49 protein-coding genes and 2 pseudogenes (1 of these 51 only partly in view) are annotated in these 57671 nt (G+C 74.9%); 9 read left to right on the forward strand and 42 right to left on the reverse strand.

All coding sequences use genetic code 11. The features are described 5' to 3' along the window. The 4 genes in view from ACTWM8_RS21655 to hisD are tightly spaced (at most 58 nt apart) and all read right to left on the reverse strand, a layout consistent with a single transcriptional unit that may run on beyond the window. On the reverse strand, positions 1 to 137 hold the 5' portion of the coding sequence (locus tag ACTWM8_RS21655) for a hypothetical protein (protein WP_172894262.1). It extends 34 nt beyond the left edge of the window; 137 of the gene's 171 nt are visible here — the first part of the coding sequence; the start codon lies at positions 135 to 137; its stop codon lies beyond the left edge, outside the window. A 58-nt stretch (positions 138 to 195) separates the two neighbouring features. Then, entirely contained in the window at positions 196 to 807 is a 612-nt protein-coding gene (gene hisB, locus ACTWM8_RS21660; protein ID WP_358008740.1) for an imidazoleglycerol-phosphate dehydratase HisB, read from the reverse strand. After that, on the reverse strand, positions 804 to 1877 hold the full coding sequence (locus tag ACTWM8_RS21665; RefSeq protein WP_446210637.1) for a histidinol-phosphate transaminase: 1074 nt from the start codon (positions 1875 to 1877) through the stop codon (positions 804 to 806). The genes hisB and ACTWM8_RS21665 overlap by 4 nt, the downstream gene beginning before the upstream one ends. After that, on the reverse strand, positions 1874 to 3196 hold the full coding sequence (gene hisD / locus ACTWM8_RS21670; RefSeq protein WP_446210638.1) for a histidinol dehydrogenase: 1323 nt from the start codon (positions 3194 to 3196) through the stop codon (positions 1874 to 1876). Before hisD ends, ACTWM8_RS21665 begins: the two co-directional genes overlap by 4 nt. A gap of 106 nt (positions 3197 to 3302) precedes the next feature. On the opposite strand from hisD, the gene ACTWM8_RS21675 reads away from it, so the two are divergent. Further along, a complete protein-coding gene (locus ACTWM8_RS21675) occupies positions 3303 to 4001 on the forward strand; it encodes an LON peptidase substrate-binding domain-containing protein (RefSeq protein WP_446210639.1) in 699 nt (232 codons plus the stop codon). Here ACTWM8_RS21675 and ACTWM8_RS21680 read toward each other — a convergent pair. From ACTWM8_RS21680 to mraZ, 25 genes are all read right to left on the reverse strand, one after another. After that, entirely contained in the window at positions 3916 to 4824 is a 909-nt protein-coding gene (locus ACTWM8_RS21680; RefSeq protein ID WP_446210640.1) for a DUF2567 domain-containing protein, read from the reverse strand. The genes ACTWM8_RS21675 and ACTWM8_RS21680 overlap by 86 nt on opposite strands. A gap of 56 nt (positions 4825 to 4880) precedes the next feature. Continuing rightward, on the reverse strand, positions 4881 to 6356 hold the full coding sequence (locus ACTWM8_RS21685) for an AAA family ATPase (protein WP_446210641.1): 1476 nt from the start codon (positions 6354 to 6356) through the stop codon (positions 4881 to 4883). Between the two features lie 97 nt (positions 6357 to 6453). Next, the gene (locus ACTWM8_RS21690; RefSeq protein WP_446210642.1) at positions 6454 to 7374 is read right to left on the reverse strand and encodes a hypothetical protein; all 921 of its coding nucleotides are present in this window, start codon (positions 7372 to 7374) and stop codon (positions 6454 to 6456) included. Positions 7375 to 7435: 61 nt separating this feature from the next. After that, entirely contained in the window at positions 7436 to 8383 is a 948-nt protein-coding gene (locus ACTWM8_RS21695) for an RluA family pseudouridine synthase (protein ID WP_346539296.1), read from the reverse strand. Further along, positions 8380 to 9006, reverse strand: a complete 627-nt coding sequence (gene lspA, locus ACTWM8_RS21700; protein WP_446210643.1) for a signal peptidase II — start codon at positions 9004 to 9006, stop codon at positions 8380 to 8382. The genes ACTWM8_RS21695 and lspA overlap by 4 nt, the downstream gene beginning before the upstream one ends. A 67-nt stretch (positions 9007 to 9073) precedes the next feature. Further along, a complete protein-coding gene (locus ACTWM8_RS21705; RefSeq protein ID WP_154943859.1) occupies positions 9074 to 9493 on the reverse strand; it encodes a TraR/DksA family transcriptional regulator in 420 nt (139 codons plus the stop codon). Positions 9494 to 9717: 224 nt separating this feature from the next. After that, entirely contained in the window at positions 9718 to 11220 is a 1503-nt protein-coding gene (locus ACTWM8_RS21710) for a potassium/proton antiporter (RefSeq protein WP_446210644.1), read from the reverse strand. Positions 11221 to 11242: 22 nt separating this feature from the next. After that, positions 11243 to 11548 carry a DUF167 domain-containing protein gene (locus tag ACTWM8_RS21715; RefSeq protein ID WP_210774742.1) on the reverse strand — a complete coding sequence of 102 codons (306 nt, stop codon included), beginning with the start codon at positions 11546 to 11548 and terminating at the stop codon, positions 11243 to 11245. 9 nt (positions 11549 to 11557) lie between these two features. Next, entirely contained in the window at positions 11558 to 12247 is a 690-nt protein-coding gene (locus tag ACTWM8_RS21720) for a hypothetical protein (protein ID WP_446210645.1), read from the reverse strand. 71 nt (positions 12248 to 12318) lie between these two features. After that, positions 12319 to 13119, reverse strand: a complete 801-nt coding sequence (locus ACTWM8_RS21725) for a DivIVA domain-containing protein (RefSeq protein ID WP_446210646.1) — start codon at positions 13117 to 13119, stop codon at positions 12319 to 12321. Positions 13120 to 13171: 52 nt separating this feature from the next. Next, positions 13172 to 13471, reverse strand: a complete 300-nt coding sequence (locus ACTWM8_RS21730) for a YggT family protein (RefSeq protein ID WP_238452142.1) — start codon at positions 13469 to 13471, stop codon at positions 13172 to 13174. 29 nt (positions 13472 to 13500) lie between these two features. Then, positions 13501 to 14190 (reverse strand): cell division protein SepF, encoded by a 690-nt coding sequence (locus tag ACTWM8_RS21735; RefSeq protein WP_446210647.1) that lies wholly within the window; start codon positions 14188 to 14190, stop codon positions 13501 to 13503. A gap of 193 nt (positions 14191 to 14383) precedes the next feature. Next, complete coding sequence (locus ACTWM8_RS21740; RefSeq protein ID WP_446210648.1) at positions 14384 to 15130, reverse strand: YggS family pyridoxal phosphate-dependent enzyme; 747 nt, start codon at positions 15128 to 15130, stop codon at positions 14384 to 14386. A gap of 9 nt (positions 15131 to 15139) precedes the next feature. Further along, positions 15140 to 16255, reverse strand: coding sequence for a cell division protein FtsZ (gene ftsZ, locus ACTWM8_RS21745; RefSeq protein ID WP_334573038.1), 1116 nt, complete (start codon positions 16253 to 16255; stop codon positions 15140 to 15142). A 243-nt stretch (positions 16256 to 16498) separates the two neighbouring features. Then, entirely contained in the window at positions 16499 to 17317 is an 819-nt protein-coding gene (locus ACTWM8_RS21750; RefSeq protein WP_446210649.1) for a cell division protein FtsQ/DivIB, read from the reverse strand. Next, positions 17314 to 18807 (reverse strand): UDP-N-acetylmuramate--L-alanine ligase, encoded by a 1494-nt coding sequence (gene murC / locus ACTWM8_RS21755; RefSeq protein WP_446210650.1) that lies wholly within the window; start codon positions 18805 to 18807, stop codon positions 17314 to 17316. Before murC ends, ACTWM8_RS21750 begins: the two co-directional genes overlap by 4 nt. Positions 18808 to 18892: 85 nt before the next feature. Further along, on the reverse strand, positions 18893 to 19999 hold the full coding sequence (murG, locus tag ACTWM8_RS21760) for an undecaprenyldiphospho-muramoylpentapeptide beta-N-acetylglucosaminyltransferase (RefSeq protein WP_446210651.1): 1107 nt from the start codon (positions 19997 to 19999) through the stop codon (positions 18893 to 18895). Further along, positions 19999 to 21405 (reverse strand): FtsW/RodA/SpoVE family cell cycle protein, encoded by a 1407-nt coding sequence (locus tag ACTWM8_RS21765; RefSeq protein WP_446214624.1) that lies wholly within the window; start codon positions 21403 to 21405, stop codon positions 19999 to 20001. Before ACTWM8_RS21765 ends, murG begins: the two co-directional genes overlap by 1 nt. Positions 21406 to 21705: 300 nt before the next feature. Continuing rightward, the gene (gene mraY, locus ACTWM8_RS21770) at positions 21706 to 22839 is read right to left on the reverse strand and encodes a phospho-N-acetylmuramoyl-pentapeptide-transferase (protein WP_446210652.1); all 1134 of its coding nucleotides are present in this window, start codon (positions 22837 to 22839) and stop codon (positions 21706 to 21708) included. Then, entirely contained in the window at positions 22836 to 24290 is a 1455-nt protein-coding gene (locus ACTWM8_RS21775; RefSeq protein ID WP_446210653.1) for a UDP-N-acetylmuramoyl-tripeptide--D-alanyl-D-alanine ligase, read from the reverse strand. Before ACTWM8_RS21775 ends, mraY begins: the two co-directional genes overlap by 4 nt. After that, positions 24287 to 25849, reverse strand: coding sequence for a UDP-N-acetylmuramoyl-L-alanyl-D-glutamate--2,6-diaminopimelate ligase (locus tag ACTWM8_RS21780; RefSeq protein WP_446210654.1), 1563 nt, complete (start codon positions 25847 to 25849; stop codon positions 24287 to 24289). Before ACTWM8_RS21780 ends, ACTWM8_RS21775 begins: the two co-directional genes overlap by 4 nt. Positions 25850 to 25901: 52 nt before the next feature. Continuing rightward, positions 25902 to 28118, reverse strand: a complete 2217-nt coding sequence (locus ACTWM8_RS21785; protein ID WP_446210655.1) for a peptidoglycan D,D-transpeptidase FtsI family protein — start codon at positions 28116 to 28118, stop codon at positions 25902 to 25904. 2 nt (positions 28119 to 28120) lie between these two features. Continuing rightward, on the reverse strand, positions 28121 to 28711 hold the full coding sequence (locus ACTWM8_RS21790) for a hypothetical protein (protein ID WP_446210656.1): 591 nt from the start codon (positions 28709 to 28711) through the stop codon (positions 28121 to 28123). After that, on the reverse strand, positions 28708 to 29820 hold the full coding sequence (rsmH, locus tag ACTWM8_RS21795) for a 16S rRNA (cytosine(1402)-N(4))-methyltransferase RsmH (RefSeq protein ID WP_446210657.1): 1113 nt from the start codon (positions 29818 to 29820) through the stop codon (positions 28708 to 28710). The genes ACTWM8_RS21790 and rsmH overlap by 4 nt, the downstream gene beginning before the upstream one ends. A 212-nt stretch (positions 29821 to 30032) precedes the next feature. After that, on the reverse strand, positions 30033 to 30464 hold the full coding sequence (gene mraZ, locus ACTWM8_RS21800) for a division/cell wall cluster transcriptional repressor MraZ (RefSeq protein WP_088961118.1): 432 nt from the start codon (positions 30462 to 30464) through the stop codon (positions 30033 to 30035). Between the two features lie 357 nt (positions 30465 to 30821). Between mraZ and ACTWM8_RS21805 the strand changes: the two genes are divergently transcribed. The 3 genes from ACTWM8_RS21805 to ACTWM8_RS21815 are packed head-to-tail and all read left to right on the forward strand — an operon-like array spanning position 30822 to position 33473. Next, complete coding sequence (locus tag ACTWM8_RS21805) at positions 30822 to 32069, forward strand: MurT ligase domain-containing protein (protein WP_446214625.1); 1248 nt, start codon at positions 30822 to 30824, stop codon at positions 32067 to 32069. Further along, positions 32059 to 32781 (forward strand): type 1 glutamine amidotransferase, encoded by a 723-nt coding sequence (locus ACTWM8_RS21810; protein WP_334573029.1) that lies wholly within the window; start codon positions 32059 to 32061, stop codon positions 32779 to 32781. The genes ACTWM8_RS21805 and ACTWM8_RS21810 overlap by 11 nt, the downstream gene beginning before the upstream one ends. Further along, positions 32679 to 33473, forward strand: a complete 795-nt coding sequence (locus ACTWM8_RS21815) for a TVP38/TMEM64 family protein (RefSeq protein ID WP_446214626.1) — start codon at positions 32679 to 32681, stop codon at positions 33471 to 33473. Before ACTWM8_RS21810 ends, ACTWM8_RS21815 begins: the two co-directional genes overlap by 103 nt. Positions 33474 to 33844: 371 nt before the next feature. Here ACTWM8_RS21815 and ACTWM8_RS21820 read toward each other — a convergent pair whose 3' ends face one another. After that, the gene (locus tag ACTWM8_RS21820; RefSeq protein WP_446210658.1) at positions 33845 to 34501 is read right to left on the reverse strand and encodes a response regulator; all 657 of its coding nucleotides are present in this window, start codon (positions 34499 to 34501) and stop codon (positions 33845 to 33847) included. Continuing rightward, positions 34498 to 35682, reverse strand: coding sequence for a sensor histidine kinase (locus ACTWM8_RS21825; protein WP_446210659.1), 1185 nt, complete (start codon positions 35680 to 35682; stop codon positions 34498 to 34500). Before ACTWM8_RS21825 ends, ACTWM8_RS21820 begins: the two co-directional genes overlap by 4 nt. A gap of 132 nt (positions 35683 to 35814) precedes the next feature. Here ACTWM8_RS21825 and ACTWM8_RS21830 point away from each other — a divergent pair, with 132 nt between their 5' ends. Together ACTWM8_RS21830 and ACTWM8_RS21835 are read left to right on the forward strand one after the other, a co-directional pair. Next, complete coding sequence (locus tag ACTWM8_RS21830) at positions 35815 to 36726, forward strand: ABC transporter ATP-binding protein (protein WP_446210660.1); 912 nt, start codon at positions 35815 to 35817, stop codon at positions 36724 to 36726. Continuing rightward, entirely contained in the window at positions 36723 to 37565 is an 843-nt protein-coding gene (locus tag ACTWM8_RS21835; protein ID WP_446210661.1) for an ABC transporter permease, read from the forward strand. The genes ACTWM8_RS21830 and ACTWM8_RS21835 overlap by 4 nt, the downstream gene beginning before the upstream one ends. A 140-nt stretch (positions 37566 to 37705) precedes the next feature. Here ACTWM8_RS21835 and leuS read toward each other — a convergent pair whose 3' ends face one another. Beyond that, a complete protein-coding gene (gene leuS, locus ACTWM8_RS21840) occupies positions 37706 to 40570 on the reverse strand; it encodes a leucine--tRNA ligase (protein WP_446210662.1) in 2865 nt (954 codons plus the stop codon). Between the two features lie 581 nt (positions 40571 to 41151). Between leuS and ACTWM8_RS21845 the strand changes: the two genes are divergently transcribed. Genes ACTWM8_RS21845 through ACTWM8_RS21855 form a run of 3 tightly spaced genes read left to right on the forward strand, consistent with a single transcriptional unit; the run spans position 41152 to position 46022 of the window. Then, a complete protein-coding gene (locus tag ACTWM8_RS21845; protein WP_446210663.1) occupies positions 41152 to 42207 on the forward strand; it encodes an AAA family ATPase in 1056 nt (351 codons plus the stop codon). A 1-nt stretch (position 42208) separates the two neighbouring features. Continuing rightward, a complete protein-coding gene (locus tag ACTWM8_RS21850; protein WP_446210664.1) occupies positions 42209 to 43507 on the forward strand; it encodes a DUF58 domain-containing protein in 1299 nt (432 codons plus the stop codon). A 16-nt stretch (positions 43508 to 43523) separates the two neighbouring features. Continuing rightward, positions 43524 to 46022, forward strand: a complete 2499-nt coding sequence (locus tag ACTWM8_RS21855; protein WP_446210665.1) for a transglutaminase TgpA family protein — start codon at positions 43524 to 43526, stop codon at positions 46020 to 46022. Between the two features lie 545 nt (positions 46023 to 46567). Here ACTWM8_RS21855 and ACTWM8_RS21860 read toward each other — a convergent pair. From ACTWM8_RS21860 to ACTWM8_RS21905, 10 genes and pseudogenes are all read right to left on the reverse strand, one after another. Continuing rightward, positions 46568 to 46966, reverse strand: a complete 399-nt coding sequence (locus ACTWM8_RS21860) for a DUF3040 domain-containing protein (RefSeq protein WP_446210666.1) — start codon at positions 46964 to 46966, stop codon at positions 46568 to 46570. A 115-nt stretch (positions 46967 to 47081) separates the two neighbouring features. Beyond that, a complete protein-coding gene (locus ACTWM8_RS21865) occupies positions 47082 to 48341 on the reverse strand; it encodes a DNA polymerase IV (protein WP_446210667.1) in 1260 nt (419 codons plus the stop codon). 38 nt (positions 48342 to 48379) lie between these two features. Beyond that, a complete protein-coding gene (locus tag ACTWM8_RS21870) occupies positions 48380 to 49546 on the reverse strand; it encodes an alkaline phosphatase family protein (RefSeq protein WP_446210668.1) in 1167 nt (388 codons plus the stop codon). 4 nt (positions 49547 to 49550) lie between these two features. Further along, positions 49551 to 50321, reverse strand: coding sequence for a class I SAM-dependent methyltransferase (locus ACTWM8_RS21875; RefSeq protein ID WP_446210669.1), 771 nt, complete (start codon positions 50319 to 50321; stop codon positions 49551 to 49553). Positions 50322 to 50359: 38 nt separating this feature from the next. Beyond that, positions 50360 to 50539, reverse strand: a complete 180-nt coding sequence (locus ACTWM8_RS21880; RefSeq protein ID WP_088961103.1) for a hypothetical protein — start codon at positions 50537 to 50539, stop codon at positions 50360 to 50362. 97 nt (positions 50540 to 50636) lie between these two features. Beyond that, positions 50637 to 54032 carry an error-prone DNA polymerase gene (locus tag ACTWM8_RS21885; RefSeq protein ID WP_446210670.1) on the reverse strand — a complete coding sequence of 1132 codons (3396 nt, stop codon included), beginning with the start codon at positions 54030 to 54032 and terminating at the stop codon, positions 50637 to 50639. A gap of 198 nt (positions 54033 to 54230) precedes the next feature. Continuing rightward, positions 54231 to 54563: pseudogene (locus tag ACTWM8_RS21890) on the reverse strand (DNA polymerase Y family protein); the annotation flags it as partial. A gap of 126 nt (positions 54564 to 54689) precedes the next feature. Further along, positions 54690 to 55931: pseudogene (locus ACTWM8_RS21895) on the reverse strand (DNA polymerase Y family protein); the annotation flags it as partial. Next, positions 55928 to 56659, reverse strand: a complete 732-nt coding sequence (locus tag ACTWM8_RS21900; protein WP_446210671.1) for a hypothetical protein — start codon at positions 56657 to 56659, stop codon at positions 55928 to 55930. The gene ACTWM8_RS21900 and the pseudogene ACTWM8_RS21895, both read right to left, overlap by 4 nt. Positions 56660 to 56754: 95 nt before the next feature. Beyond that, complete coding sequence (locus ACTWM8_RS21905) at positions 56755 to 57204, reverse strand: SAV_6107 family HEPN domain-containing protein (RefSeq protein WP_446210672.1); 450 nt, start codon at positions 57202 to 57204, stop codon at positions 56755 to 56757. Positions 57205 to 57671: the final 467 nt, after the last annotated feature.

The following is a 57671-nucleotide window of genomic DNA, read 5'->3' on the forward strand; positions in this document are numbered from 1 at the left end:
CCGACGGTGGCGAGCGTGGCCAGCAGCGCCATCAGGACCACCGCGCCGCGCGGTGCCCCCTGCCGGTGCAACGACCAGGTCCCGCCGGCCAGCACGCCGGCCAGGATCAGCAGCAGCGTCGGCAGCACCGGCCCCATCAGAGCTCTCCTTCATTCGCGACTTCGGGGCTCCGCTGCGCTGCACTCCTCGCGCTCATCAGAGCGCACCCTTCGTGCTGGGCACCACGCCCGCCGAGCGCGGGTCGATCGCGGTGGCCTCGCGCAGCGCCCGGGAGACCGCCTTGAACTGCGCCTCCACCACGTGGTGGGCGTCCGGGTGGCCGCCGGGGCGGGCCGCCCGCAGCACGTCCACGTGCAGGGTGATCCGCGCCGACTGGCCGAAGGACTCCCAGATGTGCCGGGTCATGCTGGTGGGGTAGACCGGGCCGATGTACGGGGCGAGCGCCGGCTCGTCGTGCAGCACGTACGGGCGGCCGGAGAGGTCGACGGCGGCCCGGACGAGGACCTCGTCCATCGGCACGGTGGCCGAGCCGTACCGCCGGATGCCGGCCTTGTCCCCCAGCGCCTGGTCGAAGGCGGTGCCCAGGGCCAGCGCGGTGTCCTCCATCGTGTGGTGGGCGTCGATCTCCAGGTCGCCGACGGTACGCACGGTGAGGTCGAAGCCGCCGTGCCGGGCGATCTGGTGCAGCATGTGGTCGTAGAAGCCGACGCCCGTGCTGATCTCGGCCTGGCCGGTGCCGTCGAGGTCGATCTCGACCAGCACCTTGGTCTCCTTGGTGATCCGCTCCACCCGGGCGGTGCGACTCATGTCAGCGTCTCCATAGCGGTGAGAAAGGCGTCGGTCTCGGCCGGGGTGCCGGCGGTGACCCGCAGCCAGCCGGGCAGGCCGACGTCACGGACCAGCACGCCCGCGTCGAGCAGGGTGCGCCAGGCGACCGCCTGGTCGCCGGCCACCTGGAAGAGCACGAAGTTGGCGTCGCTGTCGGCGACCCGGTGGCCGCGGGCGCGCAGCTCGGCGACGATCCGGTCGCGCTGGGCCTTGATCGCGTCGACGGTGCCGAGCAGGGCGTCGCGGTGGGTCAGCGCCGCCCGGGCGGCGGCCTGGGTGAGCGCCGAGAGGTGGTACGGCAACCGGACCAGCTGCACGGCGGCCACCACCGCCGGGTCGGCGGCCAGGTAGCCCAGCCGGCCGCCGGCGAAGCCGAACGCCTTGCTCATCGTCCGGGTGACCACCAGCCGCGGGTGGCCGGGCAGCACGGCCAGCGCGCTGACCGTGCCGGGGCGGGCGAACTCGGCGTACGCCTCGTCGACCACCACCATGCCGGGGGCGGCGTCGAGCACCGCGGCGACCACCTCCGGGTCCAGCGCGGTGCCGGTGGGGTTGTTCGGCGAGCAGAGGAAGACCACGTCCGGCCGGTGCTCCCGCACCTGGGCCACCGCGTCGTCGACGCTCAGCCCGAAGTCGGCGCCCCGCACGCCCGGCACCCAGCCGGTGCCGGTGCCCAGCGCCAGCAGCGGGTGCATCGAGTACGCCGGGGTGAAGCCGAGCGCGGTGCGCCCCGGGCCGCCGAACGCCTGGAGCAGCTGCTGCTGGATCTCGTTGGAGCCGTTGGCCGCCCAGACCTGCTCGACGGTGAGCCCGTGGCCGAGGTACGCCGCCAGGTCGGCGCGGAGCGCCACCGCGTCCCGGTCCGGGTACCGGTTGAGGTCGCGCAGCTCCGCCGCGAGGGCCTTGCCGATCGCCTCGACCACCGGCTCGGGCACCGGGTACGAGTTCTCGTTGGTGTTCAGCCGCACCGCCACGTCGAGCTGCGGCGCCCCGTACGGCCGCAGGCCCCGCAGGTCGTCGCGGAGCGGCAGATCGTCCAGGGTGGTCACGCCGGCCCCCCGGGGAAGCGGGCCGCGACGGCCTGGCCGTGCGCCGGCAGGTCCTCCACGTTGGCCAGGGTCACCACGTGCGGGGCCACCTCGCGCAGCGCGTCCTCGGTGTACTCCACGAGGTGGATGCCGCGCAGGAAGGACTGCACCGACAGCCCCGAGGAGTGCCGGGCGCAGCCGCCGGTGGGCAGCACGTGGTTGGAGCCGGCGCAGTAGTCGCCGAGCGACACCGGCGACCAGGCGCCGACGAAGATCGCGCCGGCGTTGCGGACCCGCATCGCCCACGCGCGGGCGTCCACGGTCTGGATCTCCAGGTGCTCGGCCGCGTACGCGTCCACCACCCGCAGCCCGGCGTCGAGGTCGTCCACGAGGACCACGCCGCTCTGCTCGCCACTGAGCGCGGTGGTCACCCGCTCGGCGTGCTTGGTGGCCGGTACCTGCCGGGCCAGCTCCCGCTCGACCGCCTCGGCCAGGTCGACCGACGGGGTGACCAGCACGCTGGCGGCGAGGGGGTCGTGCTCGGCCTGGCTGATCAGGTCGGCGGCGACGTGCGTGGGGTCGGCGGTGTCGTCGGCCAGGATGGCGATCTCGGTCGGGCCGGCCTCGGCGTCGATGCCGACCACGCCGCGCAGCAGCCGCTTGGCGGCGGTGACCCAGATGTTGCCCGGACCGGTGATCATGTCGACCGGGTCGCAGTGCGCGCTGCCCTCGGCGTCGACCGCCGCGCCGTACGCCAGCATGGCCACCGCCTGGGCGCCGCCGACGGCGTACACCTCGTCGACGCCGAGCAGCGCGCAGGCCGCCAGCACCCGCGCGTCGGGCAGGCCGCCGTTGTCCTGCTGCGGCGGGCTGACCACCACCAGCGAGCGCACCCCGGCCGCCTGGGCGGGAACCACGTTCATCACCACGGTCGACGGGTACATCGCCAGGCCGCCGGGGACGTAGAGGCCGACCCGGTCGACCGGCACCCAGCGCTCGGTCACCGTGCCGCCGGCGACGACCTGGGTGGTGTGGTCGGTGCGTCGCTGGTCGGCGTGCACCCGGCGGGCGCGCGCGATCGACTCCAGCAGCGCGGCGCGCACCTGCGGGTCGAGCGTCCCCTCGGCCTCGGCGATCGCCTCGGCCGGCACCCGCAGCACCGCCGGGGAGACCCCGTCGAACCGCTCGCTGGCCTCCCGGATCGCCGCGTACCCATGCTCCCGGACCGCCTCCACGAGCGGGCGGATCCGCTCGACGGCCACGGAGACGTCGAGCTGGGCACGGGGCAGCAGGCGGCGCGGGTCACGGACACCGCCGCGCAGGTCGATCCGATTCAACACCCTTGCGAGTCTAGGCGGCTTCGTCGGGATCTTTCCGCGCCGCCCGTACCGCGGGAGGCGTGAGCCGAGCCACGCCGCGGGCATCCGGTCGGGCTAGGCTCGACGGGTGACTGCGCGGCTGCCGGTGTTCCCGCTCGCAACGGTGCTCTTTCCCGGACTCGTGCTGCCGCTGCACATATTCGAGGAGCGTTACCGCGCCCTGGTGCGCCACCTGGTCGGGCTGCCCGAGGGGGCGCCCCGCGAGTTCGGCGTAGTGGCGATCCAGGCCGGCTGGGAGGTCGCCCCGGCGCCCGGCCGGTCGACCCCGGGCGGCGGTGACGTGACGCTGCACGAGGTGGGGTGCACCGCCGAGCTGCGGCAGGTCACCGAGCTCGACGACGGCGGCTTCGACATCGTCACGGTGGGCAAGCGGCGGTTCCGGATCGCCGATGTGGACCGCTCCGCCGCGCCGTACCTGACCGCGCAGGTCGAATGGCTGCCCGAGCCGGGCGGCACCGACGAGGTCGCCGAGCTGCTCGCGGCCCGGGTGATCGCGGTCTTCCGGCAGTACCTCGGGCTGATCCGGCCCGATCCGGAGGAGATCTCCGAGCAGCTGCCGGAGGACCCGACCGTGCTGTCCCACCTGGTCGCCGCGACGGCCGCGCTCACCGTGGCGGACCGCCAGCGACTGCTCGCCATCGACGACACCGCCACCCGGCTCCGCGCCGAGCTACGGCTGCTCAACCGCGAGGCGGCTCTGCTGCGCCAGGTGCGGGCGGTTCCGGTGCCGCTGTCGGAGCTGGCGTCGCCCCCGGCGCCCAACTGAGGTCGCCGGGCTCCGGCTCCGGGCGCAGCGACGGCCAGCGGGACCAGCCGGCCAGCAGGGTGTACGTCACGGCCGCGGCGAACGCCGGCAGCAGCAGGTCCCCGAAGGGCACCGGCAGGAGCCCGAAGAGCCACTCGATCCCCCCGGCGCGCAGGTCGGCCGGCTTGGTGAAGGCGGTGCCGTCCGGGGCGTTTTCCAGCAGCCGCTGGTAGCCGGAGAGCCCGACCCGGCGGCCGACCTGCCAGGCGACCAGCGCGGCGCCGAGCGCGCCGAGCGCCGCCCCGGCGAGCACGGCGGGGCCCCGGCGGCGGCGCAGCACGACCCAGAGCCCGACCGCGGCGAGCAGCCCGAAGCCGAGCCCGAGCAGGCTGAACCAGCCGTCGGCGGCGATCGGCTGCTCCGGCTGCGGCTGGGCGTAGATGGCGCCCTCGGCGGTCTTCAGCACCGGGGTGTCCGGGGCCACGGCGGCCCAGAGCAGCCCGAGCGGCACGCCCAGGACGGTCAGCCCGAGCACGGTGGCGAGGGTCGCCGCGACGGGCCGGCGGGGCCGGTCGGCGGGCTGCTCCGGAAGGCCGGCGTACGCCGGGGGCCAGGACGCGGCCGGTCCCGGTCCGCCCGGGTACGGCCAGGGGCCACCGCCCGGCGTGGCCGGCTCGACCGGGCCCGGCTCTGCGGGCGATCCGGCCTCGGGCGCGCCGGAGAGCGGCGTCCAGCCGTCATCGACCGAGCGGGCCGGCGGGGCGGGGCCGGCGGGCGCGGCGGCACGGTCCGGCTCGTCGGGACGGTCGACGGACCGGTGCGGATCGGGGGTGTCCGGGCTCACCCGGTGATCCTCTCAGGCGGGGCGACGACGCGGGGCGCCGGTGGCCGGACAGCCTCTCAGCGGGCGAACGGCTCCAGCATCACCGCGGCGGCGCGCAGCCACGCCTGCCGGGTCTCCGGCTGGAGCTGGTGGTACTCGATCGAGGAGCCGGTCTCCAGCGCCGGGTCGTACGGCACCACGGCGACGGCCCGGGTACGGGTGGCGAAGTGCCGTTCCAGGTCTTCCTGGAGCTGGGAGCGGCCGGGCGTCGGGCAGGAGATCAGGGTGACCGCGTTGTCGGCCAGCTCCCCCATCCCTTCCTCGTGCAGCAGGTCCAGCATCCAGTCCGCGCTGAACGCGGCGTCCTCGCGCGGCACGGTGGTCACCACCAGTTGGTCGGCGGCGTGCATGACGGTGCGCCAGTTGGCGCTCTCCACGTTGTTGCCGGTGTCCACGCAGACCACGTCGTGGGTGCGGCGCAGCAGCTCCAGCACCCGCTTGACGGTGAACTGGTCCAGCCGCTGGGCGAACCGGGGGCTCTCCTCGCCGGCCAGCACGTCGTACGAGCCGTCGGAGGCGTGCCGCAGGTAGTCGTCGAGGGACTCCAGCAACTCGGCGCCCTCACGGATCTCGATGTGCGCCAGGTCGCTGATCAGGTGCCGGATCGTCCGGGCGTGCCGGGCGCTGCCGGCGCGCAGCCCGAGGGTGCCGCGCAGCTCGTTGTCGTCCCAGGCCAGCACGCCCCGGCCGCGGACGCTGCCGACGGTGGCCGCGGCGAGCACGGTGGCGGTGGTCTTGTGCACCCCGCCCTTGGGGTTGGCGAAGGCGAGCACCCGGGGCGTGCCGAGGTCGCGGCGCAGCACGCCGGCGGCCCGCTCCTGCTCGTCCTGCGGGGCCTGCGGGCGCCACTCGATCCGGGCCGGTTCGATCCGCGCCGGCGCGTAGCCCCGGTCGGCGGTCACCGCCGGCGGGTACGCCGGCTCGGCGGGCACGGCCGGCTCCGGCGGATAGGTCGGCTCGGGCCGGTACGACGGCTGCTGCGGGTACGCCGGTTCGGCCGGGGCGTAACCGGGTCGGTAGCCGTCGTCGAGCAGCGGGGCGTACCGCGACTCGACCGGCGGGGGCTCGTGCCGGTAGCCGTTGTCCAGCAACGCGTAGCGGGACTCCGCCGTCGGCTCGGGCGGGTAACCGGGCTCGGCCCGGTAGGAGGGCTCGGGCGGGTATCCCGGCTCACTCCGGTACGACGGCTCGGGCTGGTACGACGGCTCCACCCGGTACGCCGGGTCGACCCGGTAGGTCGCCTCGGCCCGGTAGCCGGGGTCGGCGCCGTACCGGGGCTCGACGGGCGGCACGGCGGCGGAGGCCCGGCCGGACCAGCCGGTGCCCGGCCCGCGCCGAGGCAGCGACTCGCGCGCCGGTGGCGGCTCCTCGGGGCGGTGGTCGGCCTCCGCCGGCTCGCCGGCGCGACCGCCGAGCCGGGCACGGTCGAGCAAGGCCCGCCATCGCGGTGCCGGTTCGGCCGACCGGCCCCAGCCGGTCTCGGTGCCGTCCAAGGCTCGCCCTCCCCGCCCATCGATCTCCGCCTGACAGGCTACGAACGAAACCCTATTCGGACCACACCTGTCGCCGCACATCCCCCATGGGCAATCCTCACCCGCCCGGCGCCGATCCACCCCCGCCGCCGGTGTCCGGCGAGGTCGGAGGCGGTGTGGGTGCCCGCGAGCCGGCCGATCCGCCGGGTGAGGGATCGATCACGTCCCGTGCCTGTTCCGACGAAACGCCCACCGACGAGGGCTCCAGCGCGCTGTCGGCCGGCGGTCGCACCACGTCCCGCTGTTCGGGCAACGGCGGCAGGACCACCGCCCGGTCCAGCCGGCGCAGCTCCGGGGCCGGGTCCACCGCCCGCACCCCGGGCCGGCCGGCCAGCTTCCGCAGCACGGCCGGGTCGGCGCGCACCACCGCCGCGTAGACGCACGCGCACCCCGCCCGGTACGCCCCCGCCTCCCGCGCGGCGACCTCCGCGCCGGTGGCGTACACCCGCCGTAGCTCACCCTCGGCGGTGCCGGCGGCGCGGGCGCGCTGGTCGGCGGCCTCCCGGTCCTTGCGGTCGGCCACCGCCGCCATCCCGGCGACCACGTCCTGCGGCAGCAGCTGCGCCGCCAGGCGGACCACCTCGGTCTGCCGGTCGGGCAGCGGCACCCGCGTCACCACCTCGGAGACCGGCGCGTCGGCGAGCACGCCGGGCAACTGCGCCGGCGCCAGGTAGCCGGTGAACGAGACCAGCGCGTACGTGCCGGACGGTGGATCGGACGGCGGCAGCGCGGCCAGTTCCGCCGCGGCGGCGCGCACGTACTCGGGAATCCGGTCGCCGGGCCGCACCCCGACCCGGGTGACCTCGCCGACCGTGCGGTCACCGACCGGCTCCTCCCGGCGCCCCGCCCAGCCGGCGGTGAGCAGCACCGCCCCCACCGCGACGAGCGCGGCCGAGGTCAGCCAGCGCGGCCGGGCACGGCCGGGCCGGCCCACCGGCGGTGTCGGCCGGTCGGCCGGTGGCGGTACGGCGGCGCTCACCGGCGCGGGCCCCCTGTCGGCTCGGATCGGGTGCGGTTCGGTCGGCTCGGACCGGGTGCGGTCAGTCGCGCAGGATCGCCAGCGCCCGGGCCAGGTCGTCCGGGTACTCGCTGACGAAGGTCACCTCGTCACCGGTACGCGGGTGCAGGAAGCTCAGCGAACGGGCGTGCAGCCACTGCCGGCCCAACCCGAGTCGGGCCGAGAGGGTGGGGTCGGCGCCGTAGGTGATGTCGCCCACGCAGGGGTGCCGCAGCGTCGAGAAGTGCACCCGGATCTGGTGCGTGCGGCCGGTCTCCAGGCGCACGTCGAGCAGGCTCGCCGCCGGGAACGCCTCGATGGTGTCGTAGTGGGTGATGCTCGGCTTGCCGCCGGAGACCACCGCCCAGCGGTAGTCGTGGTGCGGGTGCCGGTCGATCGGGGCGTCGATGGTGCCGCGCAGCGGATCGGGGTGCCCCTGCACCACGGCGTGGTAGCGCTTCTCCACCTCGCGGTACTTGAACGCCCGCTTCAACGCGGTGTACGCCTGCTCGCTCTTGGCCACCACCATGATGCCGGTGGTGCCGACGTCGAGCCGGTGCACCACGCCCTGCCGCTCGGCGGCGCCGCTGGTCGAGATCCGGTGCCCGATGGCGGCGAGGCCGCCGATCACGGTCGGCCCGGTCCAGCCGGGGCTGGGGTGGGCGGCCACGCCGACCGGCTTGTCCACCACCACGATGTCGTCGTCGGCGTGGACCACGGTGAGGCCCGGCACCGCCTGCGGCACCACCGTCGGCGGCGCGACCGGGGCGGGCAGGGTCACCTCCAGCCAGGAGCCGGCCTTCACCTTGTGCGAGTTGGGCCGCGCGGTCCCGTCGACCAGCGCGTCACCGGCGTCGACCAGGGCCGCCGCGGCGGTGCGGGAGAGCCCGAAGAGCCGGGACACCGCCTGGTCCAGGCGCATGCCGTCGAGCCCGTCGGGGACGGGCAGGGAACGCTGGTCACCGCCACCGGCGGCGAAGGCCGAGGTCACGCCCGCTCCCGGGGCTGGGCGCCGGTGGCGTCCCGGTCGCCGGCCGCGGCGTTCTCAGCGGCGCGTTGCGTACCGGCCCGGCTGCCGTCGCGCTGGCGACCGGTCAGTTCGAGCAGCACGGCGAGGAGCACCCCGGAGACCAGCGCGCTGTCGGCCAGGTTGAACACCGGCCAGACCTGCCCGTACGGGTCGAAGAGGCTGACCATGTCCACCACGTGCCCGACGAAGTGACCGGGGGCGCGGAAGATCCGGTCGGTGAGGTTGCCCAGCGCGCCACCCAGCACCAGGCCGAGGGAGACCGCCCAGGGCAGGGAGCGCAGCCGGACCGCCATCCAGACGATCCAGCCGACCACGCCGATGGTGATCAGCGGGAAGACCCAGGTGTGGTCCGCGCCGATGCTCCAGGCCGCCCCGCTATTGCGGGTCAGGGTCAGGTAGACGGCGCCGCCGAGCAGGCGTACCGGCCCCCGGTCGTCGAGCGTGACCAGCGCGAGGTGCTTGGTGAACAGGTCGGCCAGCAGGGCCGCGAGGGCGATGCTGACCAGGACCACGACCGCCTTGCGGCGAGGCGTACCGTCGCCCGGCTCAGCGGTGCCGGATCCGGCGGTCGGTGCTGTGGTCATCGACTCCCCATCGACTGTCCGACGGTGAGCGGTTCACCGTCTCGCGTGTGTCACCGGGGAGCGGACGTCAGCGCCGCTCCTCCAGCTGCTTGCAGGTCACGCAGAGGGTCGCCGACGGGAAGGCGGCGAGCCGCTCGACCGGGATCGGGTTCCCGCACCGCTCGCACCACCCGTAGCCACCCTCGTCGAGGCGCTCAAGGGCCCGCTCGACCTGCGTGATCCGTTCCCGGATGCTGTTGGCGAGGGAGATCTCCTGCTCGCGCTCGAACGTCTTGGTGCCGGTGTCGGCCTGGTCGTCCCCGGCCGAGTCGGTCAGCCGGTCGCGCTGCAGCTCGGTGATCTCGCTCAGCGTCTGATCGTACTCGGCTCGCAGCTCGTCCCGTCGGGCCGCCAGGGCCGCCCGGATCTTCTCGGTCTCCGCCGCGCTGCGGGTGGCCTTCACCGCAGGCTTGCGGCCGGCGGTCCTGGTGTCGGCTGGCTTCGCCATCGTCAGCTCCCTCAGCCGCGTAGCGCGGCGGTCGGCGGTGTCCGGGCAGGGGTCACCGGCCTGGCGTCCCCCACGTAACAAAACGGGCGCACGGCAACGAGGGCCGCGCACTCCGGAGGTTGGCAAGAATACGGAACGTACAGGCGTCCGACAACGTGGCGCACCGTCGTACCGCTATTCAGCCCCTAGTAAGCCCTAATTGGGGCAAAGGGAACGCTAGCAGATCAGCCATCGCGATCCTCGCCGTACTCGCCAAACCACCTGGCCAGTCGACCCCGCCGACTGACCGCCCGCAGCCGCCGCTCGACCTCGTCCCGCACCCCGGCGGTCGCCACGATCAACAGGCTGTCGCCCGCCTTGAGCCGGGTGTCCGGGCCGGGCACGAAACCCGCCCCGTCGCGCAGCACCAGGGTCACCGAGGCACCCACCGGCAACCGCAGCTCGTCGACGTGCACCCCGGCCAGCCGGGAACCCGGCGGCACCTCCAACTGGAGCAGGTCCGCCCGCATCCGCTCCAGCGGCGCCGTCTCCACCCGGATCTCGGCCAGCTCGGCGGGCGCGGTCACCCGCAACCGGCGGGCCGCCGGCGCCAGCGTCCCCGCCTGCAACAGCGTGAAGATCACCACCAGGACGAAGACCGCGTCGAAGAGCCGGTCCGCCCCGGGCACCCGCTCGGAGAGCGGGATGGTGGCCAGCACGATCGGCACCGCCCCGCGCAGCCCGGCCCAGGACAGGAACGCCTGCTCGCGCAGGTTGACCCGGAACGGCAGCGCGGCCACCAGCACCGACAGCGGCCGGGCCAGCAGCAGCAGGGCCAGGCCGGCGACCACCGCCGGCAGCACCGCCGCGTCCAGCCGGCTGGGCGTGGCCAGCAGCCCGAGCAGCACGAACAGCCCGATCTGGGCCAGCCAGGCCAGCCCGTCGGCGAAACCCAGAATGGCCTGCCGGTGCGGCAGCCGGGCATTGCCGAGCAGCACCCCGGCCACGTACACGGCGAGGAAGCCGGAGGCGTGCAGCACCGCCCCGGCGGCGTACGCCAGCACGGTGAAGCCGACCGCGGCGATCGGGTAGAGCCCGGACGAGGGCAGCGCCGCGCGGCGCAGCGCGAAGCGGCCGGTCAGCCCGGCGGCGAGCCCGACCGCCGCCCCGACGCCCAGCTCGTAGCCGACCAGGAACACCTCGTACCACCACGGGTGACCGCCCTCGGCGCCGCGCGAGAGCAGCACCACCAGGATCACCACCGGGGCGTCGTTCATCCCGGACTCGGCCTCCAGCGTGGCCACCAGCCGGGGCGGCAGGCGCAGCCGGCGCAGCGTGGCGAAGACCGCCGCCGCGTCGGTGGAGGAGAGCACCGCGCCGTAGAGCAGGGCGAGCCGCCAGTCCAGGCCGAGCAGCAGGTGCACCACCAGGCCGACGACCAGGATGCTGACCAGCACCCCGACCGTGGACAGGGCGGCGGCCAGCCCGAGCACCGGGCGCAGGGTGCTCCACCGGGCGGTCAACCCGCCCTCCGCGATGATCACGATCAGCGCGCAGAAGCCGAGCACCCGGGTCAGCTCGGCGTCGTCGAAGCGGATGCCGAGGCCGGCCTCCCCGATCGCCACCCCGAGCGCCAGGTAGACCAGCAGACTCGGTACGCCGAGACGGGTGGAGAAGCGGACCGCGCCGATCGCCACCAGCAGGACGGCGGCGCCGAGCAGCAGCCCGAGGTCCAGCCCCGGCGTCACGGGCCACCGACCCGCAGCGCCCTCACCCGTCCGATCCGTCGCGCAGCCGGCGGAGCACGTCGGTCAGCCCGGGGGCCGGACGCTCGACGGTGAACAGCTTGTCGCGGCTGGCCGCGCCGGTGCGCAGCGACACCGCGGCCGGTCGTACGCCGAGCGCGCCGGCCAGCGCCTTCCGGGCCGCCTCGGTGGCCCGCCCGTCGACGGCCGGCGCGTTCACCGCGATCACCAGCGCGGGGCCGTGCGGGCCGTCGAAGCGGCCGCCGACGCGGGCGCGGGAGGCGCCGGGCTTGACGCGTACCGCCACGGTGAGCGGCTCCCCGGTGGGCATCGACGCGACTCAGCCGGGTCGGGTGTCGGCGAGCAGGGCGGTGTCCGGCGCGCAGTCCGCGCAGGGGGTGAAGCCGAGCGAGACCGCCTCGGAGACCGGCAGCGGCTCGTCGTCCCGGCCGAGCAGGTGGGGGCAGGAGCGGAGGTGGTAGCGGGGGCGGCCGTCGACGACCCGCACCTCGGTGTCGAGCCGGGCCACCCACGCGGCGTCGGCGGGGGACACGTCCTGGGCCTCCGGTTCGTCGTCGACCGCGGCCTGTTCCGCCGCCCAGCCGCCGGCCGCTCCGTCGCGCCAGGGGCCCGGCGCCGGACTCACCGAGTCCCACGGGCTCTCGGCCTGCGGCTCCCACGGGTCGGCGTCGCCGGTCACCGGCGGCTCGGGCGGTTGCCGCCACCCCTCGCCACCGGTGCCGCTCGTCGTGGGAACGTGCTGGACGGGGATCTCCGGCTCCACCGGGGCGTAGGGCTCCGGCGGGGTCGTGACGCGGGGCGTACCCGCGAAACCCCGGCCCGCGCGCGGCCCGGGCCGGTCCGTCGTCGCCTTGGTGGCGGCCACCTGGCGGGCGCCCGCGACCAACGCGACGGCGGCCAACAGGCTGGCCGCGATGGAACTGATCAACAGGGTGCTGGAGCCGTCAGCGAGACCGAGCACCAGCAGTACGACCGCAATGAGGATGAGCAGCAGACTTGCGACTATCACGGCTCACCCCCGCCGCGTCGTGTCGGTGTGGCGCGGTCGGCGACCGTCGGGCGACGGCCGCCGACCGTGGATCAGCGACCGGCTTCGAGAGCGCCGGAGCGACCGCCGCCGTACGAGCCGGCGAGGCTCGGGGCGGCCAGCCCGTTGCCGGTGGCGGCGCGGCTGCCCTCGGCGCGGGTCATCTCGGCCTCCAGGCCCTGGCCCCGGCCGTCGAGGTCCCGCAGCTGGCTCTCCAGGTACGCCTTGAGCCGGGTGCGGTACTCGCGCTCGAACTGCTTGAGCTCCTCGATGTGCTTCTGCAGCGCGGTGCGCTTGGCGTCCAGGCCGCCCATGGCCTCCTGGTGCCGCTGGCGGGCGTCCCGCTCGAGGGCGTCGGCCTTGGCGCGCGCCTCGCGGGTGACCTCCTCGGCCTTGGACCGGGCCTCGGAGAGAAGCTGGTCGGCCTCGCGGCGGGCGTCCGACACGTGGTCGTCGGCGGTGCGCTGGGCCATCATCAACACCCGCAGCGCCTGCTGCTCGCCGTCGGCGCCGCCGGCGGGGCCACCGGCGGAGCGGACCTGCTCCAGCTCGGCCTGCATGGCCCGGGCGGCCTGCTCGGCCGCGGCCTTGTCGCGCTGCACCCGGTCGAGCTGGGCCTTGACGTCGTTGAGCTCCGCCGCGAGACGGGCGTCGCCGCCGGGGCCGGCGGGAGCGCCACCACGGCCGCCGCGCTCCACCTGGGCGCGCAGCTCGTTGTTCTCCTCGATCAGACGGGCAAGCTCACGCTCGACCTCGTCCAGGAAGGCGTCGACCTCCTCCTCGTCATACCCCCGCTTGCCGATCGGCGGCTTTTTGAAGGCGACGTTGTGGACGTCGGCCGGGGTCAGCGGCATCGAAACTCCTCGGGTCAGTTGCGGCCGCGTAGCGGGCTGGGCCACCGGACGTTCATCCGATGATCAACCGCTTCAACACGAACTCCATCAGCACGAACAGGATAACCAGGAGCACAAGGGAGGCCAGGTCGATGCTCACGGTACCAATTCGCAGTGGAGGGATCACACGCCTCAACGCCTTGAGAGGCGGATCAGTGACGCTCCACACGGATTCCAGTCCCACCGACGCCCCGCGTCCCGGTTGCCAACGGCGACCGTACTGCAGGACGGCGCTGAGGACGAATCGGGCCAACAGCACAATCAGGAAGAGATACAGGAGCAGGTACAGCGCTTGGAGCACGATCGACAACACGGCAGGCGACGTCCCTCGGTCGGGCGGACTTAGCTCAGGCTGAAAAAGCCGCCCTCAGCGATCTTGGCCTTGTCCTCCGCGGTGACCTGGACGTTGGCCGGTGAGAGCAGGAACACCCGGTTGGTCACGCGCTCGATCGTACCGCGCAGCCCGAACGCCAGCCCGGCGGCGAAGTCCACCAACCGGCGGGCGTCCGCCTCGTCCATCTCGGTGAGGTTGATGATCACCGGAACGCCGTCGCGGAAGTGCTCGCCGATGGTGCGCGCCTCCCGGTAGGTGGTCGGGTGCAGCGTGGTGATCTGGTAGCGCTGCTCCTCCTCGGCCACCACCGCGCGCTCGCGCGGCTGGGTCTGCGGAGCCAGGGCCAGGTTGTCCCGCGTGTGGTACGTCAGCGCACCCGAGGTCTCCCCCGCGCCGGACCGGGTGATCGAGCGGACGCTGGACCGCTCGACCCGCTCCGGACGCTCGTCGTCGGCCCGGTCGGCCTCCATGGCCCGGCTCGCGCCGCGCTCGCTCAGCCGGCCCCGCTCGCCGAGCCGCGGGCGCGGCGCCGGCGGCTCCTCCGACTCGTCCTCGTCGTCGGCGAACTCCTCGGAGTACCGGCTCGACCGGTACCGCGAGTCGCGGTAGCCCGGCTTGTCGTAGCCGTCGTCGTAGGCCCGCTCGTCATCCTCCTCGACGAGACCGAGCCAGACCCCCGCCTTGCGCAGTGCACCCATCCCGCGCCCTTCCGTCCGCCGTGCGGCACGCACCCCCGTGCCGTGTCGCCTGATCACGAATGGACAATCCATGCCCACCGGATCGGAGCGGCAATCCCCCGACAGGCGATTCGCGGCCGCCCGCCGTGGCCCCCGACAACGGGACGCCGTTCCTGAAACAACACAGATGTAATTTGCTTCTATCGCAGTCAGGCTACCGCAGCGTGGGACGCATTCCGAGCAACGCGCTGCCGACGCGGACATGTGTCGCGCCATATTCGATGGCCGGTTCGAGGTCGCCGCTCATTCCGGCGGAGAGCGCGGTGGCCTCCGGGTGCCGGTCGCGGAAGCGCGCCGCCACCTCGGCGAGCCGGGCGAACGCCCGCTCCGGCTCCCAGCCCAGCGGCGCCACCGCCATCAGCCCGGCCAGCCGCAGGCCGCCGGCCCCGGCCAGCGCCTCGGCCACCGGGCCCAGCCCGCGGTCCGGGTCGGCCGAGTCCGGCAGCGCGCCGCCGCGCGCCGGGTCGCCGTCGATGCTCACCTGCACCAGGGCGTCCAGCGGCCGGTCCCGGCCGGCGGACGCGGCCGCGTCCAGGGCCCGGGCCAGCCGGACGCTGTCCACCGAGTGCACGACGTCGGCGTAGCGGACCACCGAGCGGGCCTTGTTGCGTTGCAGCTGGCCGATGAAGTGCCAGCGGACGGCCACCCCGGCGGCGGCCACCTCGGCCGCCTTCGGGGCGGCCTCCTGGTCGCGGTTCTCCCCCACGTCGGTCACCCCGAGCCCGGCCAGCGCGACCACGTCGCCGGCCGGGTACGTCTTGGTGACCGCGATCATGGTGACCTCGGCGCGGTCCCGTCCGGCGGCGGCGCAGGCGTCGGCGATCCGGGCGCGGACCCGGGCCAGCCCGGTCGCGAGTTCGGCACGCCGGTCGGGCCGTACCGTGGCTGGTTCGTCGGTCATCGGCGGAGCTCAGGAACCGTTCTTGAGGAAGTCGGGCACGTCCACGTCGTCGAAGAGCACCCGGCGCGGCGACTGCTGCTGGGCCGGCAGGGTGGTCGGCGGCGCGACCGGCGGGTTCTGCGGCGCCGGCTGGTTCTGGTTGGTCTTGCGCGGCGCCTCGGCCGCCTTGTACGACGGCGCGCCGCCGTCGAAGCCGGCCGCGATGACGGTGACCCGGACCTCATCGCCCAGCGCGTCGTCGATGACCGCGCCGAAGATGATGTTGGCGTCCGGGTGCGCCGCGTCGGTGACCAGCTGGGCGGCGTCGTTGATCTCGAACAGGCCGAGGTCGGAGCCGCCGGCGATGGAGAGCAGCACGCCCCGCGCGCCGTCCATGCTCTGCTCCAGCAGCGGGCTGGAGATGGCCGCCTCGGCCGCCTCCACCGCGCGGTTCTCGCCGCGGGCGCTGCCGATGCCCATCAACGCGCTGCCGGCGCCGCTCATCACGCTCTTGACGTCGGCGAAGTCCAGGTTGATCAGACCCGGCGTGGTGATCAGGTCGGTGATGCCCTGGACACCGGAGAGCAGCACCTGGTCGGCGGTGCGGAAGGCGTCCATCATGGAGATGTTGCGGTCGCCGAGCGCCAGCAGCCGGTCGTTCGGGATGACGATCAGCGTGTCGCACTGGTTGCGCAGCTCGTCTATGCCGGACTCGGCCTGCACCTGGCGGCGCTTGCCCTCGAAGGAGAACGGCCGGGTCACCACGCCGATGGTGAGCGCGCCGAGCTTGCGGGCGATGTTCGCCACCACCGGCGCGCCACCGGTGCCGGTGCCGCCGCCCTCGCCGCAGGTCACGAAGACCATGTCGGCGCCCTTGAGCACCTCCTCGATCTCGTCGCGGTGGTCCTCGGCGGCGTTCTTCCCGACATCCGGGTTGGCGCCGGCGCCGAGGCCCCGGGTCAACTCCCGGCCGACGTCGAGCTTGACGTCTGCGTCACTCATCAGCAGCGCCTGCGCATCGGTGTTGATCGCGATGAACTCGACGCCCTTGAGCCCAACCTCGATCATCCGGTTGACGGCGTTGACGCCGCCGCCCCCGATGCCGACGACCTTGATGACCGCCAGGTAGTTGTGCGGAGGTGTCATCTCCGGTCCTTTCCCTTCGAGATTGGCATCGCCCCGACCGGGTACGGCGTGGCCAGACCAACGATCGACGACAGCTGTCACCACAGAGGATCAGGAATAAACCCTCACCCTCTACTAGAGGCTTACAGTTATGTCAACCACTGATCCTCTTCGGGGCAACGTAAGCGCCCCCACGCCGAGAGCCAAGGACCTGCCCGGCGTGTCGCCGCCCTTAGCGGGACGGCTCACGTCCGGCGGCACCGATCACTTGAAGGTGACCACGTCGGGCGCGCTGACGTCGATCGTGTCGGCCTTGCGACCCAACAGCGCGGTGGCCACCCGCGCCTTGTCCGCCCCCCGGGTCGCGTCACCCCAGATGACCGTCCGATCGCCACGGAGGGTGAGGCTGATCCGGGCCAGCCCCTGCACCGTGAGCTCGGTCAGCTCCGCGCGCAGCGGCGGGGTGAGCACCGCCAGCACCTCCAGCGCGGCCCGGGTGCCGGGGTCGTCCGGGCCGGGGGTGGCCAGCCGGACCACCGGCAGGCCGTCGGGGGCGCGCGGCACCGTCTGGAACACCACCCCGTCGGCGTCGAGCACGACGAACTGCCCGTCCCGGGGCACCGCCGCGACCCCGGTCCGCTCCACCACCGTCACCACCAGCGTGCCCGGCCAGTCCCGGGTCACCGTGGCCCGCTCGACCGGGGCCAGCGCGCCGATCCGGCGGCCGGTCGCGGCCAGGTCCACCCGAGCCAGCGGGACCCCGTCCGGCACCCCCGCGGCCTCCCGCACCTCGACCGGGGTGACCAGCTCCGCGCCGACCACCCGCACCTCGCGGACCCCGAACAGCCCGGTGCCGAGCACCGTCCAGGCGACCAGCGTGGCCACGGCGAGCACCGCGGCGGCCACGGCCCAGGGCAGGGCCGCGCGCATCCGCCGCTGCCGCGCCCGGGCCATGAACCGCCGGGTGGACGGCGGGACCGCGTCGCTGCCGGCCCGGACGAGCTGCCAGCGCCGGACCGGGTTACGCCGGGGGCCGCCGCCGTCCGTGCCGGCGGTACGGCCCCGCGCCGGACCCGGGCTCATCCGGCGGCGGAGGCCGCGCCGTCCGGGTCGACGGCCACGCCGAGGGCCGTCGGATCGGCGGCGCCGCCGGAGGCCCGCGCGGTGAGGGCGTCGATCAGCTGGTCCCCCATCAGGGAGATGGGCGGGGCGCCCATGGTCACCACCACGTCGCCGGGGCGGGCCCGTCGGGCGACCTCGACCGGGGCGTCCTCCCACGAGTCGACGAACACCTTGTGCGCGGCGTCCAACGGCACCGCCTCGACCAGGGCCGCGGACCCCTCGCCGGGCTGGCGCAGCTCGCCCGGCCCGAAGACCTCCAGCAGCACCAGCTCGTCGGCGATGCCCAGCGCTGCGGCGATCTCCGCCTGGAGGTCCCGGGTGCGGTAGAGCCGGTAGGGCTGGAAGACCACGATCAGCCGGCCGTCCCCGGCCACCTCGCGCAGCGTCTGCAACGCCAGCGTCATCGAGGTCGGGTGGTACGCGTACTCGTCGTAGACCAGGACGCCGTCCGCGACGCCCTTGCGCTCGAAGCGCCGGCGTACGCCGGGGAAGGCGCCCAGCGCCACCTCGGCCGCCTCGACGGGCAGCCCCAGCAGGTACGCGGTGAGCACCGCCGAGGCGCTGTTGAGCCCCATGTGCCGCCCCGGCACCGGCAGCCGGATCTCGCCCAACGAGTGGCCGTCGATCCCGGCCAGGAAGCGCACCCCCTGCGCGGTGGAGGCCATGTCGTCCAGCCGCAGGTCGGCGTCGGGAGACAGGCCGTAGGTGTGCACCCGGCGGCCCTCCGCGCGCAGCGTCTCGGCCAGCCGGCGGCCGCCCGGGTCGTCGGCGCAGGTGATGATGAAACCCTCGGGGTCGGTGAGCCGGGCGAACTCGGCGAAGGTCGCCTCCAGGTTGGCCAGGTCGCCGTAGGTGTTGAGGTGGTCCGCCTCGATGTTGGTGATGATCGAGACGTACGGGCGGTAGATCAGGAACGAGCGGTCGCTCTCGTCCGCCTCGACCACGAAGTACTCGCCGGTGCCGTGGTGCGCGCCGGAGCCGACCTCGGAGATCTCCCCGCCGATGACGAAGGACGGGTCCGTCCCGGCCTGCTGGAGCACCATGGTGACCATCGAGGTGGTGGTGGTCTTGCCGTGGGTGCCGGCGACCGCCACCGTCCGGCGGCCGGTCATCGCCGCGGCGAGGGCCTCGGAGCGGTGCAGCACCCGCAGGCCGCGCCGGCGGGCCTCGACCATCTCCAAGTGGTCCTGCGGGATGGCCGAGGAGTAGACCACGGTGTCCACGCCGTCGAGGTTGCTCGCCTCGTGGCTCATGTGGATCGTCCCGCCGAGCGCCCGCAGCCCGGCCAGCGACGGCCACTCGCGCAGCTCGCTGCCGGAGACCGGCAGGCCACGGGTGAGGAAGAGCCGGGCCAGGCCGCTCATGCCGACCCCGCCCACCCCGATCAGGTGGATCCGGCCCAGGTCCTCGGCGGTGAGCGTGCCGGCCGGGGTGAACTGCGCGGTGTTCATGCCAGGTACCTTCCCGTCGCGGTGGCCGGCGTCGCCGCGCCACCGTCGTTCGCGACTGCGGGGCTCGCAAGCTCACTGCTCGCGCTCACCGAGCCACCGCCTCGTAGACGAAGTTCAGCAGCGCGACGTCGCCGTCGCGTCGCCCGTACCCGGCCGCGGCCGCGCCCATCGCGGCGAGCCGGCGGGGGTCGCGGACCAGCGGGATGACCGTCCGCTCCAGCCAGTCCGGGGTCAGCTCGGCGTCGTCGACGAGCAGCCCGCCGCCGGCCTCCACCACGGGCAGCGCGTTGCGCTTCTGCTCCTGGTTGCTGTGCGGGTACGGCACGTAGATGGTGGGCAGGCCGATGGCGGCCACCTCGGCGCAGGTCATCGCCCCGCCGCGGCCCAGCATCAGGTCGGCGGCGGCGTAGCCCAGCTCCATCTCGGACAGGTACGGCAGGGTCACGTACGGCACCGGCAGGTCGGTGGGGACCGGCACCGGCTCGTTGCGGGCGCCGATCACGTGCAGCACCTGCACGCCGTTTCGGGCCAGCTCCTTGGCCGCGCCGGAGACCGCCAGGTTGATCGAGCGGGCGCCCTGCGAGCCGCCGGCGACGAAGAGCACCGGCAGGTCGGGACGGAGTCCGAAGTGGGCCCGGGCGGCGTTGCGCATGGCGAACCGGTCCAGCCCGGCGATCCCCCGGCGCAGCGGCACGCCGACCACCCGGGCGTCGCGCAGCGACTCGGCCTGCGCGGGCTGGTGCGGGAAGCCCACCGCGACGTTCTTGGTGAACTTCATGCCGAGCCGGTTGGCCACGCCCGGCGGCACGTTCACCTCGTGGATGACGATCGGCAGCTCGCGGCGCCAGGCGGCGAGGTAACCGGGGACGGAGACGTACCCGCCGAAGCCGACCACCGCGTCGGCCTGCACCTCGTCGATCACCTTGCCCGCGGCGCGGGCCGCCTTCCACATCCGGTCCGGGGTGCGCACCAGGCTCATGTTGACCGAGCGGGGCAGCTGGTACGCCGGGATCTGCCGCAGGTCGTAGCCGGCCGGCGGGATCAGCTCGTTCTCCAGGCCCTTTGGCGTGCCCAGACAGGTGATCCGGACGCCCGGGTCGTGTCGGCGCAGGCAGTCGGCGAAGGCGAGCAGCGGGTAGATGTGGCCACCCGTACCCCCTCCACAGAGCACCACCGAACGCAGCGGACCCATCAGCGTCTCCTCTCGCTCGCCGTCCCGCCACGGGTCCGGCCCTGCCGGCCACCGCGCGGTGCGGCCTGGTCGTCCTCCCGCCGCGCTCGCGACCGGGGCACGGACCCTCGGGCAGCCGGTGGCGTCGCCGGGCGGCGGCGCCGGCCGGGAAGCGGCGGCAACGGGGCCCAGAGTAGTCGGACCCATCGGGCGGGCGGACGGGCATGCAGGGCTCGCGCGGCGTCGGGCTCGGCGCGGGCGAACGAGGCGAGGATGCCGACCGCCGCCAGCGTCACGACCAGGGCGCTGCCGCCGTCGGAGATGAACGGCAGCGGCACGCCGGTCAGCGGCAGCAGGCCGATCACGCCACCGATGTTGATGACGGCCTGGCCGACCAGCCAGGCGGTGATCGCGGCGGCGGCGAGCCGGCGGAACGGGTCCTCGACCCGCCGCGCGACACGCAGCCCGGTGTAGGCGAGCACGGCGAAGAGCACCAGGATGACGGTGCACCCGACCACCCCGAGCTCCTCGGCGATCACCGCGAAGATGAAGTCGTTGTGCGCGGCCGGCAGCCAGCCGAACTTCAGGCTGCTCTTGCCCAGCCCGACGCCGAACCAGCCGCCGTGCTCGATGGCGTTGCGGGCCTGGACGAGCTGCCAGCAGCCGGTCTCCAGGCAGGTGGCCGGGTCGGGCGGGCTGATGAACGAGGTCAACCGGGCCAGCCGGTAGTTCTCCTCGCCGACCGCGCCGGAACCGGCGCCGAGCGAGGCCACGGCCACCAGCACGCCGATGCCGAGCAGGCCCACCGCGGAGAGCGCGGCGAACACCCGCATCCGCACCCCGGCCGCCCAGAGCAGCCCGACCACGATCGCCAGCAGGCAGAGCATGGTGCCCAGGTCGTTGTAGCCGACCAGCACGAAGAGCAGCCCGACCACCGGGAAGAGCGGGGTGGCCAGCTCCTTCCACCAGCCGAGCGCGGCGCCCTTGCGGGCGATCACGTGCGCGCCCCAGAGCACCAGCGCGAGCTTGGCCAGCTCGGAGGGCTGCACCTGGATCGGGCCGAGGTAGAGCCAGAGCAGGTTGGCCCGCAGCGGCCCGAGCGCCGTGATCCGGAACAGCGAGTCCAGGGCCAGCAGCAGGTTGAGCACCAGCAGCAGCACCACCGCCGCGCCCAGCACCGGCCGGCCGAGCGAGCGGAAGGTGCTGGCCGGCAGCCGCTGGCAGGCCCAGAACGCGACGATGCCGATCACCGCGAAGACGGCCTGCTTGGTCACCGACGCCGAGGCGTCGCCGGCCTCGGCGTAGTCCTTCACGCTGGTCGCCGAGAAGACCATGGTCAGGCCGATCAGCAGCAGCAGGCCGGCGCTGGACAGCAGCAGGTAGTAGGAGGCCAGCGGGCGGGCCAGCAGGCCGCGCAGCGCCGCCAGGCCGCCGGCCGCGTCCAGGCCGGCGATCGCCGCCGGCGGGTCGGCGGTACGCCCCGCGCCCGCGACCCGCCGTCCCTGGGTCTCCGCCGCCGTCGTCGTCGTGCCGGTGCTGCCTCGGTCCTCCCCCACGAGCCCATCATCGCCGCTTCTCCGGGCCCGTTCGCGCCGTTCGGCCCGGTCGGCGTGTCGGAATGCGGAACGGGGGCCCCTCGGCTATGAGGGACCCCCGTACGCGACGGTCGCGGCGGCCGGCGTTCTCCGACCCGGCCGGGCCGGGGTTCGCGGCCCGGTGTCGGCGACTCAGCCCATGCTGGCCAGGAAGTCGCTGTAGAACAGGCCGAGGGCGATGGCGACGCCGATCCCGGCGATGATCCAGAACCGCACCACGATGTTGACCTCGCTCCAGCCGGCGAGTTCGAAGTGGTGCTGCAGCGGCGACATCCGGAACACCCGCTTGCCGGTGGTCCGGAAGGAGATGATCTGGATCACCACGGACATGGTGATGATCACGAACAGCCCGCCGATGATCGGCAGCAGCAGGATCGTCCGGGTGGACATCGCCATGCCGGCGATCAGGCCGCCCAGGCCGAGCGCGCCGGTGTCGCCCATGAAGATCCGGGCGGGCGAGGTGTTCCACCAGAGGAAGCCGACGCAGGCGCCGGCCGCCGCCCCGGCGATCAGCGCGATCTCCAGCGGGTCCCGGACCGCGTAGCAGTAGTTGTTCGGGTTGGCGGTGTAGGTCGGGTCGGCGCACCAGTGCCGGTACTGCCAGAACGCGATCAACGCGTACGCGGCCAGGACCATCACCGAGGCGCCGGTGGCGAGGCCGTCGAGGCCGTCGGTGAGGTTCACCCCGTTGGTCGCGGCCATCACCACGAAGATGATGACGATCACCGAGGCGATCTTGCCGATCTCCAGCGCCGGGATGTCCCGGATGAAGCTGAGCGTGGTGGCCCCGACGGTCTCGGTGTTGGTCGCCGCGCCGCTGGCGTCGGTCATCGTGCTCGGGAACCAGAGCGCGACCACCCCGAAGATCGCGCCGACCAGGATCTGCCCGAAGAGCTTGCCGCGCTTGTTGAGACCGCCGCTGTGCCGCTTGCGGACCTTGAGGAAGTCGTCAATGAAGCCGACCGCACCGGAGAACACCATCAGCCCCAGCAGCACCAGCGCCGTGATGGTCGGCTCGACCTGGGCGATCTGCGCGTCCGGCAGCGTGGTCAGGGCCAGGTGACCGGCGACGTACGCGATCACCGTGGCCAGGATGAAGACCACGCCGCCCATCGTCGGCGTGCCCTTCTTGCCCTGGTGCATCGCCGGACCCTCGGCCCGGATCGGCTGGCCGGCCTTGAGCCGGGTGAACACCTTGATCGCGATCGGGGTGCAGAGCAGCGAGATCAGGAACGCCACGCCGACGGCGATGATGACCGCCCTCATGCGATGTCACCTTCGGTCGCGACTGCGGGGCTCGCAAGCTCGCTCCTCGCGCTCCCACCGACCCCGTTCCGGTCGGCCTCGGCGCGCAGCGCGTCGGCCACCTCCCAGGTGCGGTACCGGGAGCCCTTCACCAGGACGACATCGCCCGGCCGTAGCTCGCTGCGCAGCACCTCGACGGCCGCCGCCTGATCGGTGAGCAGCACCGACTCTCCTCCCCAGTCACTTACCGCTGTCGCGCCCTCGTGGATCGGCGCCGCCGGCTCACCCACCACGAGCAGCCGGTCCACGCCCAGTTCCGCCGCGAGCCGGCCCACCTCCCGGTGCCCGTCGCGTTCGAAGTCGCCCAGCTCGGCCATGTAGCCGAGCGCGGCAAAGATACGCCCTTCACGGCGCATGCCGGCAAGCGCGCGCAACGCCACCGCCATCGACGCCGGGTTGGCGTTGTACGAGTCGTCGATCACGGTCACCCCGTCGGGCCGGTCGAAGACATCCATCCGGCGGGTGGAGACCAGCCCCAGCTCGCCTAGGGCGCCGGCCACCTCGGCCAGCGGCATCCCGAGCTCGCGGGCCACCGCCGCCGCAGCCAGCGAGTTGGAGACCTGGTGCCGGCCGGTCAGCCCGAGCCGCACCGGGGCGCTCCCCTCCGGGGTGAGCAGGGTGTACGACGGCCGGCCCCGGACGTCCAGCGACACGTCGACCGCCCGGACGTCGGCGTGCGCGGCCTCGCCGTACCGGACCACCCGGGCGCCGGTGCGCGCGGCCATCGCGTCGACCAGCGGGTCGTCGGCGTTGAGCACGGCCAGCCCGTCGGCCGGCAGCGCCTCGACCAGTTCCCCCTTGGCCAGGGCGATGTTCTCCACCGAGCCGAACTCGCCGATGTGCGCGACCCCGACGTTGAGCACCACGGAGATCCGCGGCGGCACCACGTCGCACAGGTAGCGCACGTGGCCGATCCCCCGGGCGCCCTTCTCCATCACCAGGAAGCGGGTCTCCGGCGTGGCCTGCAACGCCGTGTACGGGTGCCCCAGCTCGTTGTTGAACGAGCCGGGCGGGGCCACCGTCGGGCCGAGCCGGACGGTGAGCTGGGCGATCAGGTCCTTGGTGGTGGTCTTGCCCGACGAGCCGGTCAGCCCGATCACGGTCAGCTGCGGCAGCCGGTCCACCACCGCGCGGGCCAACCGGCCCATCGCGGTCAGCGCGTCTCCCACCAGCACCATCGGCACCCCGGGCACCTCGCGGGTGCCGAGCACCGCCACCGCGCCCGCGTCCACCGCGCCGGCCGCGTAGTCGTGCCCGTCGACCTTCTCGCCGGGGAACGCGACGAAGAGCGCCCCGGCGGTGACCTTGCGCGAGTCGAACTCGACCGGGCCGGTGACCCGGGCCGCCGGGTCGGCGCCGACGAGGCGGCCGTCGACGGCCGAGGCGACCTCGGCCAGGCTCAGCGGGATCACCGTCGACCCGCCAGGTCCCCGAAGCGGGCGCCGAGCGCCTCCGCCAGCTCCACCCGGTCGTCGAACGGGTGCACCTCGCCGGCAACCTCCTGGCCACGCTCGTGGCCCTTGCCGAGCAGCGCCACCACGTCGCCGGGCTCGGCGAGCCGAACCGCCTCGGCGATGGCGGCCCGCCGGCCCGGTGCCTCGATGATCCGGGCGGGGCCGCCGGCCGCGTACGCCCCGGCGAGCACCTCGGCCCGGATCGCGGCCGGGTCCTCGGTGCGCGGGTTGTCGTCGGTCACCAGCACCACGTCGGCGCCCCGCGCCGCGGCGGCGCCCATCACCGGCCGCTTGCCCCGGTCCCGGTCACCGCCCGCGCCGATGACGCAGATCAGCCGCCCCGCGCTCAGCTCGCGCAGCGCGGCCAGGGCGGCCACGATGGCGTCGGACTTGTGCGCGTAGTCGACCACGCCGCGCACCGGACCGGCCGCGCTGACCAGCTCCAGCCGCCCCGGGACGCCGCCGCAGGCGGCCACTCCCTCGGCGGCGACCGCCGGGTCGACCCCGGCGGCCACCAGGCTGGCGATGGCCAGCAGCGCGTTGGCCACGTTGTGCCGGCCGGGCAGGGCCACCCCGGCGGGCAGCGCCAGCCCGTCCGGGCCGTGGACGGTGAAGCGCTGGGCGTACCCCTCGCCACCGACCTCGTCGGCCCACCAGGTGGCCGTGCGGTCGCCGGCCGCCGAGTAGCTGACGGTGGCGGGCTTGAACAGCGGGCGCAGCGCCGGGTCGTCGAGGTTGAGCACCTCGACGGCGCAGCGGCCGTCGAAGAGCCGCGCCTTGGCCGCGAAGTAGTCGGCCGAGTCGGCGTGGAAGTCGAGGTGGTCGGAGCCGAAGTTGGTGTAGCCGCCGACGGTGAACCGGACCCCGCCGACCCGCCCCATCGCCAGGGCGTGGCTGGAGACCTCCATGACCACCGCGGTCACCCCGCGCTCGCGCGCGGCGGCGAGCATGGCGTGCAGGTCCGTCGCCTCCGGGGTGGTCCGCACGCTGTCGATCACCAGATCGCCCAGCCGGGTCTCCACGGTGCCGATCAGGCCGGTGGTGTGCCCGGCGGCGCGCAGGCCGGACTCCACCAGGTAGGCCGTCGAGGTCTTGCCGGCCGTGCCGGTGACCCCGATCACGGTCAGCCCCTCGGTCGGGTCGCCGTAGACGGCGGAGGCGAGGTCGCCGAGCACCGCCCGGGGGTCGGGCACCACCAGGGCGGGCAGGCCGGCCTCGGTCACCGCGGCGGCGCCGGCCGGGTCGGTCAGCGCGGCCACCGCGCCGGCGGCCGCGGCGGCCACGGCGAACTCCGCGCCGTGCCGGCGGGCGCCGGGCAGCGCGGCGTACAGGTCGCCGGGACGGACCTCCTGGCTGGCGTGGGTCGCCCCGGTCACCGCCACGTCGGCGGCGGCCTCCGGCGGCGCGACGGCGAGCCGGGCGGCGAGGTCGCCGAGCCGGACTCCGGGCACGGTACGGGGACGTGGATTGCCGGGCACGGCGTCAGACCCTACCCGGTCGTCCGGTTCCGACCGCACAGCCGCCCCGGTGGTTCGTCCCCACTCACCGATGATGTCCCGCCGTGGCTGTTCACTGCGGAAAGACCTCGAACTTGGGGGCCTTGCCGCCCGACGGGGGAACCCGGTAATGCCGCAGCGTGAAGCCCATCATCTCGCGGAAGGCGGGCGCGGCCACCGTGCCGCCCTCGCCGCCGGGGCTCCACACGAAGACCGCCACCACGTACCGGGGCTTCTCCGCCGGGGCCATCCCGATGAACGAGCCGACCTCGCCGGGCTGCTTCTCGCCCTCGACCAGCCGCCAGCCGGTGCCGGTCTTGCCGGCGACCCGGTAGCCGGGCACCGCCGCGGCCACGCCGGTCGCGCCCTCGACGGTGGTGACCGCCTCCAGGATGGTGCGCAGCGCGGCGGCGTTGGCCGGGCTGAGCACCGGCCGGGTGACCGGCGGCCCGGCGGGCGTACGCTTCCCGTCCGCCCCGCTGATCACCTCCTTGATCAGGTGCGGCTGGACGTACGTGCCGTTGTTGGCGATGGTGGCGTACGCGGCGGCCATCTGCAGGGGCGTGGCGTCCACGCTGTGCCCGATCGGCACCGACCCGTACGACGACCCGCTCCACTCGTCGGCGGGCAGCAGCCGCCCGGAGGCCTCCCCCGGCATCCCCTCGCCGGTGGGCTGCCCCAGCCCGAACCGCTTCTGGTAGTCGATCAGCCGGTCCCGGCCCAGCTCGTGGGCGATCTTGATGGTGCCGACGTTGGACGAGAAGGCCATCATCCCCGGCAGGCTCATCCGCCGGCCGTTCGCCGGGTGGGTGTCGGCGAAGGTCGTGTCGCCCTCGGTGACGGTGTTGGGGATGGGCAGCGTGGTGTCCGGGGTGATCACGCCCTCCTGCAACGCCGCGCCGAAGGTGATCGCCTTGTGCACCGACCCCGGGTCGACCACGAAGCTCGTCGCCGCGTCCTCCCGGTCGGTCGGCCGGCTCGGCTCCGGGTTGGCGGCGTTGTAGCTGGGGTGGCTGGCCTGGGCCAGCACCTCGCCGGTCGCCACGTCCAGCACCACGGCGGCGCCGACGCTGCCCCGGGTCTGCGCCATCTGCCGGCCGAGCACCTGCTGCACCTGGTACTGCAGGTCCCGGTCGATGGTGAGCACCAGCGAGCTGCCCGGCTTGGCCGGGGTGGTCTGGCTGTAGCCGCCGGGGATGGGGGCGTCCAGGTCGCCCTGGCCCGCCTCGTAGACGCGCCGGCCGTCCTTGCCCTGGAGCACGTCGTCGTAGCGCGCCTCCAGCCCCTCCAGGCCGTTCATGTCCTGGCTGACGAAGCCGACCAGGTTGGCGGCGAGGTCGCCGCCGGGCACCTCGCGCCGCTCGTCGCGGTGGGTGCCGATGCCGGCGAGGTCGAGCGCCTCGATCTGCTTGGCCTTCGGGATGTCGACGCCCCGGGCCAGGTACTGGAACTGCGACTCGCCGCCGCCGGGCAGGCCGCGCCGCTTCATCTTCTCGGCCAGCTCGGAGGCGGGCACGCCGAGCAGCGGCGAGAGCAGCCGGGCCGTGGCCGCCCGGTCCTTGACCTCGGTCGGGTCGGCGAAGACGTACCGGGCCTCGACGCTGCGGGCCAGCGGCGCGCCGGTGCGGTCGACGATGGCGCCGCGCGGGGCGGGCAGGTCGACCCGGGTGAGCCGGGAGTCGATGCCCCCACCCGCGTACGCCGGGGTGTCCACCGCCTGGAGGAAGACGAGCCGGATGCCGATGGTGACGAAGAGCGCCAGCACGAGCATGGTGCCCAGCCGCAGCCGGCGGCGCGGCTCGGCCAGCTTCGGCGGCCGGCGCGGCTTGCGGGCGGGGCGGCGGGCCGCCGGACGCTCCGGCCGGCGCGGTGTGCGCCCGCCGGCCCGGCGGCGCGGCGGCGCCAGCTCCTCCTCGTCGTCGTCGGTCCAGGCCGGCCGGGTCGGGACGGTGCGGACGACGCCGGCCCGGGCGACCGGGGCGGCCTCCCGCCGCCCGGCGCGGGCTCCCGCCCGGCCGCCGTCGAGCACCTGCAACGCCGGGCGGAACGGATCGCCGGAGCGACCTGCCCGGGGGGTACGCCGCTGGCCGGCCCGCTCCTCACGGCCGCCGGCCCGCTCCTCGCCGCTCTCCCGGATGGTCCGGCCCCGGGGGGTGTACGCCCGGGCGTCGGAGATCCCGCCGATCCCCGGCTCGCCGGTCCGCGGGTCCCCGCCCCGGCCGGCCCGGGACGGGCCGCGCCGGGAGCCCGTGGTGGGGTCCCGGCGCGGTTCGTCCGATCTCGGCGGCACTGCTATCCCCCGTTGCCCTGCTGGCTGGTGATCGCCGGCTGCCCGTCGGCGGGCTGCGGCACGCCGATCATCCGGCCGTCCGGCAGCCGGATGTACGCCGGCTCGCCGGCCTCGACCAGGCCGAGCTTGCGCGCCTCGGCGGTCAGGTTGCCCGGCGCCTTGGCCGCCTCGATCTGCTTGTTCAGCTGCTGCTCGTCCACGTCGAGGCGGGCCTGCTGCTGCTGGAGCTGCTGGAGCTTGAAGGCGTTCTCGTTGATCTTCGTGTTGACGGCCAGGATGCCCAGCACCCCGCCGACGACCAGCACCACGATCAGCGCCGCGAACGGCGCCCGCGGCACCCGCACCGGCGGCGGCGGAGCGACCCGCAGCCGGGGCCGGGCGGCCGTGGTGTCGGCGACCTTCTCGGCCGGCCGCAGCGCGGCGTTGCCCTGGACCGGGAACTCGCGCGCCCCCCGGGCGCGAGTCTCCCCCTGCCGGCCGGCGGGGTCCGCCGGCTTGTCGCCGCGCGTGGTGCGCTGCGCCGCGGTCCGGCCCCCCGACCGCGGTGCGCGCTGCCCGACGGCGTCCCGGCCGTCGCGCTTGTTGACGTTCATGTCCCCTCCCCCTCTTCGTCCGTCCCTCTGCCGTCCCCCGGCGCCGACCTACGGTCCACTGTGGAACCCGCCGCCGACCCCGTCCCCGGTTGGTGCATCGCCTTGACCCGGCGGCGGTACCGTTCGCGGTCGGTCCGCCCCTGCTGCTCGGTGGCCGGGTCGAGTCGTTCCGCTGCCCGCAGGCGCACCGAGGCGGCGCGCGGGTTCACGGCGACCTCCGCCTCCCCGGGAAGCTCGGCGCCCCGGCTGAGCAGCCGGAACGTCGGGCCTGACCCGGGAAGTTCCACCGGAAGGTCGACCGGGCCCTTGCTGCGGACCCGGTCGGCGAGCGCCTGCTTGGTGAGCCGGTCCTCCAGCGAGTGGTAGGACAGGACCACCATGCGGCCGCCCACGTTGAGCTTGTCCAGAGCGGCCGGCAGCGCCGTCTCCAGCGCTGCCAGCTCCCTGTTTACCTCGATCCGTAAAGCCTGAAACGTTCTCTTGGCCGGGTGTCCACCCGTTCGCCGGGCTGGTGCCGGAATGCTCTCCCTGACCAGCTCGGCGAGCCGGGCCGAGGAGGTGATCCGGCCGCGCTCGCGCTCGCGGATGATCGCCGAGGCGATCCGCCCGGCGAACTTCTCCTCGCCGTAGACCCGCAGCACCCGGGCCAGGTCCGGGTGGGAGTAGGTGTTGACCACCTCCTCGGCGGTCACCCCCCGGGTCTGGTCCATCCGCATGTCCAGCGGCGCGTCCTGGGCGTACGCGAACCCGCGGTCGGGCGCGTCCAGCTGCAACGAGGAGACCCCGAGGTCGAACAGGATCCCGTCGATTGCCGGGTAGCCGAGCCGCTCCAGCACGTCGGGCAGCTCGTCGTAGACGGCGTGCTCCAGGTGGATCCGGTCGGCGAAGCGGGCCAGCCGGACCCGCGCGTGGGCGAGGGCCTCGGTGTCCCGGTCCAGGCCGATCAGCACCGTCCGCGGATGCCGTTCGAGCACCGCCTCGGCGTGCCCGGCCAGCCCCAGCGTCGCGTCGACGTGCACCGTCCGGTCACCCCGGTCCAGCGCGGGGGCCAGCAACTCGAGACACCTCTCGAGCAGCACCGGCACGTGCGTGCCGCGTAGCTCCCCCATGTCGACCCCCACTGGTTGAAAGTTCCGTTCGGTCCTGCGACCCTGCTCGTCGGACGACGCCGTGCCGTCGTACCGCCAGATCCCCATCCGCTCCCGCTTCGCCTCCCGAGGCCGCGGCCCCGGAGACTGATCGTGCGCCTGGCACCGGGGAAGGGGTGCCAGGAACTCGAAAGCGGCTGGAGATCTCGCAGTACGTCGGGCGTCGTCACGCCCTACAGGCCGCCGGGCAGCACCCCCTCCTCGATGTCGGCGAAGTCGTCTTCGCTCTCGGCGAGGTAGGTCTCCCAGGCCGCCTTGTCCCAGATCTCCACCCGGGTGCTCGCCCCGATCACCACCAGGTCCCGGTCGAGCGCGGCGTACGACCGGAGGTGGGCCGGGATGGTGACCCGTCCCTGCTTGTCGGGGACCTCGTCGTGCGCGCTGGCGAAGAAGACCCGGCTGTAGGCCCGGGCCGCCTTGTGCGTCATGGGCTGCGCGCGCAACTGGTCGGCGATCCGCTGGAACTCGGGCGTGGGGAAGACGTAGAGGCAGCGCTCCTGCCCTTTGGTGATCACGACACCCCCCGCCAGCTCGTCCCGGAACTTCGCCGGAAGGATCAACCGGCCTTTGTCGTCCAGGCGCGGAGTGTGGGTGCCGAGGAACATCGGCCCTACCCCCTCGCCCTTTTAGCGGCGTTCGCGGCGCCGCTGACCCCCCGGGCCGGTGGGCCCTCCCGGCCTCACCATCGCGCCCCACTCTACTCCACTTCCCTCCACCTGCAACCAGAAACGCCCGCGTGGCGCGCCGCTCCGCCGGGCAAAAGAGCACGTCAGGAGGGGTGGAGCGGAGTGGAGGGCCGGAGCGCCCCCCGCGCCGCGTCCGCTACCCGACATAGGTCGACTCCGACCGGCGGAGCGCGGGGCAACCGGACGCCCGACCGGATCCGGCCGAACGGTTCGCCGTCGGCGGCGATCTGGCGGGCGTGCCGGTCCGGTAACCTCGCTCGGGTGACGGACGCGAAGATGCCCATGCGGGCAAAGGTGGCCAGCTCCGTGTCCCGGACGGCCGCGGCCCTGTCGCGGGCCGCCGGCCGGGGCGACGGCTCGGTGATCGGCGGCTGGATCGGGCTGAAGATCGATCCCGACCTGCTCGCCCACCTCTCCGCCGGCCGCGCCATCGCGCTGGTCTCCGGCACCAACGGCAAGACCACCACCACCCGGCTCGCCGCCGCCGCCGTCGGGGTGCTCGGTCGGGTGGCCACCAACTCCTTCGGCGCCAACATGCCGACCGGCCACACCTCCGCCCTGGCCAAGGCCGGCAGCACCCCGTACGCGGTGCTGGAGGTCGACGAGCACTACCTGGCGCAGGTGCTGGAGGCCACCGAGCCGCACGTGGTGGCGCTGCTCAACCTCTCCCGCGACCAGCTGGACCGGGCCAAGGAGGTCGCCATGATGGCGCAGCTCTGGCGCGCCGCGCTGGTCCGGCACGCCGACGTGCGGGTGGTGGCCAACGCCGACGACCCGATGGTGGTCTGGGCGGCCACCCCGCCGGCCGACCCGGCGCGCGGGGTCAACCCGCCGCACGTCACCTGGTTCAGCGCCGGCCAGCGCTGGCACGACGACTCCTGGGTCTGCCCCGAGTGCGGCTCCACCATCCAGCGCTCAGGAGAGCAGTGGTGGTGCACCGGCTGCCCGCTGCGCCGGCCCGAGCCGCAGTGGACCGTGGAGGACGAGGGCGTCCTCGACCCCACCGGCGCCTGGCACAAGGTGGCCCTCCAGCTCCCCGGCAAGGTCAACATCGGCAACGCGGCCACCGCGCTGGCCGTCGCCGCCGAGTTCGGGGTACGCCCCGTCGACGCGGTCTCCCGGCTGGGCACGGTCACCTCGGTCGCCGGCCGCTACGCCCAGGTCGACCGGGACGGGCGCAACATCCGGCTGCTGCTGGCCAAGAACCCGGCCAGCTGGCTGGAGGCGTTCGACATGGCCGACGTGGCGCCGACGCTGCTCTCCATCAACGCCCGCGACCCCGACGGGCTGGACACCTCCTGGCTCTTCGACGTCGACTTCGCCCCGCTGCGCGGCCGGCAGGTGCTGATCACCGGCGACCGGGCGTACGACCTGGCGGTCCGGCTCGACGTCAACGCGGTGCCGTTCCAGCACGTGCGGACGTTCGACGAGGCGGTCCGGGTGGTCCCGCCGGGCCGGCTGGAGGTCATCGCGAACTACACCGCCTTCCAGGACATCCGAGCGGAGTTGGACCGTGTCAACTGAGAGCCTGCGCATCGTCTGGATCTACCCCGACCTGCTCTCCACCTACGGCGACCGGGGCAACATGCTGATCCTGGCCCGCCGGGCGCAGCTGCGCGGGATGCCGGTCGAGGTGCTGGAGGTCCGCTCCGACCAGCGACTGCCCGCCACCGCCGACATCTACCTGATCGGCGGCGGCGAGGACGGCCCGCAGGCGCTCGGCGCCCAGCGGCTGATCGCCGACGGCGGCCTGCACCGGGCGGTCGCCCAGGGCTCGGTGGTCTTCGGCGTCTGCGCCGGCTACCAGCTGCTCGGCACCTCCTTCTTCGCCAAGGGCACCAAGTGCGCCGGGCTGGAGCTGCTCGACCTCTCCTCCGACCGGGGCCCCACCCGGGCCGTCGGCGAGCTGGCCGGCGAGATCGACCCGCGGCTCGGCATACCGGCGCTGTCCGGGTTCGAGAACCACGGCGGGCGCACCCACCTCGGCCCCGGCGTCTCGCCGCTGGCCCGGGTCACCGCCGGGGTCGGCAACGACGGCGCCACCGAGGGCGCCTGGCGCGGCAAGCTGCTCGGCACGTACTCACACGGGCCGGCGCTGGCCCGCAACCCGGCCCTGGCCGACCTGCTGCTGCGCTGGGCCACCGGGGTGCACCAGCTCCCGCCGCTGGACGACACCTGGGCCGACCGGCTCCGCTCCGAGCGCCGCGCCGCGGTGGCCGCCGCCGACCGGGCATGATCCACGCCGTCCGGCGGCTGCTCGGCCAGCCGTCCGGGCGTCGCTTCGCCGCGCTGCTGCTCCTGCTCGCCGGCTTCGGGGTGCTGCTGCTGGTGGCGCCCCGGCCGGACGTCGCCCGGCTGCCGCGCCTGGCCGACTCCCTCGGCGGGTACGCCCCGCTCGCGGCGATCGCCGCCGGGGCGGTGCTGCTGGTCGCGCTGGTCCCCCGGACCTTCGTCACGCTCGCCTCCGGCGCCATCTTCGGCCCCCTGGAGGGAGCCGCGTACGCGCTCGGCGCGGCCCTGCTCGCCGCGGCGATCGGCTTCGCGGTCGGCCGGGTGCTGGGCCGGGAGTTCGTCGCCGAACGGGTCCGGGGGCGGCTGGCCCGGCTCGACCGCTGGTTCGCCCGGCAGAGCGTGCTGGGGGTGATCACCGTCCGGCTGCTGCCCATCGCCGGCTTCGGCCTGGTCAGCTACGGCTACGGCACCACCGGCGCGCGGGTGCTGCCGTTCCTCGCCGGCAGCGTGCTGGCCTCCGCCCCGACCGCGTTCGGCTACGCCGCGATCGGCGCGGCGGTCAGCTCGCCCGGCGAGGTCAACTGGTACGCCGCCGCCCCCGCCAGCCTCGGCCTGATCGCCAGCGCCGTGCTGATCCACCGCTGGTGGCGGGCCGAACGGCAGCGCCGGCGCGGTGCGCCGGCGCCGCGACCGTGACCGGTGGGAACCGGCGGCCGCGCCGCGCCGGCACGGACCGGGACGAGCCCGGCATGCGCCGGCTGCGCGCGGCCGGCGCGGTCGACGGGGTACGCCGCTGGCAGGACTGGGTGCGCACCCATCGGCGCACCGTGGAGTCGGCCCTCCACGCCTGAAGCCCGCTGCGCCGCCGGCCGTGTATGGCCCCGGCGTGTCGCGGCCCGAAGTGGACGTGGCCAAGGAGCGTGATGACTGTGCGGCATATTTATGCCGCACAGTCATCACGCTCGTCTCGGCGTGCGCCACCACGGCCGTCACGCTCCGTGTCCCGGCCTTCCAGGCGGCGTTCCCTGCTGGACCGGACCGCGCCTGACCGCCGCAGGCCGGGTGGGTCATTCCGACGGGTGGACCAGCCTCGCCTCGTAGGCGGCGATGACCAGGTGCACCCGGTCGCGGGCGCCGAGCTTGGTGAAGAGCCGGGCCACGTGCGCCTTGGCGGTGGCCGCGCTGATCACCAGCTCGGCGGCGATCTCGGCGTTCGACATCCCGCACCCGACCAGGGTCAGGACCTCCCGTTCCCGGTCGGTCACCCCGGCCAGGGCCCGCGGCCGGACCGGCGGGCCGGGCCGGCGGACGAACTCGGCGATGAGCCGGCGGGTGACGCCGGGCGCGATCAGCGCGTCCCCGGCGGCCACCACCCGGATCGCGCCGAGGATGTCGTCGAGGGCCATGTCCTTGACCAGGAACCCGCTGGCGCCGGCCCGCAGCGCGGCGTGCACGTGCTCGTCGTCGTCGAACGTGGTGAGCACCAGGACGCGGGTCGGCCCGCCGTGCGCGGTGATCGCCCGGGTGGCCTGGATGCCGTCCGTGCCGGGCATCCGCAGGTCCATCAGCACCACGTCGGGCGCGACCTCGCGGACCAGCCGCACGGCCTCGGCGCCGGTGCCGGCCTCACCGACGACGTCGATGCCCGGCGCGTCGGCGATGAGCACCCGCAGGCCGGCACGGACCAGCGGCTGGTCGTCGGCGAGCACCACCCGGACGGTCACCGGTCGGCCTCCGGCACCGGCAACCGGGCCGTCACCCGGAAGCCACCCTCCGGGCGCGGCCCGGCGCGGAACCGCCCGCCGAGCAGGGCGACCCGTTCCCGCATGCCGACGATGCCGTGCCCGTCGCCGGCGACCGGCCCGCCCCGCCCGTCGTCCACGACGTCCACCACCACCTCGCCGGGGCCGTGCTCCACGGTCACCCGGCACCGGTCGGTGCCCGCGTGCCGGACCACGTTGGTGAGCGCCTCCTGCACGATCCGGAAGGCGGCGAGGCCGAGGTCGGCCGGCACCTCGACCGGCCGGCCACGCCGCCGCAGGTCCACCTGGACGCCCGCATCGCCGGCGGCGGCGAGCAGCCGGTCGAGGTCGTCCAGCCCGGGCGTCGGGTCCAGCGACGCCGACTCCGCGTCGGGTCGGCGCAGCGCGCCGAGGGTACGCCGCAGGCCGGCCAGGGTGTCCCGGCTGGTCGCCTCGATGGTGGCGAGCGCCGCGCGCGCCTGCGCCGGCTGGGTGTCGATGACCCGGGCGCCGACGCCGGCCTGGATGGCGATGACGCCGATGCTGTGCGCCACCATGTCGTGCAGCTCGCGGGCAATCCGCAGCCGCTCGGCGGTGACCGCCTCGGCGGCGGCGTGCGACCGCAGCGCCTCGGCGTGCCGGCGTCGGGTCCGGATCGAGTCACCGACGGTCCAGGCGGCCACCACCGCCAGCACCGAAAGGGTGGCCCGGGCGACCGGGTCGGACCCGAGGTTGAGGAAGCCGGCGCCGACCTGGACCAGGAGCACCACCGCGGCGGTGGGCAGCGACACCCGGCGCGGCCGGGTCGCGGCCACCACGCCGAGCGCGGCGTCGACGGCGAGGAACTGCAGCCGGAAGACGTCGTCGAGGTAGCCCTCGTCCCCACCGCTAACGGTGCCGCTGGCCAGGGCCGCCCCGGCCAGCATGAGGCCGAGGGCGGTCAGCGTCCGGCGCCGCAGCAGCACCGCCGGCAGGGCCACCACCAGCGCCGGCACCGCGTACCGCTCGGGGATCCACAGCTCGCCGAACCCCAGGCCGTTGCCGCTGTACCCGACCGTCGGGGCGTAGAGCCAAAGCACCGGCAGGACGGCCACCCCCGCCCAGGCCAGGACGGCCCGCACGGCGGGGGCGACGGCGCGCGGCCGGAGCGGGATGGCGTCCACCCGGACACCGTAGCCAGCCGCCCGCCGCCCGGACATCGGCCGACGGGCGTACGCCCCGGGGCGCGTCCCGGGGCGGCGGATGTGGCCCGTGGCGCGACGACCGGCCGCCCGCCGCGCGGCAGCGTGAACCGCATGATCGAGCTACGTGACCTGACGAAACGGTACGGCCGCACGACGGCCGTCGACCGGCTCACCCTCACCGTCCGGCCCGGACACGTGACCGGGTTCCTCGGGCCCAACGGCGCCGGCAAGTCCACCACCCTGCGGCTGGTCCTCGGCCTGCACCGGCCCACCAGCGGCACGGTCACCGTGGACGGGACGCCGTTCGCCGACCGCCCGCGCGGGCTGCGGCACGTCGGCGCGCTGCTGGACGCCGGCGACGTGCACGGCGGGCGCAGCGCGCTGGCGCACCTGTCCGCGCTGGCCCGCAGCAACGGTATCCCCCGCGCCCGGGCGGTGGCGGTGCTGCGGGAGGTGGGGCTGGCCGACGTCGCCCGGCGGCGGATCGGCGCCTTCTCCCTCGGCATGCGGCAGCGGCTCGGCATCGCCGCCGCGCTGCTCGGCGACCCGCCGGTGCTGCTCTTCGACGAGCCCTTCAACGGCCTGGACCCGGAGGGGGTGCGCTGGGTGCGGGCGCTGTTCCGCCGGTTGGCCGCCGAGGGCCGGACGGTGCTCGTCTCCAGCCACCTGATGAGCGAGATGGAGCAGACCGCCGACCACCTGGTGGTCATCGGCCGGGGTGAGCTGATCGCCGACGAGAGCCTGGCGGGGTTCGCCGCGCGCGTCGGCCCGGCCGGCGTCACCGTCCGGACACCGGACCCGGCGGCGCTGACCATGGTGCTGTGCGCCGAGGGCGGCGCCGTCCACGCCGGGGCGGACGGGTCGCTGCTCGTCGGGGGCCTGACCGCCGCCCGGATCGGCGACCTGGCGTACGCGGCCGGGATCCCGCTGCACGAACTGGCCCCGCACACCGTCTCCCTCGAGGAGGCGTTCATGGACCTGACCGCCGACCGCGTCGACTACCCCGCCGGAGGCCGCCGATGAGCACCGCCACCCGTCCCGCCCGCACCGCCCGCCGCACCGCCGCACCGCCGGCCCGGTTCCGCGACCTGCTCGCCGCCGAGTGGATCAAGCTGTGGTCGCTGCGGTCGACGTACGGCTCGCTGGCGGTGATCACGGTCTCCGCGCTGCTCTTCAGCGCCCGGGCCGCCCTCGCCGACCACCGGAACTGGCCGGACTACTCCGCCGAGCGGCGCGCCTTCTTCGCACCCGTCGGCGACGCCTTCCCCGAGGAGGGGTGGCTGTTCGTGGTGCTCGCCGCCGGCAGCGTCGGCGCCGTGATGATCGCCAGCGAGTACGCCAGCGGGCAGATCCGCACCACCTTCGCGGCCGTACCCGCGCGGCGGGCGGTGGCCGCCGCGAAGGTGGTCGTGCTCGCGGCGGTGATGACGGCCGTCGGCGCGCTGGCCTCCGGCGGCGCGTTCTGGCTCTCCCAGGCGATCCTCGCCGACCGGCACGCCGGCGCGTCGATCGCGGACCCCGGCGCGCTGCGCGCGGTGGTCGCGTCGGCGCTGCTGGTGCCGGTCTGCGCGCTGGCCGGGCTGGGCATCGGCGCCCTCGTCCGGCACACCGCCCCGGCGATCGTCACCACCACGGCGGTGCTGCTCCTGCTGCCGTTGGCGTTCGACACGCGCCACCGGTGGACCGCCGCCGTCAACCACGCGCAGCCGGTCCCCGCCTGGGAACGGCTCGTGGAGCTCGTCCCGTTCCCGAACTACGACGGCTGGGTGGCGACGATCCCCACCTCCTGGACCGTCTTCGCCACCTGGTCCCTGACCGCCACCCTGGCCACCCTGATCGCCCTCCACCACCGCGACCCCTGACCCACCCACCCGCCACCCCGGGCCCAAGATCCGCTCACTTTCACGGAAAGAGTGGCTATTCCGCGCGGAATAGCCACTCTTTCTCTGAAACTGCGGGCTCCCGGCCCGGGGCGCCCGTGGGCGGGGCGGCCCGGGGGGGGTCAGGCGACGACGGAGACCATGCGGCCCTTCACGACGATGACCTTGCGGGGTTCCTTGCCGGCCAGCGGGCCGGCCACCGCCTCCAGGGCCGCCGCGCGGACGGTCTCCTCGGACGCGTCGGCGGGAACCTCGACCCGGCCGCGGACCTTGCCGTTGATCTGCACCGGGTACGTCACCGTCTCGGCGACCAGCAGCGCCGGGTCGGCGGTCGGGAAGTCCGCGTACGTCAGCGAGGTCTCGTGCCCCATCCGCCGCCACAGCTCCTCGGCCACGTGCGGGGCGAACGGCGCCAGCATCAGCACCAGCGGCTCGGCCACCTCGCGCGGGGTCTCCGACAGCCGGGTCAGCCCGTTGGTCAGCTCGATCAGCTTGGCGATCGCGGTGTTGAACCGGATCGCCTCCATGTCACCGCGGACCCCGTCGACGACCTTGTGCAGCAGCCGCCGGGTCGCCTCGTCGGCCGGGGCGTCGGTGACCCGCAGCGCACCGGTCTGCTCGTCGACGACCGCCCGCCAGACCCGCTGCAGGAACCGGTACGACCCGACGACCGCCCGGGTCTCCCACGGGCGGGACACCTCCAGCGGACCCATCGACATCTCGTAGACCCGGAACGTGTCGGCGCCGTACGCGGCGCACATCTCGTCGGGCGTGACGACGTTCTTCAGGGACTTGCCCATCTTGCCGTACTCGCGGTTGACCCGGGTGTCGCCCAGGTAGAACCCGCCGTCGCGCTCGGTGACGTCCTCGGCCGGCACGTAGGCGCCCCGGGCGTCGGTGTACGCGTACGCCTGGATGTAGCCCTGGTTGAACAGCTTGCGGAACGGCTCGAACGACGAGACGTGGCCCAGGTCGTACAGCACCTTGTGCCAGAAGCGGGCGTACAGCAGGTGCAGCACGGCGTGCTCGGCGCCGCCGACGTACATGTCGGTGCCGCCGCAGTCGCCCTCGCCGCGCGGGCCCATCCAGTACCGCTCGTTCTCCGCGTCGACGAACCGCTCCGAGTTGGTCGGGTCCAGGTAGCGCAGCTCGTACCAGCAGGAGCCGGCCCACTGCGGCATCACGTTGGTCTCGCGGGTGTAGCGCTTCGGGCCGTCACCCAGGTCCAGCTCCACCTCGACCCAGTCGCGCCGCCGCGACAGCGGGGTCTCCGGGTTGCTGGCGGCGTCGTCGGCGTCGAAGGTGCGCGGCGAGAAGTCGTCCACCTCGGGCAGCTCGACCGGCAGCATCTCCTCGGGCAGCGCGATCGCCGCGCCGGTCTCGTCGTACACGATCGGGAACGGCTCGCCCCAGTAGCGCTGCCGGGAGAACAGCCAGTCGCGCAGCCGATAGGTGATCGCGCCGGCGCCGTGCCCGTTGGCCTCCAGCCACTCGATGATCGCCGCCTTGGCGTCGGCGACCCCCAGGCCGTTCAGGTCCAGGCCGCGGTCGGGCGCGGCGCTGTTGATCGCCGGGCCGTCCCCGGTGTACGCCTTGCCGTCGAAGCCCTCCGACGGCTGCACGGTCCGCACGATCGGCAGCTCGAAGACCTCGGCGAACGCCCAGTCCCGCTCGTCCTGCGCGGGCACCGCCATGATCGCGCCGGTGCCGTAGCCGGCCAGCACGTAGTCGGCGATGAAGATCGGGATCTGCCCGCCGGTGACCGGGTTGACGGCGTACGCGCCGACGAAGACGCCGGTCTTCTCCCTGGTGTCGGCCTGCCGCTCGACGTCGGTCTTGGCCGCCGCCGCCTTCCGGTACGCCTCCACGGCCGCGCGCGGGTTGGCGTGCCCGCCGGTCCAGGCGTCCTTCGTCCCCGCCGGCCAGGCCGCCGGCACCAGCGCGTCGACCAGCTCGTGCTCCGGGGCCAGCACCATGTAGGTGGCGCCGAAGACGGTGTCCGGGCGGGTGGTGAAAACTGTGATGCGGGCTTCGCCCGCAGAACCGGAATCAGCGGTCGAGGCCGCAAACTCGATGTGCGCTCCGGTCGAGCGGCCGATCCAGTTGCGCTGCATCAGCTTGATCGGCTCGGGCCAGTCCAGGGTGTCCAGGTCGTCCAGCAGCCGGTCGCCGTACGCGGTGATCCGCATCATCCACTGCTTCAGGTTGCGCTTGAAGACCGGGAAGTTGCCCCGCTCGGAGCGGCCGTCGGCGGTGACCTCCTCGTTGGCCAGCACGGTGCCCAGCCCGGGGCACCAGTTCACCGGGGCCTGCGAGACGTACGCCAGCCGGTGGTCGTCGACGATCGTCCGCCGTTCGGCCACGGTCAGCTCGGCCCAGGGCCGGCCGTCCGGGGTGGGGCGGTTGCCGCCCTCGAACTCGGCGATCAGCTCCGCGATCGGGCGGGCCTTGCGCACGTCCGGGTCGTACCAGGAGTTGAAGATCTGCAGGAAGATCCACTGGGTCCAGCGGTAGAAGTCGGTGTCGATGGTCGCCACCGAGCGGCGCTCGTCGTGGGCCAGCCCCAGCCGGCGCAGCTGCGCCTTGTACCGCTCGATGTTCGCCACCGTGGTGGTACGCGGGTGGGTGCCGGTCTGCACCGCGTACTGCTCGGCGGGCAGGCCGAACGCGTCGAAGCCCATCGCGTGCAGCACGTTGCGCCCGGCCATCCGCTGGTAGCGGGCGAAGCAGTCGGTGCCGATGTAGCCCAGCGGGTGGCCGACGTGCAGGCCGGCGCCCGACGGGTACGGGAACATGTCCAGCACGTACAGCTTCTCCGCGCCGGCCCGGGGGTGGTCCGGGTCGGCCAGCGGACCGGTCGGGTTCGGGGCGTGGAAGGTGCCCTCGCGCGCCCAGACGTCCTGCCAACGGTTCTCGATCTCGTCGGCCAGGGCCGCGGTGTACCGGTAGGGGGGAATGTCGCCCGCCGGTGCGGCTGCCTCACTCATGGCGTCTCCTCGCTTCGCTCGTCGCCGCCGGCCGTGCGCGGCCGGGCTGGGTGCTGACCTCGCTCGGCGTGGTCATGGGTCGGGTATGGGGAGTGGATCCGCTCTCGGTGCGGCCCGTCCGGGCCGGGCGGGCCCGGGGCACACGCCGGCCGGCGGAGGGCACAAAAAAGCCCCTCGCGCAGGAGGGGCCGCCGTGCTGTCGCGCGTCAGCGCATCAGCACGGCCCGGTAAGAAGCAGGAAGACTCCGGCCATGACCGGCAGTGTACCCCGCCCGCCGGGCGCGCGGGTGGCCCGCCACCGCGGGTCGCCGCCGAGCCCACCGGGGCCACCCCCGCCGGGGCCCGCGCCGGTGCCCATCGTGATCATGGTGGGCACCGACAGCGACCGGCAGGTCCCCCGTTGCGGCGAATATTCGGGGCGTAACCGACCGTCTACCTGCGGGGGTCGGCGACAACGAGAAACATGGTTAGCCTGAGAACCAGTGAGATTTCTGCGGCAGACGTGGCTCGGCGTCGCGAACCCAACGGCGGGTCCAGGTGCTCTATACAGAGCTGCCGTTCCGGCGACGAGGAGGAGGCCCGTGACACAACAGACCTGGGACGAGGTGGGCGGCCTGCTGCCGCACGACCAGTTCCGCGCCGCCAGCGAAGCCATCGTGGCCAACATCGAGCAGGTCATCGAAGGCAAGACCGCGACCGTGCGCCTCGCCCTGGCCGTCCTGCTCGCCGAGGGACACCTCCTGATCGAGGACGTGCCGGGTGTCGGCAAGACGAAGCTGGCCAAGGCCCTGGCCCGCTCGATCGACTGCTCGGTCCGGCGCATCCAGTTCACCCCCGACCTGCTGCCCAGCGACGTCACCGGGGTCAGCGTCTACAACCAGGAGACGCACGACTTCGAGTTCCGCCCGGGCGCCGTCTTCGCCAACCTGGTGGTCGGCGACGAGATCAACCGGGCCTCGCCGAAGACCCAGTCGGCGCTGCTGGAGTGCATGGAGGAGCGGCAGGTCACCGTCGACGGGGTCACCTACCAGCTCCAGACGCCGTTCATGGTGATCGCCACCCAGAACCCGATCGAGATGGAGGGGACGTACCCCCTGCCGGAGGCGCAGCGCGACCGGTTCACCGCCCGGATCGCCATGGGCTACCCGGACCCCGGCGCCGAGCTGGCCATGCTGGACGGCCACGGCGCCACCGACCCGCTGCAGGACCTGCGCCCGGTCTCCGACGCCGCGACGGTGCGCCAGCTGATCGCCACGGTCCGGCAGGTGCACGTCGCGGACGCGGTCAAGCAGTACGCGGTGGACCTGGTCACCGCCACCCGCGAGGCCCCCGACCTGCGCCTGGGCGCCTCCCCCCGGGCCACGCTCCAGCTGCTGCGCACCGCCCGCGCGGTCGCCGCGCTGGAGGGTCGCGACTACGTGCTCCCCGACGACCTGCAGGCGCTGGCGGTGCCGGTGCTGGCGCACCGGATCATCCCGACCGCCGACGCCCAGCTGGCCCGGCGCACCACCGACGCGATCGTCTCGGAGCTGGTGCACCGGCTGGCGCTGCCGCAGGAGCGCAAGCGCACCCCGTACGACACTCCGCGGCCCGCCGCGGGCAACGGCCGCGGGCCGTACGAGCCGCGGAGGCCGTGAGGTGCGCGACGGGCTGCGCGGCCTGACCACCCGCGGCCGCTCGTTCCTGGCGGCCGCGGTCGCGGCGGCGGTCTCCGCCGGCATCCTCGGCGAGAAGGACCTGCTGCGGGTGGCCGTGCTGCTCGCCGTCCTGCCGCTGCTCGCCGCGCTCTACGTCGGGCGCAGCCGCTACAAGCTGGCCTGCAACCGGTCGCTGGAGCCGCACCGGGTGCCGGTCGGGGCCAGCTCCCGGGTGGTGCTGCGCCTGCAGAACATGTCCCGCCTGCCCACCGGCACCCTGCTGCTGGAGGACCGGCTGCCGTACGCGCTGGGCAGCCGGCCCCGCGTGGTGCTGGAGCGACTCGGCGCGCTCCAGGCCAGCTCGGTGGCGTACACGGTCCGCGCCGACGTGCGCGGCCGGTACGAGGTGGGTCCGCTGGTGGTCCGGCTGACCGACCCGTTCGGGCTCTGCGAGCTGACCCGGGCCTTCCCCAGCACCGACCACCTGACCGTGATCCCCCAGGTCACCCCGCTGCCGACCGTCCGCCTCCCCGGCGAGTACGCCGGCAGCGGCGACAGCCGGGCCCGGTCGGTGGCGGTGCACGGCGAGGACGACGCCGCTACCCGGGAGTACCGGGTCGGCGACGACCTGCGCCGGGTGCACTGGAAGTCGACCGCCCGCACCGGTGAGCTGATGGTGCGCCGCGAGGAGCAGCCCTGGGAGAGCCGGGCCACCGTCGTGCTGGACACCCGGGCGTTCGGCCACCGCGGCGACGGCCCGACCGCCAGCTTCGAGTGGGCGGTCTCCGCCGCCGCGAGCATCGCGGTGCACCTGCGCCAGTCCGGCTACAAGCTGCGGCTGGTCACCGGCTCCGGTGCGGACGTGGACGCCACCGAGGGCACCGGGGACGGCCTGCTCCTGGACCACCTGGCGGACGTCCGCCTCGACCAGCGCGGCGACGTCGCCACCCTGGTGCAGCGGGTCCGGCAGCGCTCCGACGGCGGCCTGATCATCGCCCTGCTCGGTGCGGTGAGCACCGCCGAGGCCGAGCTGCTGGCCGGGCTGCGGGTCAACGGGGCGACCTGCGTCGCCTTCCTGCTGGACAGCTCCACCTGGCTCAACCTGCCGGAGAAGGCCCGGGCCGAGTCGGAACGGGCGCACGGCGCGGCCGCGCTCGCCCTGCTCCAGGGCGGCTGGCGGGTGATCGGGGTGGACCACGGCGGCCGGCTGCCGGCGCTCTGGCCGCAGGCCGCCCGCGGCTCGCAGGGCTTCGCGTTGCGCGCGGCGCTCGCCGAGACGGTCGCCGGCGGCGTCCGATGACGGAAAGGGTGACGTCGTGATCGCGTCCCGGAACCTCGGCTTCGTGGCCGCCGCGGCGACTCTGCTCGCCGCGGCGCCGCTGTCTTCGATCTTCCAGCGCTGGACCTGGCTGATCGAGGCCGCCATCGCGGTGGCCGTGGTCGCCGGGGTGGCCGCGCTGACCCGACTGGTCCGGGCTCCCCTGTGGGGCCAGGTGCTGGGCATGCTGGCCGGCCTGCTGCTCGCCCTGACCTGGCTCTTCCCGGGCGGCACCGAGCTGGTCGCGTTCCTGCCCACGCCGGCCACCCTGGCCCACTTCGGCGAGCTGTTGCAGGGCTCGTTGCAGGACATGCGCTCGTACGGCGTCGAGGTGCCGGACACCACGCCGCTGCTGTTCATCACCGTGCTCGGGGTGGGCTCGGTGGCGATCGTGGTGGACGTGCTCGCGGTGGGGCTGCGCCGTCCGGCGCTGGCCGGCCTGCCGATGCTGGCGATCTACTCGGTGCCGGTGGCGGTCTACGTGGACAGCGTGCCCGCGCTGCCGTTCGTGGTCGGCGCCTCCGGCTACCTGTGGCTGCTGGTCACCGACAACGTCGACCGGGTACGCCGGTTCGGCCGCCGGTTCACCGGCGAGGGACGCGACGTCGACGTCTGGGAGTCCTCCCCGCTGGCCGCGGCCGGCCGCCGGCTGGCGGTGGTGGGCGTGGCGCTGGCCGTGGTGCTCCCGCTGGCCGTGCCCGGGATGACCGGTGGGCTGCTCGACCAGGTCAACTCGACCGGCAACGGCACCGGCAACGGGCGGCCCGGCCAGGGCGGCAGCCCCGGCCGGATCGACCTGTTCGCCGCGCTCAGCGGCCAGCTCAACCAGAGCGAGGTGGCCGAGATGGTCAAGGTGACCACCACCGAGCCGAGCCCGTTCTACCTGCGCTTCGGCGTCGCCGACGAGCTGCGGCCGGACGGCTTCCGGGTGCGCCCGCCCAACGGCCGGCGGGTGGACCGGGACCTGCCCGCCCCACCGGCCCGCCAGGGCGCCGAGCAGCAGCGGTACCAGGCGACGGTGGAGGTCACCCGCAACCTCGAGATGCCACTCGTGCCGGTGTACGCCGACCCGGTCAACGTCGACGGGCTCAGCGGCAACTGGCTCTACGACTCGAACCTCGGGGTGGTCTTCTCCAACCGGGACAACTCCCGGGGCAAGCGCTACTCGTTCGAGTACGTCCGCTCCACCTTTACCCCGTCGACCCTGCGCCGGGCCCGCTCCCTGCCCGCCGAGCACCCGATCGCCGTCCAGCAGACCCGGCGGCCGGCGGTGCAGCAGGTCGACCTGCTGGTGTCCCGGCTGGTCGAGGGCAAGCAGAACGACTACGACAAGGTCCGGGCGATCTACGACTACTTCTCCCGGGACAACGGCTTCAGCTACTCGCTGAGCACCAAGGGCGGCACCAGCGGCGAGGAGATCGTCGACTTCCTCACCAACAAGGTCGGCTACTGCCAGCAGTACGCGGCGGCGATGGCCTGGCTGGTGCGCTCCGCCGGCATCCCGGCCCGGGTGGCGTTCGGCTTCACCAACGGCACCAGCGCCGGCGACGACACGTACGTGCTGACCAACCGCAACCTGCACGCCTGGACGGAGGTCTACTTCGACCAGCTGGGCTGGGTCCCGTTCGACGCGACCCCGGCGTACGCGGTGCAGGGCGCGAACCGCTCGGCCTGGGCCCCGGACAGCGACGCCCCGGACCCGGAGCCGTCGGAGACCAGCGCGCCGGGCGCCTCCCCCGAGGACCCGGCCGCCACGGCCGGGCCGGGCCGGGAGGACGCCGCCGACCGGGACACCGACGCCGGCTTCGACGCGGCCGGCGGCGCCCCGACCCGGCGCGCGCCGAGCTGGCCCTGGTGGACGGCGGGCGCCGTGCTGGCGCTGATCGTCCTGCTCTGCCTGCCGGCCCTGCGGCGGATGGCGCTGCGGCGTCGCCGCCACGGCCGGCCGGCCCGGGCGGTCGCCGCCGTCGCCGGCGGTCCGGACGGGGCGGGCGGGGCGGGCGGGGCGGACGCCGACGCGCCCGGCATGGTCGTGCTCGGCGCGGACCACGACCGGGCCCGCGCCGACGCGCACGCGGCCTGGGACGAGCTGCTGGACACGCTGGTCGACTACCGGGTACCCGTGGACCACACCGAGACGCCCCGGGCCACCGCCGAGCGGCTGGCCCGCGAGGCCGTCGCCGACGACACCGCGTCCGCGGCGGCGGTACGGCTGCTCGGCCGGGCGGAGGAGCGGGCCCGTTACGCCCGTGACCCGCTCACCGGCGAGCCGTTGCACCCGGCGTTGACGACGGTCCGGGGCGCCATCGCCGCCCGGTCGGACCGGCGCACCCGGTTCCTGGCGACCGTGCTGCCGCCGTCGGTGCTGCTGCGCTGGCGGCTGGCGGTGGCGGACTCGTCCTCCCGGCTGGTGGCCAGCGGCGGGCGGACCCGCTCACGGTTGCTGCGCTGGAACCCGCGCCGGCTGCTCGCCAACCGCTCCGCCCGCCGGGCCTGACCCGGCCACGTGCTCGGGGCCGCCCCGGCCGCGTGCTCGGGGCCGCCCCGGCCGCGTGCTCGGGGCCGCCCCGGCCGCGTGCTCGGGGCCGCCCCGGCCGCGTGCTCGGGGCCGCCCCGGCCGCGTGCTCGGGGCCGCCCCGGCCCCGAGCACGCCTCGGCGTGCCGGGCGCCGCGCCGCCAACCTCGGCCGCTGGCCATTCCGTCTGCGGCGCCACGCAATATCGCCGACATGGCGGCATTCCGCGCCTCCGGACTCCGCCACGACGCCGACACCGAGTCGATCACGGCCGACGACCGTGGCTCGCCCTCCGGCAACCCGATCGACAGCGAGCAGGGCGGCAGGCCGATGATCGGCAGACCGGTGGTCTCCAGCCGGTGGTCCGCCGGCCAGTTGCCGGTGAGACGAGGCCAGCGGGCCCGAGAGCCAGCAGGCCGGGGGCGGCTCGGATCGGGGCCGGACGTGCGGAAACGACGGAGGTGGCCGGACCGCGTCCGGCACCCACCGTCGTGGCGACGCCCACCCGCCTCAGGGGCGGTGAGCGTTCAGCGATGTCCCTCCGGACGCTGCCGCCACCGGTCCTCCATGCGGTCCAGCAGCGACGGCCGTCGACCACCCGCGCGTCCGCGCGGACGACGGCGAGTCGTCGTGCCACCCACCACGTGCAGGTCGGGTGACTGCGACCGGCGATGCGACTGCACCGCGTAGCCCAGCGCGGCCAGCATGACGACGAAGCCCGCCACTGCCAGCGGCGGAGTCTTGATCACCGCGCCGTAGACCAACAGGGCCAGGCCGACGACAACCACGCCGGCAGCGACGAGCAGGCGACGCCGCGCGTGGAAACGCGGGTCGCTGGCGCGCACGGCCGAGGCGAATTTGGGGTCCTCGGCAAGCGACCGCTCGATCTGCTCGAACAGCCGCTGCTCGTGCTCCGAGAGCGGCACGGCACTCCTCCCCGGTCACGTTGGTCGGCCCGGTCGGGCCGACAGACCGTGGCAGCCAACCGGCTGCTTGCCGTCAAGTCTACGAGGGGGCTCGCGCGTCGGAAAGCGGGACGACCTACGGCCGGGTCGGATTTTCGCCGCTACGGGTATCACGCTTGCCGAGCAGACTGGCCGGACCTATGACGGACCGCCCGAAACGGGCAGCCGCGGCGTCGGCGGCAGCTTCCGCCTCCCGCCAGCCGCGCTCGGGCGCGCCGAGGGTCAGCTGCTGTGGCGTCTCCGTCACCCCGGCCAGCCCCTCCACCCGTACGCCGACCAGGCGGACGCGCTCGGCGGGGTCGAGAACGGTGTAGAGCGCCCAGGCGGTGTCGAAGATCTCCCGCGCCACGTCGGTGGAGACGCCGAGGGTGCGGGACCGGTTGACCGTACGGAAGTCGGCCAGCCGCACCTTGAGCGAGACCGTCCGGCCGACCTGCCCGGCCCGGCGCAGCCGGGCGCCGACCTTGTCGCTGAGGGCGAGCAGGGCGCGGCGGATCTCCACCGGGTCGGCGACGTCGGCGTCGAAGGTCACCTCGGCGCCGATCGACTTCTCCACGTGCTCGGGGCTGACGGTGCGCGGGTCGCGCCCCGAGGCCAACTCGTGCAGGTGGCTGGCGGACGCCTCGCCGACCGCCTTGCGGAGCATGCCGTACGGCGCCTCGGCCAGGTCACCGATCGTGTTCAGGCCCAGCCGGCGCAGCGTCTCGGCGGAGCGCTCCCCCACCCCCCAGAGCGCGCCGACCGGCAGCGGGTGCAGGAACTCCAGCACCCGGTCGGCCGGCACCACGAGCAGGCCGTCCGGCTTGGCCCGGGTGGAGCCGAGCTTGGCCACGAACTTGGTCGGGGCCACCCCGACCGAACAGGTCAGCTCCTGCTCGGCCGCCACCCGCTCGCGGATCCGGCGGGCGATCTCGGCCGGCGGCCCGAACAGCCGCCGGGCGCCGGCCACGTCGAGGAACGCCTCGTCCAGGGAGAGCGGCTCGACCAGCGGGGTGACGTCCCGGAAGATCTGCATGACCGCCCGGGAGGCGGCCGTGTACTGCGAGAAGTCGGGCGGGAGGTAGACCGCGTGCGGGCAGAGCGCCCGGGCGCGCATGGTGGGCATGGCGCTGCGGACGCCGTACCGCCGGGCCTCGTAGCTGGCGGAGCTGACCACGCCGCGCGGCCCGACGCCACCGACCACGACGGGCCGGCCGCGCAGCTCGGGGCGGCGACGCACCTCCACCGAGGCGAAGAAGGCGTCCATGTCGACGTGCAGGATCGGGCTGCCGGAGTCGTCGGCGTCCGGCCCGAAGCGCGGGTCACCGCCGCGCGGCAACGACTGACTCCGACCCATTCCCGCAGGCTAACCCGCCGGTACGACAGCCCGACCGGTCAGCCCCGCACCACCAGCAGCGGGATGGTCAGCTCCGCCGCCGTGTCCGCCCCGTGGTAGGCCACCAGCCGGGACACCGCCGGCGGCTCGGAGCGGCTGGCCAGCACGGCGTACGTGCCGTGGCAGGTCACCACGACGTCGCCGACGCGTTGCAGGTGCTCCTCCGGCACCGGGCCGAACCGCCCGGCGGCCACCGCCTCCTCGCGGGTCTCCACCCGGGCGGCCGGGCCGAGCACCGCCGACCAGGCGGCCACCACGTCGTCGACGGCGCCCGGCTCCACGTGCAGGTAGCGCACCCGCGGCTCCCCGGCGACGACCCGCACCCCGGCCCGCAGCCGGGAGTCGGTGTCCAGGTCGAAGCGGTGCGCGGCGGGCACGTCGAGCTGCCCGTGGTCGGCGGTGACCAGCAGCGCGGCGTCCGGCGGCAGCCCGTCGACGAGCCGGGCGAGCAGCGCGTCCACCTCGGCGGCGGCGATCCGCCAGGGCGCGGAGTCGACGCCGGTGAGGTGACCGTGCCGGTCCAGGTCGGGGTGGTAGCCGGAGACCAGGGTCGGCCCGGGGCCGGCGGCGAGCGCGGCGAGCATCGTCGCCGCCAGGGCGTCCACCCCGGCGGCGCCCCGGTAGTCGCCGCCCCGGTTGGCGGCCAGGGTCAACCCGCTGCCGGCGAACTCGGGGCGGCTGACCACGGTCACCGCGACACCGGCCGCCCGGGCCCGCTCCCACTGGGTACGGACCGGCTGCCAGGTCAGCGGCTCCGGGTCACCGGCCCACTCGATGTGGTTGAGCACCCGGTCGGTGCCGGGCACCCGGACGGTGAAGCCGAGCACCCCGTGCGGCCCGGGCGCGACGCCCGCGCCGAAGCTCACCAGGCTGGTCGGGGTGGTGGAGGGAAAACCCGAGGTCAGCGGCCGACCGACGGTGGCGGCGAGCCCGGCCAGGGTCGGCGCGTACGGCGCGGCCGTCGGGATCTGGTACCAGCCGAGCCCGTCGACCAGGAGCACGGCGATCCGCCGCACCCCGGCCAGCCCGGGGGTGAGCCCGAGCAGGTCGACCGCGCCGGGCACGCCGAGCACCGCCAGCGCGCTGGGGACCACGTCGGCGAGGCTGCCGCCGCCGTAGCGGGGCACCACGACGTCCAGCGGATCGGGCGGTATGGGGGAGGTCATACCGTCATGCCGGCCGGCGGGCGAACAGGTGCAGCTGGGCGGCGAGGTCCCGGTACGGCGACCGGGCGGCGAGGGCCCGTTCCAGCTCGACCAGGCTGCCCGGCTGGCCGTCGGCCACGGCGGCGGGGAGCAGGTCGGCGAGGACGCGTACCCCGTGGATCTCCTCGACGGTGAGCCCGGCGGCGTGCAGCAGCGCGGCGGCGCCGTCGGCGTCGAAGCGCCGGCGCAGGGTGTCGCGCGGCCCGGCGGAGCCGTCCGGGGCGGCGGCGAGCGCGGCGGCGACGTCCAGGTGGCCGTTCATCGCCCGGGCCAGCACGGCGGCGGCCCGGCCGGCGACCAGCACGCTGGCCGCTCCCCCGGGTCGCAGCGCGGCGGCCAGCGCGGTGACCACCGGCGTCGGGTCGTCGACCACCTCCAGCACGGAGTGGCAGAGCACCAGGTCGGCGCTGGCCGGTTCGACCAGCCCGGCCAGGGCGTCGCCGTCGCCCTGCACGGCGCGTACCCGGGCGGCGACCCCGGCCTCGGCGGCCCGGCGGGTCAGCGCGGCGAGCGCGTCGGGGCTGGCGTCGACCACGGTGACCCGGTGCCCGGCCTGGGCGAGCGGGACGGCGAAGCCGCCGGTCCCACCGCCGACGTCGAGCACGGTCAACTCGGCGTCGGCACGTCGGTCCAGCTCGGCGGCGAGGACCGACCAGATGACAGCGGTACGGGGGGTCAACGGCGGCCCGGTGAACCGGCCTCGGGTGGTCTGCTCCACCCGGTCGAGCCTAGTCACCCGCGCCACCGGACCCCCCGCAGGCGGTACCGCGCTGGTCAGGACTCGCCGCCGGCGGCGGGGTCCTCCTCCGCGCGGGACCGGTTCGCGTTGGCCACCGGGCCGTCGTGCACCTGGTACTCGCGCGTCTCCACGTCCTGCGCCGGCGCCCATCCGGCCGCGAGCCGGGTGCGCCGGGCGTTCGCCACGCCGCCGGTGTGCATGCTGTTCGACGTCATCGCGTCTTCCCCCTTGCCGCGAGCGGGCCACTCTGCCCGCACGTGCCGGAAGTCTCTCGCCTGGCGTCCGAGGAAACCGTAATGCGGATCACTGGAATCAGCGGAAATCCCGGGACGCCGGGCTGACCGGCGGCTCGATGGCGTCCAGCCGGTCCGCGGTGAGGCTGGTGACTCCCTCGTGCCGCTGCAACCGGCCTCGCACCACCAACGCCGCGCTGGTGCGGGCGATTCGACGATAGCGCTGCCACAGCCCCGGGGAGCAAGTGACATTGAGCATCCCCGTCTCGTCCTCCAGGTTGAGGAAGGTGACCCCGCCGGCGGTCGCGGGCCGCTGCCGGTGGGTGACGATCCCGCCGACCCGGATCCGCCGACCCGGCTCCACCCGGCCGAGCCGGGCGATCGGCACCGCGCCGAGGGCGTCGAGCCGGTCGCGGATGAACCGGGCCGGATGGCTCTCCGGGGACAGCCCGGTCGCCCAGACGTCGGCGACCAGCCGGTCCACCGCCTCCATCCCGGGCAGGGTGGGCGCGGCCGTCCCGGTCACCGTGCCGGGCAGCCGGCCCGGCCGGTCCTGGGCCGCCGCGCCGGCGGCCCAGAGCGCCTGCCGCCGGGTCAGCCCGAAGCAGGCGAAGGCGTCCGCGGTGGCCAGCGCCTCCAGCTGCGCGGCGGTGAGCCCGACCCGCCGGGACAGATCCGGCATGTCCCGGTACGGCCCGTGCGCCGCCCGCTCCGCCTCGATCCGCTCGGCCACGTCCTCGCCGAGGGTACGCACGCTGCCGAGCCCGAGCCGGACGGCCGGCCCGCCCAGCCCCCAGGCGTGCGGCGGCTCCCCCGGCTGACTCCCCCACCGGGTCTCCGGCGTCGACTCCAGCACCGCCTTGGCCCCGCTGGCGTTGATGTCCGGCCGGCGTACCTCCACGCCGTGCCGGCGGGCGTCGTCGACCAGGGTCTGCGGCGAGTAGAAGCCCATCGGCTGGGCGTTGAGCAGCGCGGCCAGGAACGGCCCCGGGTGGTAGCGCTTGAGCCAGGAGCTGGCGTAGACCAGGTAGGCGAAGCTCATCGCGTGGCTCTCCGGGAAGCCGTAGCTGGCGAACGCGGTGAGCTTGCGGTAGACGTCGTCGGCCAGCTCGCCGGTGATGCCCCGCTCGGCCATCCCGGCGTAGAGCCGGTCGGCGATCTGCGCCATCCGCTCCACCGAGCGCTTGGACCCCATGGCCCGGCGCAGCTGGTCGGCCCCGGCCGCGTCGAAGCCGGCCAGGTCGATCGCGAGCTGCATGAGCTGCTCCTGGAACAGCGGCACGCCGAGGGTCTTCTCCAGCGCGTTGCGCATCAGCGGATGCGCGAAGGTCACCGGCTCCTGGCCGTTCTTGCGCCGGATGAACGGGTGCACCGAGCCGCCCTGGATCGGGCCGGGCCGGATCAGCGCCACCTCGACCACCAGGTCGTAGAACTCGCGGGGCTTGAGCCGGGGCAGGGTGGCCATCTGGGCGCGGCTCTCCACCTGGAACACCCCGACCGAGTCGGCCCGGCAGAGCATGTCGTAGACCTCGGGGTCGTCCAGCGTCATGTCGCCCAGGTCGAGGGTCATCCCGATCATGTCGTAGCCGTAGTGCAGCGCGGAGAGCATGCCCAGGCCGAGCAGGTCGAACTTGACCAGGCCGACGGCGGCGCAGTCGTCCTTGTCCCACTGGAGCACGCTGCGGCCGGGCATCCGGCCCCACTCCACCGGGCACACCTCGATCACCGGCCGGTCGCAGATCACCATGCCGCCGGAGTGGATGCCCAGGTGCCGGGGGAACGTCTGCAGCTCGTTGGCGTACGCGACCACCTGCTCGGGGATGTCCTCGACGTCGACCGACGCCACCGAGCCCCACCGGTCGATCTGCTTGCTCCAGGCGTCCTGCTGGCCCGGTGAGAAGCCGAACGCCTTGGCCACGTCCCGCACCGCCGAGCGGGGCCGGTACGAGATGACGTTGGCGACCTGCGCGGTGTGCTCCCGGCCGTACCGGGTGTAGACGTGCTGGATCACCTCCTCCCGGCGGTCGGACTCGATGTCCACGTCGATGTCGGGCGGGCCGTCGCGTTCCGGGGCGAGGAAGCGCTCGAAGAGCAGCCGGTGCCGGACCGCGTCCACGTTGGTGATCCGCAGCGCGTAGCAGACCGCCGAGTTCGCCGCCGAGCCCCGGCCCTGGCAGTAGATGTCCTGCTCGCGGCAGAACGTGACGATGTCGTAGACCACCAGGAAGTAGCCGGGGAAGCCCAGCTCCTCGATCATCTTCAGCTCGTGCTCCAGCTGCGCGTACGCCTCCGGGTGCGCCTCGGGCGGGCCGTAGCGCTCCCGGGCGCCCTGCATCGTCAGGTGCCGCAGCCAGCTCATCTCGGTGTGCCCCGGCGGCACCGGGTACGCCGGCAGCTGCGGCGCGACGAGCTGGAGGTCGAAGGCGAGTTCGGCGCCGAACTCCGCGGCCCGCGCCACCGAGCCCGGGTACGCGGCGAACCGCGCCGCCATCTCCGCGCCGCTGCGCAGGTGGGCGGTGGCGGCGGCGGGCAGCCAGCCGTCGATCTCGTCCAGGCTGCGCCGGGCCCGGACGGCGGCCAGGGTGGTGGCGAGCCGACGCCGGGCCGGGGTCGCGTAGTGCACGTTGTTGGTGGCCACCGTGGGCAGCCCGGCGGCGGCGGCCAGCTCGGCCAGGGCGTCGTTACGGTCGGCGTCGACCGGGTGGCCGTGGTCGGTCAGCTCCACCGCCACCGTCTCGGCGCCGAAGAGGGCGGTGAGCCGGTCCAGCTCGCGGGCCGCCGCGTCGACGCCCTCGGTGAGCAGCGCGCCCGGCACGTGCCCCTTGCGGCAGCCGGTCAGCACCAGCACGTGGTCGCGCAGCTCGGCGGCGACCTCCTCCAGCTCGCCGTAGATCGGGCGGCCCTTCTCCCCGCCGCGCAGCTGGGCGCGGGCGATGGTGGTGGCCAGCCGGGCGTACCCCTCGTGGCCGTGGGCGAGCACCAGCAGGTGCGCGCCGTGCGGGTCGGGCTCGCCGTTCTGCGGGCCCGGCAGCCCGAGGGAGAGCTCGGCGCCGAAGATCGTCGGCAGGTGCAGCGCGCGGGCCGCCTCGGCGAAACGGACCACGCCGTAGAAGCCGTCGTGGTCGGTGACGGCGAGCGCGGTGAGCCCCAGCCGGGCGGCCTCCTCGGCCAGCTCCTCGGGATGGCTGGCGCCGTCGAGGAAGCTGAAGTTGGTGTGCGCGTGCAGCTCGGCGTAGGGCACCGTGTCATCGGGGTGGGGCAGCTCGGGCGCCTCGTACTGCTGGCGCTTGCGGCTCCAGGCCGGGGCGTCGCCGCCGTCGGCGTCGACCGCGAGCGGGTCGACCACGTGCAGGTGCCGCTCCTCGCGCGACCGCCCACCCCGCGGCCTCCCGCCGCCGCCCGACCCGCCGCCGGGTCGCCCGGAGAGCACCCGTTCCAGCTCTGACCAGGGCAGCTTGGGGTTGTGGAAGCTCATCTGGCCGCCCCCGCGGGCGACCGGGTCCCGACGGCCGGCTCCACCGACGAAAGGGTCGGTGAGCGATATACCTGAGAGTCATAAATATGCCTGACAGTCATATCGCTCACCGGGGCATCCGCCCCCGACACGGAGCGGACCGACCGGTCGGGCGCGCCAGCTCCGCGAGGGAACCGCCCCGGACCGGACGGGACCGGCTCAGTCATAGATCGCCTCCACCAGCCACTGGCCGGCCTCGACCGCCAGCAGCAGGGCGGCGCCGTCGGCCAGGCAGACCTGGAACCGGGCCCGGCGCCGGGCCTCGGCGGGCGCCCACCAGCGCTCGTCCACCGGCCACGGCCCGGCCCAGCCGACGATCTCGACCGGTCGGGCCGTGCCGACGGCCAGCCGGGCCGGCGCGGCGCTCACCGCCAGGCGCGCGCTGACCACGACCGGCTCGCCGGCGGCGTCGTGCACGGTCGCGGCGAGCGGGGTGGGCAGCACCACGGCCGGTGCGGGCGGCGGCAGCCGGCCCGGCCACGGCGGGACGGCGCTCCCCCCGCCGCCGGCCCGGCCGACGCCGGCGGAGCGGCCGGCAGCAGACCCACCGGCGGCCGGGCCCGCGCCGGCGGGGCCACCGGCGGGCCGGTCGGTGCCGAGGGCCGGCTCGCCGGGCAGTGCCGGCGGGCCGGGACGGGCGGGGAGCCGTTCGTCGCCCCAGGGGACCAGGTGGGTCTGGTCGGCCGGGGAACGACCGCCGCCGAGCACGGCGGTGACCACCGCCTCCGGGCCGAGGATGCCCTGCACCCGGCTCAACGCCCGGTGCGCCCGCTCCCGCTCCTCGCCGGTCTCCCCCCACAGGCCGGGTTGCAGCCCCGCCTGGGCCAGCACCCCGTCGGGGACCAGCCGCAGCCGGACGATCCCCGCGGTCGGCCGGGCCGGGCGGGCACCGGCCCGGCCGGTGCTGCCGGAGAGCCAGCCGTCGAGCTGCCAACGGACCCGGTCGGCGATGGCCGCGGCGGTGAGCAGGCCGTCGTGCCGCCAGACCCGGTGCAGCTCCTGCCCGTGCGCGGTGACCGCCTCGATGCCGAGCCGGGTGCAGGCCAGCCCGTGCGCGGCGAGCCGGTCGTGCAGCCGCTCGGCGAGCGCGCGGGCGGCGAAGGCGGCCGCGTCGACCCGGTCGAGCGGCTCGTCGTGGTCGGCGGTCACCGCCAGGTCGACCGGGGGCTGCCGGACGGCCAGCGGGCGGTCGTCCCGCCCGGCGGCGAGCCGGTGGGCCAGCGTCCCGTCGAGGCCGAACCGGGCCAGCACGTCGCCGGCGGGCAGCGCCGCGAAGTCGCCGAGGGTACGCACGCCGAGCCGGCGCAGCAGGTCGGCCAGCGCGGGACGGCCGAGCGCCTCGACCGGCAACCCGGTCAGGAACTCCGGCGTCCCGCCCGGGGGTACGACCCGGCCGGCGCGCGCGGCCAGCCCGGCGGCGAAGACCCCGTCGGCGATGCCGACCTGGCTCTCCACCGCACAGGCCTGGGCCACCTGCTCGACGATCCGTTCGGCGGCCGCCTCCTCACCGCCGAGGTAGCGGCTGGGGCCCCGGGCGGCCACCGCGCAGGCGCCGGGGCGTACCACCTCGACGCCGGCGACGACCTCCTCGACGGCGGCGACCACCGGTTCGAAGGCGCGGGCGTCCCGCCCCGGGTCGTGGTCGACGACGGTCAGCTGCGGGCAGCGCCCCTGCGCCTCCCGCCGGCGCAGGCCCCGCCGTACCCCCTCGCCGCGGGCCTGCTCGGAGCAGGCCACCACCCGGTTGGCGTGCAGCACGGCGACCGGGCCGGTGGCGGGCACCCCGTCGACGATCTCGGCGGCGATGACCGGCCAGTCCGGACACCAGAGCAGCAGGGTGCGCACCGGCGTGCCGGTCACCCGGAGCCGACCACGGTGAGCGCGCCACGCCGGGAACGGCCGACGCCGCCCCCGGTCGCCGGCCGGGGGATGACCCGGGTGAGCCCGTCACCGGGCAGCCAGACCTTGATCTCCTTGGGGCGGGCGGCCGCGCCGCGCCCACGCGCCGACACGGTCACCTCGCGGCGGCGCAGCCGGCCCCGGCCCGACCCCAGCCCCTCCCAGACCCCGCGGACCACCTGGAGGGTGACGTCCGCGCCGTCCCACCGGCCGTACGGGACGAGCACGCTGCCGCGCTGCCGGGCCCGGGCGGCGAGCCGGTTGGCGACCGAGGCGGAGACGGTCTGCGGCACGGCGGTCACCACCACGTCGACCCCGTCGATCAGCGCCGCGACGACGGTGGGCCACTCCGGGCCGGGGTCGGGTACCAGGGCGAGCCGGTCCAGCGCGATCCCGATCTCGGCGGCCGCGCCGGCCCCGAAGGTCGGCACCCCGACCACCGCGCACCAGGAGCCGGCCCGGGACGCCTCGGCGAGCAGCGCCAGGACCAGGGAGGTGCCGCCGCTGCGTCGGGGTTGGCCGGCGGAGACCGCGATCGTGCTGCCCCGGCGCAGCCCGCGGTTGGGCAGCAGACCGGTCAGCTCGGGCGCCACCGGGAGCACCCGGTGGCCGCCGGCCGGGTCCGGCGCGCTCGCCGGGCGCACCAGATCGGCCAGTGCGGCGGAACCGACCACCATGCGGCCCGCCATGGGACCAACCCCCCGTCGTGTTTCTGCTGGATCAGGTGTCGCTTGTCGGATGGGGCGCCGGGTGTGCCCGGCGGGGGAACCCGGGCGGTGCCGGGTCAGGCGGCGAGGCCGTCGAGGGTCGGTTGGTGGGCCAGGCCGAGCGCGGTCTCCACCACCGAGACGAACTGCTCGGCGGCCCGGAGCAGGTCGTCGGCCTCCCGGGCGCTCACCACGCGGGGTATCCCCGCCTCGGCGGCGGCCCGCTTGCCGGCGCCGGCGGCGAAGTAGGCGGACCATTCGTCGAGCTCGGGGGCGACCGCGGAGAGCAGGACCCAGACGCTGGTGATCCGGTGGCGTCGGGCGGGCGCGGGGCGGGCGCGGGCGGCGAGCAGGGCCGCGGCCGCGCGCAGCGCGGCGAGGTGGGCGGCGGCGTAGCGCAGCCCGTCGGGGCGGGTCTGGGCGGCCTCGCTGAGCCCGATCCGGGCCACCGCGAGGAGCTGGGCCGGGGTGCGGTGCGGCAGCACGTGCGCGGGCACCGTCGGTGCCTGGGCCGGGTTGGTCGGCATGACTGTCTCCTCCGCGTGACCGGGGCGGGCGCGGCGCGCGGCGGAAGGGATCCGTCGGCGGGCGCCCGGAGCGGGTGGTGCGGAGGAAGACGCACCGGATGGGGGCCGGCCGGGTGTGGACGCTTCCCCACACCACACCCGGCCGGCGAACCGGCGGGTTCGTCGTCCGCCGCCCGGGGGTCGTGGGCGGCGGACGACGATCCTGCCTTGACGGGACCGGGCTCGCGACTGCCCGGAACCCGGTGCGGTCCGCGAAACCGCACCTCCCGGAAGCCGGAGCCGCGAAACACCGCTCCCGGGCGTTGGAACGGGCGTACGACTCAATCGAACACTCGTTCTAACTGCTGACAGTACACCCTCCCTCCGACGAAAACGCAACGTGTGGCGTCCGGCGTGCCGCCGTCTCGCCGGGGATCGCGGGGAGCGGTACCGGGAGCGGGCGCGCCGGCGCACAGCACGGCAAAGCC

This window comes from Micromonospora sp. IBSANI012 (assembly GCF_052814045.1).

Coding starts and splice junctions, on each gene's coding strand:
- hisB (WP_358008740.1), bottom strand. CDS start 807: ATGAGTCGCACCGCCCGGGTGGAGCGGATCACCAAGGAGACCAAGGTG.
- lspA (WP_446210643.1), bottom strand. CDS start 9,006: ATGACCACAGCACCGACCGCCGGATCCGGCACCGCTGAGCCGGGCGAC.
- ACTWM8_RS21705 (WP_154943859.1), bottom strand. CDS start 9,493: ATGGCGAAGCCAGCCGACACCAGGACCGCCGGCCGCAAGCCTGCGGTG.
- ACTWM8_RS21715 (WP_210774742.1), bottom strand. CDS start 11,548: ATGCCCACCGGGGAGCCGCTCACCGTGGCGGTACGCGTCAAGCCCGGC.
- ACTWM8_RS21725 (WP_446210646.1), bottom strand. CDS start 13,119: ATGCCGCTGACCCCGGCCGACGTCCACAACGTCGCCTTCAAAAAGCCG.
- ACTWM8_RS21735 (WP_446210647.1), bottom strand. CDS start 14,190: ATGGGTGCACTGCGCAAGGCGGGGGTCTGGCTCGGTCTCGTCGAGGAG.
- ACTWM8_RS21740 (WP_446210648.1), bottom strand. CDS start 15,130: ATGACCGACGAACCAGCCACGGTACGGCCCGACCGGCGTGCCGAACTC.
- ftsZ (WP_334573038.1), bottom strand. CDS start 16,255: ATGACACCTCCGCACAACTACCTGGCGGTCATCAAGGTCGTCGGCATC.
- ACTWM8_RS21750 (WP_446210649.1), bottom strand. CDS start 17,317: ATGAGCCCGGGTCCGGCGCGGGGCCGTACCGCCGGCACGGACGGCGGC.
- murC (WP_446210650.1), bottom strand. CDS start 18,807: ATGAACACCGCGCAGTTCACCCCGGCCGGCACGCTCACCGCCGAGGAC.
- murG (WP_446210651.1), bottom strand. CDS start 19,999: ATGGGTCCGCTGCGTTCGGTGGTGCTCTGTGGAGGGGGTACGGGTGGC.
- mraY (WP_446210652.1), bottom strand. CDS start 22,839: ATGAGGGCGGTCATCATCGCCGTCGGCGTGGCGTTCCTGATCTCGCTG.
- ACTWM8_RS21790 (WP_446210656.1), bottom strand. CDS start 28,711: ATGAACGTCAACAAGCGCGACGGCCGGGACGCCGTCGGGCAGCGCGCA.
- rsmH (WP_446210657.1), bottom strand. CDS start 29,820: ATGGGGGAGCTACGCGGCACGCACGTGCCGGTGCTGCTCGAGAGGTGT.
- mraZ (WP_088961118.1), bottom strand. CDS start 30,464: ATGTTCCTCGGCACCCACACTCCGCGCCTGGACGACAAAGGCCGGTTG.
- ACTWM8_RS21805 (WP_446214625.1), top strand. CDS start 30,822: ATGCCCATGCGGGCAAAGGTGGCCAGCTCCGTGTCCCGGACGGCCGCG.
- ACTWM8_RS21830 (WP_446210660.1), top strand. CDS start 35,815: ATGATCGAGCTACGTGACCTGACGAAACGGTACGGCCGCACGACGGCC.
- ACTWM8_RS21835 (WP_446210661.1), top strand. CDS start 36,723: ATGAGCACCGCCACCCGTCCCGCCCGCACCGCCCGCCGCACCGCCGCA.
- leuS (WP_446210662.1), bottom strand. CDS start 40,570: ATGAGTGAGGCAGCCGCACCGGCGGGCGACATTCCCCCCTACCGGTAC.
- ACTWM8_RS21865 (WP_446210667.1), bottom strand. CDS start 48,341: ATGGGTCGGAGTCAGTCGTTGCCGCGCGGCGGTGACCCGCGCTTCGGG.
- ACTWM8_RS21870 (WP_446210668.1), bottom strand. CDS start 49,546: ATGACCTCCCCCATACCGCCCGATCCGCTGGACGTCGTGGTGCCCCGC.
- ACTWM8_RS21880 (WP_088961103.1), bottom strand. CDS start 50,539: ATGACGTCGAACAGCATGCACACCGGCGGCGTGGCGAACGCCCGGCGC.
- ACTWM8_RS21885 (WP_446210670.1), bottom strand. CDS start 54,032: ATGAGCTTCCACAACCCCAAGCTGCCCTGGTCAGAGCTGGAACGGGTG.
- ACTWM8_RS21900 (WP_446210671.1), bottom strand. CDS start 56,659: ATGGCGGGCCGCATGGTGGTCGGTTCCGCCGCACTGGCCGATCTGGTG.
- ACTWM8_RS21905 (WP_446210672.1), bottom strand. CDS start 57,204: ATGCCGACCAACCCGGCCCAGGCACCGACGGTGCCCGCGCACGTGCTG.